Raw genomic sequence first — 57,671 nt, forward strand, 5'->3', positions numbered from 1 at the left:
GTCTTTTGAACCGTTAACCGTTCAATGCGTTTTTGCTGTTCACCGAGTATCAATGATTGTACATAAATGCCTGGAGTGTGAATTTCACTTGGATCAATCTCTCCAACTTCAACAAGTTCTTCCATTTCAACAATCGTCACTTTTCCGGCTGCCGCAATCATCGGATTAAAGTTTTGAGCTGTTTTATTGTAAAGCAAATTGCCCATATTATCTGCCTTCCATGCACGGACAAGACTGAAATCTGCCGTTAGCGCTTCTTCCAGCAAATACTCTTTTCCCCCGAAGCTGCGCGACTCTTTACCTTCTGCGATTGGTGTGCCTACACCTGCAGGCGTATAGAAAGCCGGGATACCTGCACCGCCTGCCCGGATTTTTTCAGCGAGCGTTCCCTGCGGGACAAGTTCAACTTCCATTTCGCCTGAAAGCACCTGACGTTCAAATTCTTTATTTTCGCCAACATATGAGCTGATCATTTTTTTTATTTGCTTATTTTTAAGAAGCAGGCCAAGCCCCCAGTCATCTACTCCGCAATTGTTAGAGATGATCGTTAAATCTTTTACGCCTGTTTCTACTAAAGCAAGGATCAAATTCTCAGGAATTCCGCATAAGCCGAACCCGCCAACCATTAATGTTGATCCGTCTTTAATGTCTTTCACTGCGTCTGTAAAAGATGTATGCACCGTTTTCATTTATTTCACCCCAGGAATTATAGATTTTCAATGATTGTTGCTACGCCTTGTCCCCCGCCGATGCAAAGTGTCGCCAAGCCTCGTTTTGCATCTCTGCGTTTCATTTCATGTATGAGTGTAACAAGAATTCTTGTGCCGCTTGCTCCGATAGGATGTCCAAGAGCAATTGCCCCCCCGTTTACATTCAGCTTTTCTTTATCAAAATGAAGTTCGCGGTCAACCGCGATGGATTGTGCTGCGAAAGCTTCGTTTGCTTCAACAAGATCAATATCCTTCATGCTGAGTCCGCTCTTCTTAAAGGCTTTTTGCACTGCTGCAACCGGTCCAATTCCCATGATGCTTGGATCTACACCCGCGTTTCCATTAGCTGTAATTTTAACCAGCGGCAAAATGCCAAGCTCGTCTGCTTTTTTCCGGCTCATCACAACTACAGCAGCTGCGCCATCATTTATTCCAGATGCATTGCCGGCTGTTACTGATCCGTCTTTTTTGAAAGCAGCCCGCAATCCGCCAAGCTTTTCAGCTGTTGAACCCGCTCGCGGAAACTCGTCCGTATCAAATGTGACGGCATCTCCTTTGCGCTGCGGGATAACTACTGGCGTAATTTCAGCTTTGAACGTTCCAGCCTGAATAGCATCTGTTGCCTTTTTCTGGCTCCAGGCAGCAAATTCATCCTGCTCTTCTCTTGAAATTTCATATTTATCGCATAAATTTTCAGCGGTTACTCCCATATGATAATTGTTGAAAGCACACGTTAACCCGTCGGAAACCATTGTGTCAATCAGCTTTTGATCACCCATTTTAAATCCGTCGCGTGCATTTTTTAATATGTATGGTGCCTGGCTCATATTTTCCATTCCGCCGGCTACGATTATGTCAGCATCTCCTGACAGTATAGCCTGTGCAGCAAGGTGAACCGTCTTCAGCCCTGAACCGCAAACTTTATTGATTGTCATAGAAGGAATGTTTTCCGGCAATCCTGCTTTAATAGCTGCTTGTCGTGCAGGATTTTGGCCAAGGCCTGCCTGAAGGACATTCCCCATAATGACCTCGTCCACCTGCTCCCCTTTTAATCCCGCTTTTTCGAGAGCGTCTTTAATGACGATGGCTCCAAGCTCAGGAGCAGATACACCCTTCAGCGATCCCCCAAAACTTCCAATTGCCGTACGGACTGCACTTACGATGACCACTTCATTGTTGCTCATTTTCTCATTCATCCCCTTTTTTCATTGGTTCATAGATTGGTTTCGCTAAATAATGATAAATTCCTTCAAAATTTTCAAGATTCAAATTTCATTTGCATCTAATGCTAGTAAACTACTAATATAGAAATATGTAAACCCTTTCATAGAAAAGCGGAACCGACTGTTCAGCCCCGACAGGCAGATAAGAATTCACCCGAAAAGTCCGGGTTTGACTTTTTGGGGGAATTTGTTCTGACCGAGGGGTTAGGAGGTGGAGCTAGACACCACCGAAAAGCGGAACTGCCCGGTTAGCGCAGGCAGGCATAAAAGGATCCGACAGAAAAGAATCAACTGGAATAGGCCAAGTGAAGTGGAAGTCGATAATCCGACACTTTTGTAATTAATTCCATGACTTTCTCGATTTATTCCATGACTTTTTCGGTTTTTCCCGAGACTTTCTCGTTTTATTCCGAGACTTTCGTTATTGCAGTGGCGTTCGCTGCGGAATCCCCTGTTATGCCCCGCAAACAGGAAATGCATTCAGGCTGTGCCGAACGATCGACTGCAGCCATCTATCTGCTCACATCTATATTTTAGAAAGGCTGGTGTTTCAAGTTGAATCTTCCTGAACAGGTGACATTAATTGAAGTTGGCCCGCGTGATGGGCTTCAAAATGAAAAAAATGAAATTCCGACCGATATTAAGGTTCAGTTTATCAAGGAGTTAAAAAAAGCAGGATTTAAGGAAATGGAGCTGACATCGTTTGTTTCTCCCAAGTGGGTTCCCCAATTGAAGGATGCGGGAGATATTATTAAATACTGCACAGATGAGAGTCGAAATCTTGTGCTGACTCCGAACGAAAAAGGCGTGGTGCGGGCAAAAGAGGCAAAGTGCCGGGATATAGCCTTCTTCGTGGGTGTAAGCGAGTCCTTTAATTTAAAGAATATTAATTCAACAACGAAAGAAAGCATGGAAAAGCTTCTGCCCCTGATCCGTGAGTTAAAAGGAGAAGGATACTTTGTTCGGGCCTGTATTTCCACTGCTTTCTACTGTCCGTATGAAGGGAAAATTCATCCTGATGCTGTTCTGAACATATGTCAGCAGTTTGCGGATGCCGGAGTGGATGATTTAAGTGTGGCTGATACAATTGGAATGGCAAATCCCCTTGAGGTTTATGAGCTTTTTTCCAGCTTGAAAGCTCAATTTCCTGACATGCTGCTGACAGCCCATTTTCACGATACGCGCGGCATGGCACTGGCGAATATTTATGCTGCTTTGCAGGCTGGAGTCGACAGGTTTGACACTTCGGCCGGCGGACTTGGAGGCTGTCCGTTTGCACCGGGCGCCACTGGAAATGCAGCAACTGAAGATGTTCTTCATATGCTTAAGACCATGAACATTGAGACTGGGATTGAGATGAATCAGCTTTTAAAAGCAGTTGAAGTGATTGAGCCCCATCTTGCAGGAGCGATTCAAAGCAAACAGTTTCAGCTGAGCAAACGGGAGAATGCGGTTAAGTAAGAAATGCGGAAAAGGCTTAAATAAAGAGAATAAATGCGGAAACAATGGCGGCAGCACAGCTTGGCAAACCTAATAAAAACAGCTGGATGGCCCAGTTTATTCTCGCTTCCCTGTGCTCCTTTGTTTCTGAATGATAATTAGCTCTTATACGGTCTCTCCCGAGAAATGCATTTGTCAGCAGGCCTGAGATCCCGAAGCAAATGAGGACAACTCCGGACATCATGATGAAAAACAATTGAAGATCCTTTGCAGCAAAACTGATGATACCCGCTATACATGCAGATACAATTCCGGTTCCCAATGCTTTCATTTTTTCACGCTCCTTTCTCGTTATACGTATTGGATAAGCAGGATGTTTCATTTAGCCGTATAATTTCTTTTCTTTTTCCAAACGTTAGGATTATAGAAAGGAGCGAGGTCTCATGTCACAAGAAAAAAGTTCTAAAAGTCAAAAGGGAAAACCAAATGCTGATACAGTAAAGAAAACGATGGCGTTTGAAGAAATGGAAAAGGCTGTACATCCGACAAAGCGTCAAAATTCTGAACAGTGATCATGCAGCAAGCCGTCCTGGCTTGCTTTTTTTTGCCGGAAATGCGACTATCCTTATTTCCCGTCCGCCTTTCCTCATGCTAAAATAATTTCATAACCTTTGAGAGGAAGAATGCAGATGAAAAAATGGCTGATCGGAGCAGGCATTGTTCTCTCCTATATTTTTATCGTGGGATTCTTTTTTACCAATCAGATGATGTATATGAAAAAGAAGACGGATAAAGAAATTATTGACCGTGAAAAAAAGGACGGACATTACGATGAGAAGGAATATGATTCTTATAACAAAATTGAAGTTTCCATCCCTTCGAAATTCGGCTATGACATTAAAGGCATGCTCATCGCCCCTCATAAAACCTATTCATATGTGATTATTTGCCACGGAGTCACGATGAACCGGTATAATTCCATCAAGTACATGAAGCTCTTTTTAAACAGGGGAATGAACGTGCTGATCTATGATCACCGCAGACACGGGGAAACGGGCGGCAAAACGACGAGCTTCGGACATTATGAAAAATTTGACTTGCAGTCTGTTGTGCACTGGCTGAAAGATCGGGTTGGCGATGAACTGCATCTCGGTATTCACGGAGAATCAATGGGAGCTGTTACCACGCTGCTTTATGCAGGTCTGATTGAAGACGGGGCTGATTATTATATTGCCGATTGCCCATTTTCTGATTTACAGGAGCAGCTGCTGTACCGCTTAAAATCTGATTTTCGTCTTCCCGGCTATTTAGTCATGCCGATTGCAAGACGGTTTCTTAAGCTGCGCGACGGCTATTCTCTGCAGGATGTCTCCCCCATTGCTGTAATTGACCGGATCCAACATCCTGTTTTATTTATTCACAGCAAGGACGACGATTACATACCAGCTGCGATGACACAGCAATTGTTTGATAAAAAGCCTGGCTTCAAAAAGATTTACTTTGCTGATAAAGGCGCGCATGCTATGTCCTATACCGAAAACCGGGAAGAATATGAACGCATCATTGATGAGTTTTTTGAGGAATTGAAGAAAAAACGGCACACTGCCAAGCTATAAGAGAAATGCCCGGATTCAAGGGTTGAATCCGGGCATTTCGTTTTAACCAAGAACATCTGTTATTTCTTTCATGTTTTCACCCATATAGGCGATGGCCTCGTCAATCGTGGCAAACTCTTTTGCCTCAAAGGTCATTTCATCCTGCAGAAGCCAGACATCTTTCTTATCCTCGTATACTCCCCCGATGGACCAATGAAGCAGAGTATAAGGATGATTGCTGTTTAAAAAGGAAACCCATGTTTTATTCAATGCAATATTTTTAAGTGACGTTAAGCGATCCTTCATCTTTTTCTCCACCTCACTTTACTGTCAAGCTCATGCGGGGATTCAAGATTTGCGAAGGACACGTCAGCATGTATGTGTTTGCTGTTTCATTAAAATCGATGGTCATTTTTTCATCTAAGAAAACCATTTTAGATTTCTCAACAAGAACTGGAAATGCGTTTGTTTCGATTTCCAGATCATCACTGTCTTTTTCATCTATGAGCCAAAGTGCCGTAACACCGCTGACAACGCAGCCGCAGCCGTCTGTATCATATTTTAGTTTGATGTGCTTATCTGAATTCTCCTGCACGTTCCCTGAAATTTTTTTGATTGCACGATCTGTCCATTTTATTTCCATCATCTATGTCTCCTCATTTCAGCTTGCTTACGGTCATTTTATCATAAGTTTCCAAAACACGCATAAGGTGAAACTTTCATCAAAAAGGGATGTTTTTGCCCTTTTTGATGATTAGTTGAACCAATCGGGCTTTTACGGGCAGTTTTCCCCACTGATACTTTATAGAGCCATAAAACTTTGAGGCGGGGATATTACTGCCCGTTAATGCGGGATGAGAGCTTGCTTTGTCACATTGAAATGCCCGATTGAATACTTGTGTGAATAGATAAAAGGAGGTTATAAAAGATGGATAAAGCTCAAATTAAAGTGAATAATAATGGATCGCTTCGTGTCACCGGTGATGTGGAATTAGTTGACGCAGAGGGCAACGTGTTTCAAACGAAACAAAGCTTTTCCCTATGCCGCTGCGGGTTATCAAAGAGGATGCCGTTTTGTGATGGATCTCATAAGGGTACGTTTCAGTCGGTTGTACGCGCTGAATAACAGGCTGGCTGACAAATTCACTATGCTGAAAAAGCTTTATAGCTAAAAACCTGATTTTATTAGCCGTTTCGAGATTTTATTAGCCAAACTTCTGATTTTTATAGCTGAATTGCCATTTTTATTAGTAAAAGGCTTTTTGGACAAAATCCGTTTATTCTTTTTCCAGCCGTTTTTCTCTTTGTATTAGCCTGAAGTTATTCTAACTTTTTCACTTTCATGCGGAGCACCGATAATTCTGCAAAACCAAAAAAGGACTGTCTCAAAAGACAGTCTATTTCTCGCGGATATCTGTTATTTTGTTCAATGGCAGATCAAAGCGGGCTTCTTCTCCATTCACGATCCGAATGCATCCGCGGATCGGATCTACATAATGCACATATCCTTCCTGCACATGAAAACCATGATTTTCATAGTACGTAAAAGCAAGCTCACGGTTTTCTTCCATGGCAAGACTGATCAATTCATTGAAATGCTCCAGCTGCTGCTCATCCACCGCAGGCTTTGCTGCATATCCCTGTTCGATCTCAAGCTCCCGCAAAATTTTCACATGCTCAGGCAGCATCATGGATGTCCATTTGATATTGCCCCGATCCCGAATCATAACGATCCCTCCTTTTGTTAAGCTTTGTGTCCGCCGACAAGCTTGGCGCGGTGCCTCGCGGTGCCGGCGTTTGTATAGGAAACAGCGCGCAGCAGGGCATTTGAGCCGTATTTCCCCCGAATGGAGTCCATCACATAACCGAGGATCTGTTCTTTTTCACGGTTAGGCTGAAACAAATCCAGCTGCATTTCGGCATCATCTTCAATATTGGACAGAGCAATTGAAATTTTCCGGACGGTTTTATTTGCATAAAATTGATCAAATAATGCGATGCATGTTTCGTAAAGCTCCATTGTGATATTGGTCGGCTGGCGCATCGTCCGGGAGCGGTGAAATCCGCCTCCAAGTTCATCGTGACTGTAGCCGATCCCAAGGCTGACCGTTCTGCCCGCTTTCCGGTGGCTGCGTGCTCTTCTTGCGACCTCCTCGCACATCTCAAGGATGACATGCTTCACTTCTTTCGGGTCGGGATAGTCCCGCATTAAGATCTGGCTTTTGCCGAAGCTGATCTGCCCCTGCAGAATCGGTGCCCCAATTTCAGACAGGTCAACGCCCCAAGCATGATAATAGAGCTGATTTCCCATAATGCCAAATTTCTTCTCCAGCACCTCTAGCGGATGACGCGCAAGCTGCCCCACATTAAAGATTCCCATTCGGTTCAGCGTTTTTTCAACCTGGCTGCCGATGCCCCACATCTTCCGGAGCGGCGTGACCTTCCAGAGCTTTTCCTTCACATCATCGTACGTCCATTCCGCAATTCCTTTTTTCTTCGCCTCCAAATCAAGGCAGACTTTAGAGAGCAGCATATTAGGACCGATGCCAATCGCACACGGGAGGGAAAATTCGCGCTCCATATCATCTCTGATTTTGTCTGCAATGGTCCAGGCATCTCCCCATATCCCCTCAACTCCATCGACTTGAATAAAGCTCTCGTCCACACTGTACGTATGGATGGCATCCTTTGGAACGTACCGGTGGAAGAGGCGCGTAAGCTCGGTTGAGATCCGGACAAAGGATGCCATCTTTGCATTTACAATGTGAATGCGGGGATCTTTTGGAATTTCGAACAAACGAGATCCTGTTTTAATGCCAAATTCCTTTTTCAGACAAGGTGAAGCTGCAAGCACAATGCTCCCCTGCCGCTCTGTATCGCCGACAACAGCTAAATGGCATGTCAGCGGATCGAGTCCATACAGGACCGCTGCGCAGCTTGCATAAAAGCTTTTCATGTCAATGCACAGAATTTTTCGTTTTGGAAATTGACTGTAATCCTCAATCATAGTTCTTACTCCCCACAACAGAATATATGTTCGCGTTTATTATATGATTAATAGTAAGCGAATATACGTTCGATTTCAATGGTAGTTTTCGCCAAGAAAAGCGGAACCGAATGCTTAGCGCAGGCAGACAGAAAAGGATCCGACAGAAAAGGCGCTTTTTGCCTTTACTGGCGGATCCTTTCTGGCCGAGGAGTTAGGAGGTGGAGCTGGACATCAAGAAAAGCTGAATTGACTGCTTGGCATCCGCTGAAAACCCGCTTATAATCATGTGTAAGAAGAGGTGGAACATGAACGAAAAGTGGATTTATAAAATGATTCAGCAATCCTTTCAGCAGTATGAGCTAGAGGGATCGCTTAGTGAAAAAGAAGCACATGAACTTGTTGCAAAAGTAATAGAAAAAAAGCAAGAAGAAACGGAATGGTTTGAAGTAGTTGAGGATGTTGTGTATGGATATGTGACGAATCAGGAGCTATAGTCAGAAAGCGGAACCGGCCATTCAGATATGGCAGGGAGATAAGAACTCAACAGAAAAGGCCAGGTTTGACACAGCCGCTTGTATCATACAGCCGAAATGAGGATTTTTACAGCCGTTTTTTCAAATCTTTCAGTCGTTTTCGGTTTTTATTCAGCCAAAGCGTTTTTTTTTTGCTTCAGCCGTTTTCAGCTAATAGGGCCGCTTTTTTCTACTATCAGCCTGCCTTCAGCTTTTTCAGCCGAATGCCGTAAGCAGAGAAATTCAGCTGGAAAACGTAAAAGATGAAAAAACAACTCAATCTGAAAAGAGCGTCTTTAGCGTAAAAACCGCATTCCAGCCCCTGTAAAAGCACAAAACCGGCCGATGGGCCGGTTTTGTTTTATTTCCTTGATAACGCCTTCCCCGCCACTTTTTCAAACAAACGGGGCATAAGCTGATAAAAGCTGCTGCCCGCATTCATCCAGCCGGGCAAGTTAATTTCACGCCTGTCAGAGAGCATAGAGCCCACAATCTTCTCTGACACCCTATCAGGATTCAGCATAAAACGCTCCACATTTTTTACATAGTTGCCGCTTTGGTCGGCGATTTCGAAAAAGTCTGTTTTAATAGGGCCCGGATTAACCGATGTGACATGAATATTCGTTTCTAAAAGCTCCATCCGCAGGCTGTTTGTAAACCCGAGCACGGCATGCTTGGAAGCAGCATACAAGCTTGATTTAGGCGTGGCAAGCTTTCCTGCCTGTGAAGCGATATTGATGATATGGCCATCGTTTCGCTTCTTCATGGAAGGAAGCACCATTTTTGTGCATGCGATTAAGCCGAAGACGTTCACTTCAAACATCGATTTCATTTCCTCAAGAGTAGCATCCAGAACGGTGTTGAAAATACCGAATCCGGCATTATTAACGAGAACATCAATTTGCGGAATGTCATTCATCATCCGGTCAAATGTCTGCTGAACAGCATTCAGATCACTGACATCGAGCTGATAGTAAAGACACGAAACATGGTAGTTTTTTGCAATGTGTTCCGCAGCAGCAGCCAGACGGTCCGATCTTCTGGCAAGTAAAATGGGATGTCCGCCGCTCTTGGCCACGAGCACCGCCATTTTTTCGCCAATTCCACCCGACGCTCCTGTTACAACTACGTAGCGGTTTTTCAGTTTTTCATTCATTTCGTACACCTCAGCAAGAATAAATTTTCTTTGCTCCCTCCATATGCCCTTTAATTTCTCCCAATGCCTCTAAATAATCCAGCTGTCCGACCGTTTCCGACATTGTGAGCATCAATTGTCTTTTATAAAGATGCGGAAAGAGCCTCTGACAAGCTTCAAATGCTGTCATCGGTTTTTCTTTTATATAGCCGCGCACTTCAAATGCACGTTCCGCCTGTTTTTTCAAGCGATAGCGAATGAGTTCATGCGGCTGCAGCACCGTTTCCCCATGCCCTGAAAATACGTTTGAAATTGGAATTTTCAGCAGGGATTTAAATGATTCATTAAATTGGATCTGAGGTCTTGGCCGCTCTCCCCCATCCATTGGAGGCTCAAGCAGCGGATTTGCCGAAATATGCTGAAGAAGATGATCGCCGCCAAACATCAGGCCATCCTCCGCACGATAAAGGGCGATATGCGTTTGGGCATGCCCCGGGGTTTCAATCACATGCCAGCCGTCCATGCCTGGAACAGAGTCTCCTTCCCTGAGAGATGATGTTAAGTTCCGCTTGCATGCATATTTCATCGACGAATCAAACTGAGCCAAATAAGGAAGCAGCTGCTCATCAATGCCAAATTCCGTGAACAGTTTCATAAAGAATTCTTTTTGAGCAGCCATAAATGACTCATCCTGCATGATCCAAGGCGCATTGTATGGGTGCCCGGTCACATCCACCGATTGAGGCAGGCAATCAAGCAGACCGACATGATCTGGATGATGATGCGTCAGGATGACCTGTTCAATATCTTCAATCCTGTATCCGGCCTGCTCCAATTGAGTATTCAGGGCCACGAGGGCTTCTGGTGTTTTAGGTCCGGCATCAATCAGTGTCAGCCTATCTCCTTTTACAAGGTATACATTCACATCTCCTACTGGAAAAGGAGTCGGCAAGGTTATTTTGATGATCATATCTGATTTCGTTTTCATACCATCTTCCTCATTTGTTATTTTTATATAAGTCTAATATATTCAACGCATGACTTATGAATGTTTATTCATTAATTATAAAGCTTATTTTACACGTTCACTGCAAATGTGTCATTATTTTCAAATAATTCATTGCGGAAATAGAAAAAAAATCAGCTTGACAAACACTTGTCCAACCTCGCATAATGATGAACAAATCACTTTAATGCACGAATGCAGGAAATGAATATAGATTGAGCAATGAACAGGAATAGTAAATCAAGCAATGATAACAGAGAGTGAAATCCGCCGGCTGAAAGGTTTCACCATCCTCTTGCAGATTGAACCTGCCCTGTGAGCTCTCAGGCAAACTTGACGTGATCCCTCGTTACGGGATATTAAGTTGGGGTTATGCATCGCGCATTTCCCAATGAAGGTGGTACCGCGGAAACCTTTTCGTCCTTTATTTTTAATTGGATGAAAAGGTTTTTTTATTTTCAAAATCAGGAGGAATTCAAATGAAACACATCGCATTTGTAGGTGCAGGATCAATGGCAGAGGCCATCATTAACGGATTAATCAGCGGCGGTGTCTGCCTCCCTGAACATATAAAAGTCACAAATCGCTCAAGCATAGAAAGGCTGGACTTTCTCAATCAAGCTTACGGAGTGTCGGTTACAAAAAACAAACAGGAAACTGTTGAAGGTGCTTCCATTATTATCCTTGCAATGAAACCAAAAGATGTTAAAGCAGGAATCGAAAGCATCAGGGATTACGTGGACAGCAGTCAGGTCATTATTTCCGTTCTCGCAGGCATTTCGAGTGCAACCATCCGGGAGCTTTTAGGAAAAGAGCTGTCCATTATCCGGGCGATGCCAAATACATCTGCTGCGATTCAGAGATCGGCAACAGCCCTTGCATGCAATTCAGCGGTAACAGCGGATCAGCTGAAGCAGGCAACCGGGCTTTTTGAAGCAATCGGGACCGTTACCCGTGTTTTAGAACATCAGCTGGATGCTGTAACAGGTCTTTCCGGAAGCGGTCCTGCTTACGTTTATTACATCGCAGAAGCGCTTGAAAAAGCAGCCGCAGAAACCGGCCTTGAAAAAGAGACAGCGAAAGCATTGATTGCGCAGACCCTGCTCGGGGCAGCAGAAATGCTGCTGAATTCAGAAAAAGAGCCTGCGCTGCTCCGAAAAGAGGTCACAAGTCCTGGCGGCACAACTGAGGCTGGCTTGAAAAAGCTTGAGGAGCATGGAGTCAGCGAAGCGATTGCTGCCTGTATTAAAAGAGCGACAGAGCGTTCACATGAACTTAGAGAGATATTTTCAAAAAATGGATTAAAGGAGCATACTTAAAGAGACCCAGTGCAGGAAAAACAGCGGGCTTGTTGAAGTAAAAAAGCCAAAGTCAAGTAAAGTCATAATTCAGACAGGTGATAAAATGTATACAGTCTTTTCGACTTTTGATGTGCCGAATGAAAAGGCGGATGAAGTCATTAAAATATATAAGAATCGGTCCCGGTAGACGATGCAGAAGGATTTGTCGATTTTCTCCTTCTCCAAAACGATAAGCGTGCAGGGGAATTAACGGTACAGCTTATTTTTAAGCGTAAAGAAGATTACTTGAATTGGGTAAAAAGCGAGGATTTCAAAAAGATTCATGATCTTGAGAAGAAATATCCCGATCAGGAGCTCGCAGCTGTCATCCCTAAAGTCAATCAATACAAGGTGGTTGCACGATGAGTTTTTTTCCGGCAGACCAAATTGCATGACGTAACCGAAAAAATCTATCAGAAGGCGCCATCACTGCTGGAGCGATTCGGAGAAAAAGGGAAAGAGAAATGCAAGGAAGATAATCATCATCACTTAAACCATCTTAAAACAGCTTATGACCTGTAAAATGAACAGGTATTCACAGATTATGCGAATGGCTGAATGGGATTTTAGTGAAGCACGGCATGAAAACACAGCATTTAATTGATAACTTCATGCTAATTAAAGAAGTTCTCCTCTCAGCTGAAATCAAGGACAGAGAGAAAGTGTCAGCTTATCTTTCATATTTGGATGCTGGTATCAACTCAATTTTAATAGAAAAAGAGAAATAAAGAGAAATGGGGTGTTCTGTTTTGAAGAATTCTCATGCACTGGAGTTTGCTCAATCGCTATTGAATGGCGATGAGCATGCAGCAGTCCAGCTGGTCAAAGCTCACAGTCACCTGTCACGGACACAACTGTTTATAGAACTATTCACGCCTGCGATGCAGCATGTGGGCGATTTATGAGAAAACAATGAAATTATGGCAGCAGATGAGCATTTGGCAAGTGTAGTTTGTGATTTTATTTTATCAACGCATTATCCGCCGATGCAAAATTCAGCATCAGAAGGCAGAAAAAAGCGATGCTTCTGTGTGTTGAAGGAGAGCAGCATTATTTGGGCCTGAAAATGGTCAACAGCTTATTCGAAGAAAAGGGTATGAAACACACTATTTAGGCCCTAACCTTCCGCTTGAATACGCCATTAAGAAAGCAGAGCTCTAGAAGCCGGAAGTAATCTGCTTCTCCATTTCCATTGTGTATCATTTGCCTAATATAAAGAAATATGTTGATGCACTGGCTGCTTTGCCGAACCCTCCAGTCATACTTATTGGAGGCAGAATCGTTAATCAATATGATCTGCACCCTAATTGTTCAGGTCAAGCAGAAATTATGTACGATGTAAAAGCCGTAGAGAACTGGCTGAACAAAAACAGCATGAATAATAAAGGTCACACGCTCGCTGAAGCAAGCCAAACTTTATCTCCATTAAACTAAAAAAAGAGACTGATTCATCCTATTAAAGGATCTGGCCAGTCTCTTTTTTCAGTTTCAAAGAGTTAGAGAGCTGAATGCTTTTTTTAAGCCAAGGCGGAGAATCTTCCTTCGCCATGATCTCTTCAAATGTCATCCAGGCAGCGGATGATACCTCTTCTTCGCATTTTGCATAAGGTGTGCCGCTCTTATATTCACACAAAAAAACAACATCAACCACTTGGGTTCCATCATCAGATACGAAAGAGGTGCTGTGCACATAACACATGTCATCACATATTTCAATTCCGGTTTCTTCCCCGATTTCACGTTTCAGCGTCCGTTCTAAAATACTTGAGGAAGGCCCTTCCTGTTCCACTTTTCCGCCTGCGAGGGAAAGCTGACCTGCTGCATGTTCTTCCGTCATGCTTCTTTTAATAATCAGCCAGCTGTCATCTTTAAAAACAGCTCCTTCAACATTCACAACAAACATAAACAAGTTTCTCCCCTTGCTATATTTTTCTATTTTGAGTCAATATTTGAATCTCCCCTATTAATAGCTCCAATTCAGGGACCACCTCCCTATTTCTTCTCAAAAATCCTCTTCAGTGTAAAAGAAAGCAGCTTTGGACACGTTTCAAAAGAATAAGGGAGATGCAGACGCTCCGTCCATTTGTGAGGATCCTTGCCGAATGGCCCGACATTTAAAACAGGGATGTTCAGGGCTTTGATTTCCTCAAGAGGAAGCTGATAATGGTCCCCGTAAATCGGCATGTTGGCAGTCAGCTCACGGATGGATTCTTCGCTTTCTCTGATCTGCAGGAAGCTTAAATCTGAAAGTCCGGCAAAATATTGCTGATTCTTGAGTGAAATCTGAAACTGATCCTTCGCATAGCTTTGAACCTCTGAAAGAATTCCTTGTATAAAATCATCCTCTTTTGAAGAAACAGATGGATAAAAAGGCGGACTGTAAAAAACAACAATCAAAGGCGCCAGCTCCTTGCACAAGCCGGATAAGCCAGAGACAATTTTATTTGTGAAATGACGGTCATCCAGAGCTCCGCGATTGGCTTTTAAATAATGAATATGCCGGTTCACTTCAGCCTCTCCGACTTTCTTCACGGCGTATTCCAGCAGGTCATCATAGGACATGACGGTGACTTGACAGGACGCTGGTGTATATGTGACAGACTGGCTGTAGCGGCTTGCTTTCTCGTCATAGAAGCGCTCAATATTTTCTGCCGCTTCCACTGCTGTTTTCAAAAGCATATCATGCAGCTCAAGCATGCTGCGTTTCATTGTTAAAATATTAAAAAGCGTAACGGCTTCATGCGGAATTTGCACCGAATACTCTTCCTTTAAATCCTTTTGCATCAAATTCATCGGCGGAGGTGTAACTTCGTCATCCACTATTTCGCTGTAGCGTTCGTTCAGTTCAAGCAGCCTGTTAAGCTCTGATACCATCAGGTTTGCGTTTAATCCTGAAAAAGGCTCCCCAACATGGGTCTCAACTCCGCTGCAGTAAAATCCCGCAAGCACTTTGCCGATTGAACCGCTGTATACATAATAATTCTCATCGTTTGGATATCTCGAGAACATTGGTTCTGAGTTTACGCATGCCCGGTATGAAAGGTTAAACTGGTTTTTCAGATCTTTCAAAACAGGTACCGCGCCAAGCATACCGGCAGAATTCACTTCTTCATCAGGAACGGTCAGCAAAAGAAGATTCCCTTCAAAATCCCCTTCCATTGCTCGTTCAAGCATTCCAAGCTGTACGGTCAGACCCGCTTTCATATCCATTGTGCCCCGGCCAAACAGCCAGTCGCCTGTTTCAATATCTTCTTTTACATGAGGAGGCAGCAGATCCGCTGAATTCAGCAGCTCCTTCGTTAATTCGTGAGGATGGAACGCTAAATGCTGCAGGTGACCATAATCTTTCACATCAACAACATCAAAATGACTCAATAAAAGAACGGTTTCGTCTGTCTGCTTCTTGCTTTTTACAAGCGCAGTCAGAAAATACCGTCCATCAGACAGCGGATGCAGCTGAAGAAAATCAGGATTCTCTTTAAAATAAGGAAAATCATTCAGTACATAATAAAGATGCTGGGCAAGTGCAATCTCATCTTTTGATCCTGTAATGCTTGCAAGGTTCACTAGGCCTGTTAAAAGTTCCGTCAACTGCTGTTTTGATTGCCATTTTGAATTCATGATGAGACCTCCTATAATATATGCTGTTTCTATTCTATAGAATTTTCGCAATTTTTAAAAGAGGTGTCAGGCAACTTCAATGAAGTATACATTTAAAGCTGTTATACTTTTTATGAAATTCATTTCAGGGAGGCAAAGCTAGATGAAAAATCATTTATTCACACCATATACCGTAAAAAATGTCACACTGAAAAATCGCATAGTGATGTCTCCAATGTGTATGTATTCTTCCCATCGCGAAGGCGGCATGGTCGAAGATTTTCACATGACACACTATATCAGCCGGGCAGTCGGCGGTGCTGGACTGATCATGATAGAAGCAACATCTGTCACTCCTCAAGGAAGAATCTCCCCTCAGGATTTAGGGATTTGGAACGAAGAACATATAGATGGACTTGCAAAGCTTGTGGACGGCATGAAGCAATACGGGGCGAAAACAGCCATCCAGCTTGCACATGCGGGACGAAAGGCTGTTTTAGAAGGTGAAATCATTTCGCCTTCAGCACTTGCTTTTAATGAAAAAATGAAAACACCCGCTGCAATGACGAAGGAACAGATTTCTGAAACCATTCAAGCATTTAAGGACGGGGCGAACCGCGCTAAAAAAGCGGGATTCGATATAATTGAAATTCACGGGGCGCATGGTTATCTAATCAATCAATTCCTGTCCCCTCTGTCAAATAAACGGACAGATGAATATGGCGGAAGCAAAGAAAACCGCTGCCGTTTCCTGCATGAAGTGATAGAAGCAGTAAAAGATGAATGGGATGGTCCATTGTTTGTCAGGGTATCCGCAACAGACTATCATCCTGAAGGATTAGACGTAGAAGATTATGTGGAATTCAGCACCTGGATGAAGGAACAGGGCGTTGATTTAATTGATGTAAGCTCAGGGGCTTTAGTGCCTGCTGATATAAAAGTTTTCCCTGGATATCAAGTGAAATTTGCCGAGCGCATCCGGGAAGGAGCAGGCATTGACACTGGTGCGGTCGGACTCATCACATCAGGAATCCAGGCAGATGAGATTCTCGGAAACGAACGTGCGGATTTGATTTTCCTTGCACGCGCACTTCTGCGTGATCCATATTGGCCTCGGACAGCAGCACTTGAGCTCGGGGCGGAAATTGAAGCTCCGAAGCAATATGCACGGGAATGGTAAGGAATTTTTAAGTTTATACCTGAAAAAGCAGCCATGACGGCTGCTTTTTTTAGAAAGTAATTCATCTATTCTTTTCTCTGGCACAAAGACAAGAATGCAATCGCCTGGAGGCCGCAATTTTTCAATTTCCGTTCCATCCTTCCTTGTTGAAAACCGAGCTGCGGTACCAAGACCTCTTTTCTCCCTGTTTCTTTCATTTCAGAGCAAGCACCAAGTCGATTGTGATGACTTTAAATTTATAGGACTGCTCCTGGTCATCGCCTTGGAATGCGATTGTGCAATCAATATAGAAAATGTAAAATCAATAAAAAAAGGAGCTGCATCAGCCCCTCTCAACTATCGCTAAAAACCCTTTTCATCTACAAGCTTCACTTTATCCTGAAGGAGCTCAACCTCTCCTCCTCCGGGCACCAGCTCATCTTGCTGATAATACCAGAGGACCGTGTTTTGCAGATTGTATTTTTGGGCGATTTCTTTCTCCAGCATGCCGCCTACTTGGAGAGTGCGTGCTTCGGCCCCGTTTATTTTCACTTCCATAGATCCTTTCTCATCTGAGAGAAGACCATAGATCATTGAGTTTCCGTAGAAATGATAATTCAAAAGTTCACCTTCAGCTGGACGGTCTTCGAGCGGATTCGTTGAGATGGACCCAGCTTTCCATCCATAAATTCCTTCTTTTAAAAAAGCCGTTCCCAGATGATTCTTTTGGTCAATAAAAAAGAAGAGGGCTTCATCGTTTATTTTATAGGCTGGAATGACTACTTCCATATCATGTTTCGTATGCTGCAGCGCTTCAAGAGGCTCATCGAAGGATTGTGATATTTCTGTCATTGACCAGATGACAAAGGCCAGACCAAAACAAATGAATAAACCTAAGGATACTTTGTATTTATTCACTAAATCCCCCCATTCTTCAAATGTCTCCTGTTATTTTTTATATTCTAGGCCTTTAAGCTGTATTCCTTTTATCCGTACAGGGAAATAATCTGCACTATTTCGCTATTTTCAGGCAAGAAAAAAGGAACTTCATCAAAATCTGATGCCGTTCCTCTCTCAATTATTATTTTGTTTCGCGGTGCAGGGTTACTTTTTTAAGTCTGGGTGAATATTTTTTCAATTCCAGACGGTCTGGATTGTTTCGTTTGTTCTTTTTTGTTATGTAATTGCGATCACCAGTCTCGGTGCATTGCAGGGTTACGTTCACTCTCATGTCCTATTTCCTCCTATAAATCATAAAACGTAATAGTTACGATTTGATAATATTATTTTAGCTGGTCCTTTCTCCTTTGTCAACTCCATATTCTCTGAATGTCCGCTTTCCCATCGTGCTTGAGAATAATTTTAAACACATCGGGATTCGACATGCTCATCAAATGATCATATCCGAATGAATGATCAAAAGATCTCAGCAGCAAGGTTATTAAATTTCCATGACTGACAAGCATTGTATGATTTTCTTTTGCAGCAGTAATCTCGGCCAGAAGAGAACACACCCGCTCCAAGCCCGATTGGTTAGACTCGCCTCCTTCAAACGCAAGAGACAGATCGTCAAATGTATCCTTAAGCCTGTCTTTCCAATCCTCTATGCTCTTTCCGCTCATCACTCTTTCGGATAAACGCTCATCAAGGTGCAGTTCAAGCTTTTTCTTTTCAGCAAGCGGAGCTGCCGTTTGAATGGCACGGAGAAAAGGACTTGAGATGATTTTGTCAACTTCAAGTCCTTTAAAAAACTCAGCAAGACCTAAAGCCTGGGTAAGTCCTTCATTTGTAAGCTCAGCATCAAATGCCTGACCCTTCGCCTGACAATGCCGAACAGCATATATGATTTTAGTCATTTGCTCTCTCTAATTCAAAACATGAAAAATCCTCCGCAACCGATGTGTTAGTAAAAATTGAGGCTGCTTCACTTAACAGTGTGTCCTTATCATCATCCTGATAGCGGGCACTAATGTGAGTCAGAACCAGTTTTTTTGCATTTGCTTCTAAAGCTGCTGCTGCAGCCTGGGTTGTTGAGGAATGAAAATACTGATATGCAAGCAGTTCATCTTCCTCACCGAACGTCGCCTCATGGACAAGCATGTCTGCGTTTCGTGCAAGATCCAGAATTTGCGGACATGTTCTCGTATCTCCTAATATTGCCACAACTCTTCCTTTTTTAGGGGCTCCAAGAAAGTCAGCGCCAGATAACACTCTGCCGTCTTCTAAATGAACGGTTTCGCCATCTTTTAATTTTTTATAAACAGGACCCGGCCCTACTCCTGCCTCTTTTAATTTGTCCACAAGGAGCATGCCCGGAGCATCCTTTTCAGTAATCCGGTAACCGTATGAAGGAACGCCGTGTTCCAGTTTCTTCGCCACAACAGTAAATTGCTCATCTTCAAAAACAAGACCTTCATCAATTTCAACGATTTCAAGCGGATATTTTAAATGTGTAAAACTAAGCTGAAGAGATGACTGAACATATTCTTTAATTCCAGCCGGACCATAAATTGTCAGAGGTTCTTCCCCGCCCTGAAACGAACGGCTCCCCAAAAAACCCGGCAATCCAAATATATGATCGCCATGCATATGTGTTATAAAGATTTTTTCAATTTTCCTCGGTTTTATTGTAGTATATAAAATTTGATGCTGCGTTGCCTCCCCGCAGTCAAACAGCCAGACGGCTTTGCGTTCCTCTAAAAGACGCAATGCGATTGAGCTGACATTTCTTGCTTTTGCGGGCATTCCCGCACCCGTTCCTAAAAACAGCAGATCCAAAATTGCTTCACCTCGTCCGATTTTCTTATCTATTAGAATACATGACTTCCCGGAAAATATGAAGAATGAAAAGGGATTTAAATGGTTTAGAAGAATATATCAATAGATTGAAGAAAGGGGATTCTATGAAAACTCCAAAACACATCGTGGCTGTATCGGCTTTCATTGCAAATAAAAACAATGAAGTGCTGCTGGTGAAAACATTCCACCGAAAAGACACATGGGAGCTTCCAGGAGGCCAGGTTGAAGAAGGCGAGCCGCTCGAGCAGGCCCTCTGCCGCGAGATTCTTGAGGAAACAGGGTTTATTATTCAGCCTACAGGCATAAGCGGAGTTTATTTCAACGCGACAGGCAGCATTTTAAACATCGTGTTTCATGCTGAGCTGCAGAGCGGGAAACTTGAAAAACAGCCGGATGAAATCATGGAAGCAGCTTTTTTTAAACTGGAGAAAGAAACGATCAAACACTATATTAGCCGGGATCACTTAGTTCCCCGTGTACTTGATGCCATGGTCTCTAAATCAGCCGTTCCCTGCGAAACTTGGACAACCGATCCTTTTAAAAGAATAGAACGCCTGAATTAATGCGAAAAGGCACCGGGAGCGGTGTCTTTGCACCAAAAATCTTGGAATCATAAACAGATCGTTCTCATTTTGCACGCCGTAAATGTAATCCGGCAAGTCCACATGTCCAGAGTGTATGTGGCAACACATGGGATGTTTGTGAGTTTACGCCCTTTTATACAAGAGCCTATTATGAATTTATTCAATAGGGTCTTTTGTAATTACTGCGATACTTAGCAGGTGAGATGTTCATCATTGTAGTAAATACACGTGTAAAATAATACACTGAACCAAATCCGGTAACATCAGCTATCTCTTTAATCGGAATGCTTGTCGTTTCAAGGAGGCTAGCCGCCTTCATTACCCTTTCATTGCGAATATAATTGGAGAAGCATTCACCCAGTTCATCAGAAAAGAGCCTCGATAAGTGGCGGCCGGAAATGTGAAGATAGTTGGCGACATGTTCTAGCTTAAATGGTTCTGATAAATTATCACGGATAAATAGCTTTGCTTGATATAAAAGTATTGAAGAACTATTCGAAAACATTTTTTCCTGACTTCTCTGAGTGTCTTCGGAAAACATAGAGTTAAAGGACAGTATAAGTGTGTGTGCCATATTCCCAATGAAGTTAAAGTCATTGGCAGCGCCGGTTGACGTATGAGATATCAATGCCCTCCATAATAATGCAGTCGGGGAATCATCCGCAGCAACGGCACAAATATTATTTGTTCTCTCCAATCGATTAAACATGATAACGGCATCGTGCTTTGATTTTTCATGCGAAATCTCAAAAGCAACATATACTAGAAAAAGACCCGCTTCACTTAATATTTGGTGTTGAATGTTCGGACGCGATAAAAAAACGTTTCCTTTGTTTAACGGAAATTGTGCATCCATATCTTTATATAGACCTTCTCCACTTAGTACATAACAAACCTCAAAAAATGAATGCCTATGTAATGGGTTGTCAAAATGTGCAGGGGTAATTCCCCAATAATGCACCTTAAAGGATATTTCTTCACTAGACGGTTCCATTGCAAACTGATTCAATACTCCTTCACTTAGTTTACATGATTGGATTGCCATAATAACGCCTCCAATGTCTCAATGTCTTCATAAGACAAAAAATTGGCTTCTCCTGATAAAGACCAAAACCTATGAATTTTTTATAATTATAACAAGTTTAATTTCGACCTTAAAGGAGGAAACTACTATGATTACTTTCAAGGATGTAGATTTTTACAAAGAAAATGGATACTTGCTTGCTAAGGGAGTTTTTAACAAAGATGAAGTAGAAGAAATGAAAAATGCAGTCGAATACATTATTCAGCGTGCAGCCAATGCAAAACTCGAACGAAACCATGCATGGCAAGGAGATTACATTCCTCCGAACGAGTTAAAAAAACTTGTTTTAAAAGGGTTTCATGACGTTCATTATCATGATGCAGCTTTCACTAGAGCCATTATCCATCCAAATATGACGTTTATTTTGCAAAAGCTTATCGGACCGAATGTTCAATTACATCACTCCAAAATGCTTGTTAAACCTCCTGAAAAGGGAGCTGCTTTTCCAATGCATCAAGATCATCCGTATTTTCCTCATGAACGTCATACCATGTTGGCAGCCAGTGTTCATCTTGATGATGCCGCCTTGGAAAACGGATGCCTTAGGGTTATACCAAAATCTCATCAAGAGGGACCAATTACTCATATAGGACGTCACTACTTGAATCATAAGGAATACCCGATTTCCATAGGGACTCCGTGTCCTGCCGAAGCGGGTGACGTTCTGTTTTTCAATTATTTAACGATACACGGCTCGGATTGTAATCGAAGTGACAGGCCGCGCAGAAACGTATTATTCCAGTATCGTGATCCGGCAGATAAACCAACTGCCGATGTACACGTGAACTGGGGACAAGGCTTGATGGTATGCGGGGAAAATCCAACGTTTCGTGATTATCAGTCTGATTTCGCAACAAAAATAGATAAATGAAAGCTAAAAATGCGTGTAGTTTGGTCTCAACACACTACATCCTTTTAGTTCAACTCGCCTGAGCATGGCAAATGATCTAATTTGAGGGATGTTTAGGAAATTTAATAACAATCTGTCAAAATCAATCAAGCATCATATGAATGCAAGATGATGACAACATTTCAACAAGCGTTATAAAAACTTTATTAAACCAGAGGATAGGTTACTAAAGGATGCACTATTTGAGTATATAGAGGATGATATCGAAGCAGTATGAGGCGAGATTATGAAATAAAGGACATCCTCCCTAATAGAAAAAATGCACCTTACTGCACTAGCTGCTTAAATCAATAAATTAAAAGAGCCTCTCTATATATTAAGAGGCTCCTTCACACACGGCCACATTGATTTTTTATTACTTTAATACTAGTAGTGAACAGCACTCCACATGCGCTGTTACGGAATTAATTTCCCCTCCGGCTTTCCACTTATCGCCGACCTAAAGGCTGTGGTGATTGGCATTAGCAACCGCGAGCTCATGTTCCTTTTTCAATAAAGGGAAGATTCATGCCGTTTTGCAGAGTCAGGAAACGGACTGTGGTCCCTTCCATTCAACATCAACAAGGATCTTTCCTGCGACGAGTATTATTTGAACTATTTATTAATTTTCATTTCATCTTTTATCTTTTTTTCCGATTTATGGATTTTAATCAATTGGTTCATACTACTTATGTATGAAAATAAACTTAAATGTTTGATTTACTTCATTTTTAGCATTAAAATTAAGTACTTGAACAGGTTACATACTTTTTTAATAAATCCGGCTGATATAAAGTGAGGTTCAATACATGAATACGGAACAAAAACCAAAAGCAGTTATAGTAATATTCGGAGCAACAGGAGACCTTGCAAAACGCAAGCTTTTCCCCTCCCTCTACCGCCTGTACCGCAGCAAGAAAATCGATGCTGATTTCGCAGTTGTCGGTGTTGGAAGAAGACCGTGGACAAATGATGAATTCCGTTCGAATGTCAGTGAATCGATTCAATCATCGATTAAGCAATCATCAGAGCTTGAAGAATTCTCATCACACTTTTATTATCATCCGTTCGATGTGACAAATCCATCTTCATACTTAGAGTTAAAAAGCATCCTGTCCGATATGGACAGCAAGTATCAAATCCCGGGAAACCGGATGTTCTACATGGCCATGGCACCTGAATTCTTCGGAACGATTGCAGGCAATCTTAAAAAAGAGGGATTAACTGCAACAGAGGGCTGGAGCCGCCTTGTGATCGAAAAACCGTTTGGACATGATTTGCCTTCAGCACAGCAATTAAATGATGAAATCCGCGAAGCTTTTTCTGAAGATCAAATCTACCGGATTGATCATTACTTAGGAAAGCAAATGGTCCAGAATATAGAAGTGATCCGTTTCTCAAATGCATTGTTTGAGTCTGTCTGGAACAACCGCTTTATCTCAAATATCCAGGTTACTTCAAGCGAAGTGCTTGGTGTAGAAGACCGCGGACGTTACTATGAAAACTCTGGCGCACTACGGGATATGGTCCAGAATCACCTTATGCAGATGGTTGCCCTGCTAGCGATGGAGCCGCCGATTAAGCTTGAAACAGATGAAATCCGTTCTGAAAAAGTGAAGGTCATGCGAGCCCTTCGCCCGATGACGGAAAAAGATGTTGCGGATTACTTCGTGCGCGGACAGTACGGCAAGGGCGAATCTGAAGGAAAAACGGTTCCTGGCTACCGCGAGGAAAGCAATGTGGATACCGAATCCAACACAGAAACATACGTAGCAGGCAAAGTCATGATTGATAACTTCAGATGGGCAGGTGTTCCATTCTACATCCGTACAGGAAAACGAATGGCGGCAAAATCCACAAAGATTGTTGTTCAATTTAAAGATTTGCCGATGAACCTATATTCAAAAGATGTCGACAGCAAGCATCCAAACCTGCTCGTCATTCATATTCAGCCTGATGAAGGCATTACCCTTCATTTGAATGCAAAAGAATCAGGCGGCGGATCATATGTGAAACCGATCAAACTCGACTACTGCAGCAATTGTGTCGATCAGTTCAATACGCCTGAAGCCTATGAAAAATTAATCTACGATGGCCTGCGCGGAGATGCTACAAACTTCACGCACTGGGATGAAGTTTCATTATCATGGAGCTATGTTGATACCATCTCTAAAGCATGGGAATCAGCAAAAGCAGACTTCCCTAACTACGCTGCCGGCTCAATGGGCCCGAAAGCAGCAGATGAAATGCTAGAAAAAGACGGCTTCCACTGGTGGCCGATTACAGATATTGTAGAATAAAAAGTTTAAACGCCTGGAAATTCCAGGCGTTTTATTTTTGAATAAAAAAGCCTCCTCACAGAGGGGCTACTAGTTGAAATCCTTTTTACTATTAAGATAATACATAAGAAAAACAGTCAGTGAGCATATGATTAGTCCCGCTAGCCCTGCAAAAATATTAGTATAAATCAGCTTAGGTGCAAGTCCCTGCTGCCATTCAATAAACAGCCCGGAGAGAGCAACACCGAAAGCTCCCCCAAAGAATTGCACAAGCTGTGTCATCCCCATACCCGCTCCAATTTCTTTTTTTGGCAGGATGCGGGTTGCTTCATTTGCAATGCTTGATGTTAAGCTTGAAAAACCAGTGCTCATAAACATATAGGCAATTAAAATGGCATAATCTGAGAAACCTGAGAAAAAGACCAATATAACGGTTGAAATCAATAGTGCTGCATGACCAAAAAAGATGAGCGGAAGATTTCCGAATTTATCGATCAAACGGCCAATAAACTGAGCTGCGACTGCAGACAAAATAGCTCCCGGGAAGATAATCATTCCGATGGCAGCGGGATCTTTCTCAAAAATGACTGTCAAGATAATCGGCATTAAAAACAGCGTTGAGAAATGAACAATAAATGCAGAAAATCCGACTCCGGCTAATTTCAAGTATTGCCGATTGCGCAAAAGAGACGGCTGGACAAACGGAATGTCGACTTTATGCACATGTCTCCAGAGAATAAATAAAAGAATGATTGTGCCGGCAAGCAATGGTATGGACATCGTTGATAAAAATAGCAGCAATCCAGTAACGCCAAGTCCAGTCAGCAAACCTCCGAAAGAATCAAAGTGGACTTGCTTTGCATCTTCTTTCGGCAAGAGTTTTTGAAAGAGCGGCAAAATCAGGATGACAAATCCCGTAATTAAAAAAAGATAATGCCAGCCTAAATATTGTGTAATGGCTCCGCCTATAACAGGACCTAGCCCAAAACCAAGAGAGGCGGCTGATGAAATAAGCGACATTGCTTTTCCCCGTCTTAATATAGGAATGTATTTCCCTGCAAGAACCATTGCAAGACCAGGAACAGCACCGGCACCGGCAGCCTGCAGGACACGGGCAGTTAAAAGCATATAAAAACTGTTAGAGAAAAATCCGATGATGGACGAGATTCCAAGCAGCATTAACCCAATTGAAAGCAGCTTTGAAATCGGAATAAAATCAGATAAGCGGCTGTATGTCAAAGTTGAAATAGCAAAGGCAATCGAATAGCCGGATACAATCCATGATGCTGTTCCAGATGATAAGTTCAGGTCATTTAACACACTTGGCAGCGCAACATTGAACATAGTTGTGTTCATCACGACAAGCCAGACTGTTAAGCTCCATAATAAAACAATCTTTGTTTCGTGGGCTAATCCATGTTCATTTTTTTTAATAGGTATTTCTGTTGTGATAGCTGACATGTGATCCCGCCTTTTTATCTCGTGTACCAATGAAATATACGCGCTCTGTTTGGAATCGTCAACTATTTTGAATTCATGAAAAACCGGGCATCCGTTTTCATGCCCGTCTGGATCTATTCATATTGACTGCCATACTTTTTCGCTCGTTTATCTGCCTTCGCATCTTTTACAACCAGTACCGCATGAATGGCTCCCGGAATATAGAAAATCAATGTTAAATGAAATTCAGCAGCGCCTGAAATGGTTTGCCAACAAAAAGCACGGCTACAGGCGGCAGCAATATGGCCAGTAAATAAAGCATTCGTTTTCACCCCGTTCAATCATTCTGTTTCTTTTTTACCCAGAAACATCAAGGAGAAAACATAAAGAAAACACGGCGCCCGGGTGGCACCATGTTTTGTTTTTCTTATTTTGACATCCATTCCGTATGGAAGATCCCTTCTTTATCCGTACGCTGATAAGTATGAGCTCCAAAGTAGTCGCGCTGTGCCTGAATAAGGTTGGCAGGAAGCGTTTCTGTCCGGTAGCTGTCATAGTATGATAACGCAGCTGAGAAGCTTGGCACCGGAACTCCCTGTTCAATCGCAACCGTTAAGACTTTGCGAAGTGCTCCCTGGTAGCTTTCTGCTATTTCTTTAAAGTATGGATCAAGCAGCAGGTTTGCAAGGTTTGCATCACGGTCATATGCATCTTTGATTTTTTGCAGGAATGCAGCGCGAATGATACAGCCGCCTCTGAAAATCATGGCGATATCGCCGTACTGAAGATCCCACTTGTATTCATCAGAAGCTGCTCTCATTTGAGCGAAGCCTTGTGCATAAGAACAGATTTTACTCATATAAAGAGCTTTGCGCACTACTTCAATAAGTTCTGCCTTGTCGCCTTCAAAAGGAGAAACAGCAGGTCCTGATAAGATTTTGCTTGCTTTCACGCGCTCATCCTTCATGGCAGAAATGAATCGTGCAAAAACAGACTCTGTAATAATCGGCAGCGGAACACCTAAATCAAGGGCGCTTTTGCTTGTCCATTTTCCAGTGCCTTTTTGGCCTGCAGTATCTAAAATGACGTCTACAAGCGGCTTTCCGGTTTCTTCATCTGTTTTAGTAAAGATGTCTGCTGTGATTTCAATTAAATAGCTGTCAAGCTCGCCTTGATTCCAGTCCGCAAATACTTCATGCAATTCCTCTGCAGATAGACCTAGAACATTTTTCAAAATAAAATAAGCTTCTGAAATCAGCTGCATGTCGCCGTATTCAATGCCGTTATGAACCATTTTCACATAATGGCCAGCACCATCAGGACCGATGTATGTAGTACATGGATCACCATCAACTTTTGCAGAAATCGCTTCGAAAATAGGCTTTACTAGATCGAAGGCTTCTTTTTGGCCGCCAGGCATAATTGATGGCCCTTTAAGTGCCCCTTCTTCACCGCCGGATACGCCAGTGCCGATGAAGTGTATGCCGCTCTCGGCAAGCTCCTTGTTGCGGCGCTGTGTGTCTGTATACAGCGTATTTCCGCCGTCAATTAAAATATCCCCTTTATCTAAATGAGGAAGCAATTGTTCTATTGTAGCATCTGTTGCAAAGCCCGCTTTGACCATCAACAAAATTTTGCGGGGAGTTTCAAGTGATTGAACAAATTCTTCAATGCTGTATGTACCAACCAGATTTTTACCGCTGTTTTCTTTCAGCATCTCTTCTGTTTTATCAGAAGAACGATTATAAACCGATACGGAATATCCGCGGCTTTCTATATTAAGAGCGAGGTTTTTGCCCATGACGGCCAAACCGATGACGCCAATTTGCTGTTTTGACATTATGATACTTCCCTTCTCAATCAATTTTTTATATACAGAGCTCATGCATACAGTCACATGGATTCTTCATGTAAAAATAACACAGGAGCCTTGCTTTTATCAAGTAAAGCACCTTAATCATTCCCTTAAAAAATCTTTATTAAAACTTGTGCCGCTTGTTTTATCATCTTCTGATTGGTCCACTTTCATCCCGCGTTTGACCATGCTGCTGCCATATTTTCTATTAATATCTTCAATGGTTTTGTAAAGCGGTTCTTTTTTTGCGTCCTCCTGAAAAGAAAAAAGATCCAGCTGCTTATAAGCATCCTCTTTCGGAACGAGATCCTGGCATGTTACTCCAAGGAGCCGGATTGGTTCACCCGTCCAATGCTTATCAAACAGCGCTTTAGCATGTGTAAGAATATCCTCTGTCTCAACAATCGGGTTATTCAGTTTCTTACTCCGAGTATATGTGCTTCGGTCAGAATAACGAATCGTCGTAAAGATTTTCGTGCCAAGAACATCCTTTCGTTTCATTCTGCTGCTAACCGAATGTGACAGACGGTTCAGAGTTTCATACAGAATTCTGGCCTCTGTCGTATCTTTTGATAAAGTAGTTGAGTTTCCGATGCTTTTAAAATCATAGATGGAGTCAGGGTTTACCTCTCTATCATCTATTCCATTTGCTCTTTTTTTCAGGCGCTCGCCGTTGATTCCGAGAAGCTGCTTTAATCCAATCGCATCAGCATCTGCTAGGTCTTTTATCGTTTGAATACCAATTGTTTTTAATTTCTCGGCCGTTTTTTCTCCAACCCCATGCATTTCGCTTACAGGAAGCGGCCAAAGAGTCTTACCCAGCTCCCGCTTTCTGAGTACAGTGATGCCGAGGGGTTTTTTCATGTTGGATGCCATTTTGGCGAGAAATTTGTTAGGTGCTACGCCAATGCTTGCCGGCAGCAAAAGCTCTTCCATCAGTCTGTCCTGAATGGTCTTAGCGATTTGAAGAGGATTGCCCTCCTTTAAAAACTCCGTTAAATCCATATATCCTTCATCAATTGAAACGGGCTCTACCAGATGTGTAAACTCCCGTAAAAGGCCGAACATAGCTTTAGAGGCTTTTCTGTAACGGTCAAAGTTTGGTTTTCGGACAATCAGTTCAGGACACTGCCGTTTCGCCTGCCAAAGCGGCATGGTCGTTTTCACTCCCTTAGCCCTCGCTTCATAACTGCAAGTAACCACAATTCCTTTTCGTTCTTCTACGTTTCCTGCAATTGCAAGCGGCTTTCCTCTAAGTTCGGGTTCAAATGCCATTTCAACAGATGCATAAAAGCTGTTCATGTCCACATGTAAAATTACTCTAGGTCGACTTAGCTCTTTCATCTTATTCATCTTCTTTCCAAACAATCGTTCTCTTTCCATTTTATCATATAATCTAAAAAAGCCGCCATCAGATGAATGGCGGCGGTGCGGCTGTTCATTTTTTTATGCTGTACTTTAACTCCGAACGGACCCAATTGTAACGGCAAGAATCAGAACCGTAATCTTCTCTGAAACACGAAAAGCTGACGCGGAAAACAGCGAGGTATCTACCTAAAATCGATATTTATCAACCGATTTCAGGATTTATCTATCTGATAAATTTATCAATTGAAATCAAAATTTTTTATCAACACGATCCTTCAGCTGCAAAAATAATAAGCCTGCATGGAGCAGGCTATCAGCACTCATCAACCTTATCAAACCCAAATCTCTCTAAAAATTCATTGTAAGCTTCCATTCTGCCCAATATTTTGCCTTTTTCAAGCTCGTTCATTGAGCCATCCTTCAAAAGCTTGCAGTTCTCCTCCGCTCTTGTCTTAACATAGGTGCACTTTCATTAAATGTATTCATATTGGTCACCTCTCCTTAATAAGGAAAGTACCCTGCTGCACACTTTGACAAACTATTATCGGCACATTAAGATAAGCGCAAGTACGTTATTAAACCTTAAAAAAGCTCGCTGTCTTGTTATAAGGCAGCGAGCTTTTTTTACTGATTCCAATTTTTCTTTATAAATTCTTCTCTTCCTGATTCTTCTCTTTCTTGCTTATATTTCTCCGGATTTTTAGCATAAAACTTTTGATGATATTCTTCTGCATGGTAAAAAGGAGCTGCCGGAAGGATTTCAGTTACAATCGGTTTCTTAAAGCGGCCGCTCTCTTCAATCGCAGCTTTTGACTGCTCTGCTTTTAGCTTTTGCTGTTCTATATGATAAAAAATGGCTGTGCGGTACTGGCTGCCCCGGTCAAAGAACTGTCCGCCATCATCTGTCGGATCAATTTGCGGCCAATATAACTCGAGCAGTCTTTCATATGAAAATACTTCAGGTTCAAATGTAATTTCCACAGCTTCCAGGTGGCCTGTTTCACCTGTTTTAATTTGTTCATAAGAAGGATTTTCTAATGTTCCTCCTGTATAGCCAGAAACAACCTCAATGATGCCAGGCTGCTCGTCAAACGGCTTCACCATACACCAGAAGCATCCCCCGGCAAAAGTTGCTTTTTCTTTCTTTTTCATGCTGAACACCTCTATTTCTGAAAAATAAGAAACAGCAGGAGCAATCGCTGCTCCTGCCATTCTTTTTGGATTATTCGCCTTTAGCTACTTCCTCAATGATCGCGACAACAAGCTCAGCTGTTTTCACAAGCTCTTCTATCGGCATCTTTTCATTGGTTGTATGAATATCTTCATACCCGACTGCCAAATTCACAGTTGGAATGTCAAACCCGGCAATAACATTGGCATCGCTGCCTCCGCCGCTTGTTTGAAGCTCACTTGTTCGGCCGATTGCTGCAGCCGCTTTTTTAGCGACTTCAACAACATGATCTCCCTCGCCAAATTTAAAGCCGGGATACATCACTTCAATATCCACTTCAGCGCGTCCGCCCATTTCAGCAGCAGCACTTTCAAAAGCTTCTTTCATTTTCGCCACTTGAGCTTCCATTTTCTCAGGAACCAAAGATCTTGCTTCAGCTAAAATATTCACTTGATCGCAAACGATGTTTGTTTGTGTGCCTCCTTCAAAACGGCCAATGTTAGCTGTTGTTTCATGATCAATTCTGCCTAAGGGCATTTTAGCAATAGCTTTTGCAGCAATCGTGATCGCTGATACGCCTTTTTCAGGGGCGACACCGGCATGAGCCGTCTTTCCGTAGATGGCTGCTTTTACTTTAGCTTGTGTTGGAGCTGCAACAATAATTGTCCCGACTTTTCCATCACTGTCTAATGCATATCCGAATTTTGCCGTAATTTGAGATCCATCAATGGCTTTCGCTCCTACAAGGCCTGATTCTTCTCCGGCAGTAATAATAAATTCGATTTTTCCATGAGAGATGTTATTTTCCTTCAATACACGAACGGCTTCAAGCATCGCGGATAAACCTGTTTTATCATCAGCACCTAAAATCGTCGTACCGTCTGTCACGATGTAATCATCTTTAATAGAGGGCTTAATTCCTTTTCCAGGAACAACAGTGTCCATATGTGAAGTAAAATAAATCGGATCTACTCCGTCTTTTACAGCTTCCAGAGTACAAATTAAATTTCCTGCACCGTGCCCGGTAACACCCGTTGTATCATCTTCAACAACATGAACACCAAGTGATGAAAACTTTTCTTTTAATACTTTTGCAATTTCTGTTTCGAATTTCGTTTCTGAATCAATTTGCACAAGCTCCAGAAATTCATTAACTAAGCGTTCTTGATTAACCATATGTATTCCTCCATAAAGTGTATTAAAGCGGAATGTTCCCATGCTTTTTGGCAGGTCTTTGCTCTTGCTTTGTCCGGAGCATTTCAAGTGCCTGAATCAATTTAATTCTTGTATCCCGCGGATCAATGACATCATCAACCATACCCTGACTCGCAGCAACATAAGGATTTGCGAACTTCTCTCTGTATTCTTCGATTTTATGTGCTCTTGTTTCTTCAGGATTATCGCTGTTTTCAATTTCTTTAGCGAAAATGATATTCGCAGCACCCTGAGGACCCATCACGGCAATCTCGGCATTCGGCCATGCAAAAACAAGATCCGCTCCGATCGATTTGCTGTTCAGTGCAACGTATGCTCCGCCGTAGGCTTTTCGCAAAATAACCGTCAATTTAGGAACGGTTGCTTCTGAATAGGCATACAAAATCTTTGCTCCGTGTCTGATGATTCCCCCGTGCTCTTGCTTAATACCAGGGAAAAACCCTGTAACATCTTCAAACGTAATAATCGGAATCTGGAACGAATCACAAAACCGGATGAAGCGGGAAGCTTTATCTGAAGAATCAATATCAAGTCCGCCGGCCATGTATTTTGGCTGATTGCAGACGAGTCCAACGACCTCACCTTTTATTCTCGCAAAACCGACAACTATATTTTTTGCAAAGTCCTTTTGCACTTCATAAAAAGAATCGGCATCAGCCACTTCTTGAATAACCACTCGAACATCATAAGGCCTGAGAGCATCAAATGGGATGCAGTCTGTCAGGTTCGGACGATAATCCACATCATCTTCGAATGGCAAAATCGGCGCTTTCTCCTGATTATTCTGCGGCAAATAGGTGATTAATTTCCGGACTTGAGAAAGCACCTCTTCTTCTGTTTCGCCTGAAAAATGGGCATTTCCGCTGATGGTATTATGTACTTTAGCTCCGCCTAAATCTTCGGAACTGATTTTTTCGCCTGTTACTGTTTCAATCACTTTAGGACCTGTTATAAACATTTGACTTGTTTTCTCGACCATAAAGACAAAGTCTGTAATCGCAGGAGAATATACGGCACCGCCTGCGCACGGACCAAGGATAACCGAAATTTGCGGTATTACGCCCGAGTAGATGGTATTGCGGTAAAAAATCTGCCCATATCCATCTAATGATACCACACCTTCCTGAATTCTAGCACCTCCGGAGTCGTTAAGGCCAATGAACGGCGTTCCGCTTTTGGCTGCCAGGTCCATGACCGCAGCAATTTTCTTGGCATGCATCTCTCCAAGGGCTCCTCCAAAAACCGTAAAGTCCTGGGAAAATAAATAGACAGGTCGTCCGTGCACTTTGCCGTAGCCTGTGACGACTCCGTCACCCGGTCCTTTTTTCCCGCTCAGACCAAAGTCATTGCACCGGTGCTCTATGAATGGATTCATTTCAACGAATGTTCCTTTATCAACGAGAAGATCGATGCGCTCTCTTGCTGTCAGCTTTCCTTTTTCATGCTGTTTTTCAATGCGCTCATCTCCGCCGCCCATTTCCACTTCACGTCTTCGATCATATAATTCATTTATTTTATCGAAAATATCAATGCTCATAGAACTGTACCCTCTCTCTTTTCACATAGTTCCACTAATACTCCGTTTGCAGATTTCGGATGCAAAAAGGCAATGGCAGCGCCGCCTGCACCGTTCCTTGGAATTTCATCAATCATTTTCACTCCATTTAACCTCAAATCTTCAATCCTTTTCTTTATATCATCCACTCCCAAAGCCAAATGATGTATGCCTTCTCCCCGTTTTTCAATAAATTTGGCTACAGCACTGTCCTCAGAAGTGGGCTCAAGTAATTCAATTTTCGAATCGCCTATTTTCAAAAAAGCGACGTTCACCTTTTGCTCTTCTACGTGCTCAATGCCTTGAAGCTGTAAACCCAGAGTTTCCTCATAAAACGGAAGCACCTCAGAAATCGAACGAACAGCTACCCCTATGTGATCTACCTTTTTAATCATCTTTTCCCCTCCTCTTGATGAAAACGCTTAACTCTTTTGAACATGACTAACTTCTCTATTTGCTGTCAAAATTCCTGCTGCTTCGACAAAAAATGTGCAATTTTGTTCATATCTCATCCCTTGTCCAACCCATTTATTCACGTTAAAATATAGATAGAACCCTATATAGGAGTGAAAATTATGTCTAAAAGATTTCAAAAAGTGGTTATTTATCTGATGCTTGCCGTAATGATTGCCACATCTTTACTTGCTGGAATGAGTATGTGGTTTTAATAGATAAAGCGGCTTCGCCCGTTTAGCTCCGACAGACAGATTAGGCTCCGGCAGAAAAGGCGCTTTTTCCTTTACTGCCGGAGCCTGACATCGTGAAAAATCCTAATTGGCATATGACCGACATAAAAAAAAAGGTGATTCCCTCGGGTCAGGAATCACCTTTTTTCATTGCTCCTTTTTCTGCAGCAATTTCTTCAAACGGCTTGGCGTTTTTTGTTATAAATACTTTTGTTCCAATTGGAATATGTTCAAACAGAATTTCTACTTCTTCATTGTACATACGCACACATCCCTGTGTAACAAAGGAGCCAATTGAATCTTCATTATTCGTTCCGTGAATGCCGTACGTTCTGCCATCTGAATCTTCCGCATCGAATCCAATCCACCTGGTGCCGAGCGGATTTTTAGGGTCACCGCCCGGAATGTTCTTTTTTCGGTAATACGGATCTGCCGCTTTCACGGTGATGGTAAATTCGCCTTCGGGTGTAAGCTCTTTATTCTTGCCTGTAGCAACGCCAAATACTTTCACTACCTGACCATTATCAATATATGCAAGTTCGTTTGTCTGCTTATTGATAATGATATAAGGATCGCCGACAGATGGATTTTCTCCAAGCGGCCAAAGCGGAGAAAGGAACATGATGAAAAGAAGCAATGCCTTCATTATGAATCACCCTTTTTTCTTTATGTTGCACGGGAAGGGCGAAATTCATGCTCTGCAATTATGCCTTTAAACTGACTTTTTAAGACAAGATACTGCTCCATTTCCCGTACAAAGTGCAAGAGAGCAGCTCTTGCTTCAAATTCTTCGCGTGTTTCTGGAAGCGGCATCTCTTCAAAGCTTTTTCTCATATGATGCAGCTTGACTAAAAACTTGTGTGCCGTATTTCCAGGATGTATCGCTTCTCTTACTTCCTGAATAAAGTCAGCGATAATTTGCGCCTGATCAACCGTCACATTAATAGAAGTAATAATTGGGAGAACACGTTCAATAATTTCAAATTGTTTTTCCCTCATCTTGAAATAGTGGTAGTATAGATTTTCATGTCTCATAAAGTGGTTTTCGACATCTCTGAATGCCAGAGTTTTTGCTTCATTAAGTAATAGAGCGGTCTCCGTTATTTCTTTTCCGTCCCATGAACTATCGTTTGAAAGTAAATATTCCTCAATCTCCAGAAAGATTTTTGAAAGATTATCTTCAATTTTCAGCTGATATTCCTTCAGCTTTTTATCAACACTCGGCATATAAAGGTTCATAATCAGGGCCACCCCTATTCCAGTGGAGATAAGTGCGATTTCATTCAAAACAAGGCTGAACGTAATATGTGAGGATGTGTATAAGTGCAAAATGATGACTGAACTAGTTACAATCCCTTCTTTTGCTTGAACAATCACAGTCACAGGGATAAAGAATAATAGAAGAAGTCCTATGACAAAAGGATAATAGCCAATTCCTTCAAAGAAGACAAAAGAAAAAAGAATGGCAATTAAACAGGCAAAAAATCTAGCCCAGGAAGTCTGCAATGATTTTTTCTTTGTTACCTGAATACAGAGAATCGTTAAGATTCCGGCTGATGCAAAATTATCAAGCTGAAACAGCTGTGCCAGACTGATGGCAATCGCTGCTCCCAATGCTGTTTTAAGCGTGCGGTATCCGATTTTAAACATTTTCTTGCCCCTTGCTTTATCATTCTGTTTGTTAGTGTAACCAAAAGAAGAATGATTTTTTGAATAATTTACATGTTCGCTGCTGAAGATTCTTTTTTGAGCAGTTAATGAAATAGCGTTTCTTTTGAATTCGATATCTATAAATGAATGGGACTAAATCATTAGAAAGCGCCAAAAAGAAAAAGATGATCATCATGATCACCTTTTACTTTAGGATTATAGCATTTTTTCAAGGAAAATTTGAGCACGTTTCGTTTTAGGATTTGTAAAAAATTCCTTTGGCGGTGCATCTTCAACTAAAATGCCCTCATCCAGAAAAAGGACTCTGTCTGCTACTTCTCTTGCAAATCCCATTTCATGGGTAACAATCGCCATTGTCATACCGGAGAACGCCAGATTTTTCATAACCTCTAATACTTCCTTGACCATCTCTGGATCCAGAGCAGAGGTCGGTTCATCAAACAGCATAACCTCAGGGTTCATCGCAAGGGCCCTGGCAATGGCAACCCGCTGCTTTTGTCCGCCTGATAACCTGCTTGGATATACATGAGCTTTTTCAGCAAGACCGACTTTCTTTAAAAGCTCGTGCCCTTGTGCTTCTGCTTCCTTCTTGGAAGTTCCCTTAACAGTTAATGGAGCGTATGTTAAGTTTTCAAGAACGGTTTTGTGAGGAAAAAGATGAAAATGCTGAAAGACCATGCCGACATTTTGACGAACTTTGTTTATATCTGTTTTGGGATTCGTAATATCCTGATCTTTAATCCAAACATGTCCTTCTGTAGGGTCTTCCAAACGATTTAAACAGCGGAGAAAGGTTGATTTTCCGGAGCCCGATGGCCCAATAATCGCCACTACTTCTTTTTCAGCAATAGATGTAGTGATTCCTTTCAGCACTTCTAATTTTCCAAATGACTTATAAAGCTTGTCTACTTTAATCACTGCGCGCCATTCTCCTTTCAACGAGTTTGCCAAGGAGCGTTAATATGATAACCATGACATAATAGATTAAACCCGCAATTAAGATCGGTTCAAAATAACGGTATGTTTGTCCGCCGACAATATAAGAACTTCTCATAATATCCTGAACTCCAATGATGGTTACAATAGCTGATTCCTTTGTCAGTGTAATGAACTCGTTCATTAAAGCAGGAAGAATATTTTTAATGGCCTGAGGGAAAATGATATCCTTCATCATCTTTGAATAAGGAACACCAAGAGCCATCGCAGCTTCGCGCTGACCTTTATCGATTGCCATGATGCCTGCTCTGATGACCTCAGAAATATATGCACCTGAGTTCAGGGCAAATGTTGCAACTGCTGCAGGATAAGGATCAATCTCAAAGCCAAGTATTTGCGGTGCACCATAATAAATAATTAATAATTGCAGAATGAGCGGCGTGCCGCGAAAAACGGACGTATATGCGTCAGCAATCCACATTAGCGGCTTAATTCTGCTGATCTTCATGAAAGCAAGAATGACAGCCAGAATAAATCCAATTAAAGCAGAAAGACTGACAATTTTCAATGTAACAGGTATCCCTTGAAGAATAAAGGGTATGGAAGGCGCTATAGCCGGAAAATCCAGATTCATTTTTCATGGCACTCCTTTCTGTATATGGAAATAAAAAACGTTCAACATTCGTTCCGTTGAACGTTTATTTAAAGAAAAAAGAAAGTATAAGTTTTGGGCAATATTGCCCTAGCTCCATCTCCCAACGCCTCAGCCAGAACAAATCCGGCAAAAAAGTCAGGACCCGGACTTTCCTGCCGGATTCTTACCTGTCATGCCTGAGCTAAAGGGGCGATTCCGTTTTTCTTATGTTTTGCTTATTTTGCTTCTCCGCCGAACCATTTCACTACTAATTTTTCAAGCTCGCCGTTTTCTTTCATTTCCTGAAGTACTTTGTTGAATTCTTCAGTATATTTGCTGTCTTTAGGGAAAGCAATCGCAGAACCTGCTTCTTCCGTTTCCCCGTCTTCAATTGTTATGCCTTCTAACTCTTTATCCTTTTCAAAATAGCCTTTTGCTACAGTATCTTCAATAATTGCTGCATCGAAACGGCCTGATTTCATTTCTTGGATAAGTTCAGGAATTCTGTTGCGGTTTTCAACTTTGATATTTACTTCTTTAGCAATTTCTTCCGCTTTGCCCTCTTGGATGGAAGAAAGCTGAACACCAACCGTCTTGCCTTCTAAGTCTTCAACAGATTTAATGCCGCTGCCTTTTTTAGAAATAATCATATGTTTAGCTGTATAATATACATCTGAGAAATCTACGCTTTTTTCGCGTTCCTCCGTTGGCGTCATTCCAGCTAAAACCATATCAGCCTTCTCAGCCTGAAGTGCTGGAATTAAACCAGTGAAATCCATGTCTTCTACTTTAATTTCGTAGCCAAGCTCTTTTCCGATTGCTTTTGCAAGATCAACATCAAATCCGATGATGTCGCTGCCTTTTGCCGTATCAATGTACTCAAACGGAGGATAATCTGCAGATGTTGCCATTTTTAATACCTTTTTCTCTTCTCCTGATCCATTGTCTGAAGCTCCGCATGCAGCGAGAACTCCAATTACTAAGATCGAAATCATAAACAATAATACTTTCTTCATTTTCTTCCTCCTTGTTATTTTCTTAAAATTCTAAATTTAATAATATTATCTTCTACAGAATAATATTTTACAAGTATTTTTTCACTAATAAATATCCGACTTAGTGTATTTTAACACATACTTATAAATATGCAATATAAAGATAAATTATTTATTTTTATGCAAAATTGCTATATTGGAAAAGAATGTTAAACTTTTCAGAAATAAAAAAACAAAAAAAAACTGCCGTATTAACGGCAGCTTAAATTTCTTCACAATGCTGATCAAAAGCTTCTTGTAGCTTTGCTACAACACTCATTGGATCGTGTCCTTCAATTTCATGGCGCTCAACCATAGCCACAAGCTTGCCGTCTTTTAGCAGGGCAAACGATGGTGAAGAAGGCGGGTATCCAGTAAAATGCTCTCTTGCATATGCTGTTGCTTCTTTATCCTGTCCTGCAAAAACAGTCACAAGATGGTCAGGTCTTTTATCATAATGAACAGAGTGTGCAGCTGCAGGTCTTGCAATACCGCCTGCACAGCCGCAAACGGAATTGACCATCACAAGGGTTGTTCCATCTTTTTTAAACGTTTCTTCCACCTCTTCAGGTGTTGTCAATTCTGTATATCCTGCAGCCGTGATTTCTTTTCTTGCCTGTACGACTACATCATTCATAAACATATTAAAATCGATATTCACGTCATAACCTCTCCTTTGCATACAATAAATACATTTTACCAAGAGTTGCGGCAATTGACCACTGAAATGCGGAACCGCCTATTTATCGCAGGCAGACAGATAAGGATCCGCCGTAAAAGTCCGGGTTTGACTTTTGCGGCGGATCCGTTCTGGCCGAGGAGTTAGGCGGTGGAGCTGGACACCACTGAAATGCGGAACCGCCCCCAAGACTTCGGCAGAAAAAAACACTTATCTGCCTAAAAAAGCAGATATCAGCTCTTTCACACTGCCTGAAACCGGCCGCTTTCCTTCCATCACGTCTTTTTCATAGTTCAGCATATTGCCTTTTATATAGGTATGCTGAAAAAAGTGATGCTTCAGCTGTTCCTGAATCATTTCATAGAGCCATTCCTTCTGCTGAAGTTTCCTTCTGCCTTCAAATGTTCCGTTTTCTTTCGTTTTATATGCGAAAATGGATATTGTCTCCCATATTTCGCGTATTCCTGTTTCATGGAGGGCAGAAGCGGTCACTGCTTTGGTTTCCCATCCTTGTGTATAGGATTTTAGAAAATGAAGAATATGATTGTACTCATGTTCAGCTTTTTTTGCATTTTTAAGGTTATCTCCATCTGCTTTGTTGACAACCACAAGATCGGGAAGCTCCATAATTCCTTTTTTCATCGTCTGCAGCTCGTCTCCGGCACCGGTCAATACTAATAGGAGGAAAAAATCAACCATGCCCCTTATTGCAAACTCCCCCTGCCCGACACCCACCGTTTCAACGAGAATCACATCATACCCTGCTGCCTCGCAGACAATAATGGATTCCCTTGTTTTTCTCGTTACCCCTCCAAGTGTTCCGCTTGATGGAGAAGGTCTGATAAATGCATCAGGATTACGGGAGAGCCTCTCCATTCTCGTTTTATCACCCAATATACTTCCTTTTGAAACCTGGCTGCTTGGGTCGACAGCGAGCACAGCAACCTTATGTCCGAGACTGCACAAATACGTCCCGAAAGAATCAATGAACGTACTCTTTCCTGCACCCGGAACCCCTGTTATCCCAATTCTTACGGAAGAGGTCTCTTTTTGCTGAAGCTCTTCAATCATTTGCTGCGCTTTTTCAAAATGCTTTTCGGCGTTGCTTTCCACTAGAGTAATAGCCTGCGCAACAGCAACTCTCTCGCCATTCAGTACACCCTCAATATATTGCTCTGCACTCTTTTCAATGCTTCCCGCTTTTTTACGCTTTTGAGGACTTCCTGTCATTCTTCTGCATCCTCATAGCCAAGTCTTTCGTAGATCTTCTCGAGCATCACCTTCGCTGCATTCGGAATAACGGTACCGGGTCCAAAAATAGCAGATGCCCCGCTGTTTAATAAAAATTCATAATCCTGATAAGGAATAACGCCCCCAACTATTACGACAATATCTTCTCTGCCGAGCGCCTTCAGTTCTTTTATTAATTGAGGAAGAAGAGTTTTGTGGCCGGCAGCAAGAGAACTCATGCCGACAATATGAACATCATTTTCAACTGCCTGGGCAGCAGTCTCCTCCGGTGTTTGAAATAAAGGACCGATATCCACATCAAAACCAAGATCTGCATAAGCCGTTGCCACAACCTTTGCACCGCGGTCATGACCATCCTGGCCCATCTTGGCAATTAAGATGCGGGGTCTTCTGCCTTCCATCTCGGAAAATTCATCCGTCATTCTTCTTACACTTTCGATTTCTTCTTCATTTGAAAATTCGGAGCTGTACACACCGCTGATGGAACGGATCACTGCCTGATGCCGTTTGGATGCCTTCTCAACCGAATCGGAAATTTCGCCTAAAGTTGCTCTTGCTCTTGCTGCCTCTACAGCAAGCTCAAGCAGATTGCCTTCTCCGCTTCTAACAGCTTCTGTTAACGCTTCAAGGGTTTGGTCTACCTTGACCTGATCTCGTGTATCCTTCAAAGTCTGAAGTCTTTCAATCTGTTTTCTTCTTACTTCTGTGTTATCAATATTTAAAATTTCAATTGGGTCCTCTTCCTCCACTTGAAATTTATTGACGCCAATTATGGTTTCCGTTCCGGAATCTATTTTAGCCTGGCGCTTGGCTGCTGCTTCTTCGATTTTCATTTTAGGCAGTCCTGTTTCAATTGCCTTTGCCATTCCGCCAAGGTTTTCAACCTCTTCAATATGCGCCCAGGCCTTGTCCATCAGCTGTTTTGTAAGAGATTCTACATAATAAGAACCGCCCCATGGATCGATCACATCACATATTCCTGTTTCCTGCTGCAAATAAAGCTGAGTGTTTCTGGCAATACGTGCTGAGAAATCAGTTGGAAGAGCGATGGCTTCATCCAGAGCATTTGTATGAAGTGATTGTGTATGGCCCATAACGGCAGCATGGGCTTCAATGCATGTTCTGACAACATTGTTAAACGGATCCTGTGCCGTCAAACTCCATCCTGAAGTTTGTGAATGCGTTCTGAGGGCCAGTGACTTAGGGTTTTTAGGATCAAATCCCTTCACAATTTTTGCCCACATTAATCTGGCAGCCCTCATTTTTGCCACTTCCATAAAATAATTCATGCCGATTGCCCAGAAAAAAGACAGTCTCGGAGCAAATTGATCAATATCCAGTCCTGCTTTTAACCCTGTCCGAATATATTCAAGCCCGTCGGCCAAGGTATATGCGAGCTCAATATCCGCTGTGGCCCCCGCTTCCTGCATATGGTACCCGGAAATACTTATGCTATTGAACTTAGGCATATACTTCGCCGTATACTCAAAAATATCCCCTATTATCCTCATCGATGTATCTGGAGGATAAATGTATGTATTTCGGACCATATATTCTTTTAATATGTCATTTTGAATGGTGCCTGCAAGTTTCTCCTTTGAAACACCCTGTTCCTCAGCTGTCACAATATAAAATGCCATAATGGGCAGGACAGCTCCATTCATCGTCATCGATACAGACATTTGATCCAATGGAATTTCATCAAAAAGGATTTTCATATCAAGAATGGAGTCAATAGCTACGCCTGCTTTACCCACATCCCCTTCGACCCGCGGGTGATCTGAATCGTATCCTCTGTGCGTCGCGAGATCAAAAGCGACTGATAAACCCTTTTGTCCCATTGCTAAATTCCGGCGGTAGAAAGCATTGCTGTCTTCTGCGGTTGAAAAACCGGCATACTGTCTGATCGTCCACGGTCTGTTCACATACATGGTTGAATAAGGACCTCTTAAAAATGGCGCAATACCCGGATAACTGTCCAAATAAGGCATATTTTTCCGGTCTTCTGAAGTATAAGCAGCTTTTAAAGGAATCCCTTCATTCGATTTAAAAGGTTCTGCAGCTTGTCCGTTCTCCTGATTTTTTTCAGCAAAACTATCGCTGATCAATTCTACATTTGCAAAATTAATTCGAGCCATATTACGATACCCCCAATTGAAACTGCAATTTTTTCAAGAAGGCATAAACATCCATCCCCAGATAGATGCATTCATGAATGCCGCACTGCTCAAGTTGATCTTTATTAAGACGGCCCGCTGCGTAAACATTGGCGCCTTGCGTTGCCTGTGTGAAATCAAACGATTCGTATGCCTCATCTTTCCCGCATACGATCAGAGGCTTGTCCCCTGAAAAGCTTTCAGGCTGATCATGCTTCAAGATCACAGCCTCTATTCCTCCTGCAGAGAGCATACCTGTAACAAAATCAAGTCTTGGTTTATAGTCGAGCAGCTTTCCGAGCACCATGATATGAACGTTCGGATAATGGCCAAACCTGCTTTTGTATTTAATGGAATCAGCCCTTAGTCCTTCGAATTGTTCAGCGAGCCTCATTGTTGACAGAGGTTTCACTTCAGCCATTGACTGATCACTTAATATTCCCGCATTTATTTCACTTGCTTTAACCGTTTTTGCTGCTATCATCCAATCTTTCAACCTCTTACCCCGGTCATTTTCAACAGCTTCTGTAATATGGATATACGCTTCAGCTTTTTGGATTTCTCTTTCAGGCTCCTGCAAATTCGCGTAATGGTTCGTTCCAATTAGCTGTACCTTGCGTTTATTGACATCTTCCAGCCTTTGCGCAAGAAGTTCCCTCAATTTGTCCTGAATATAATTTTGCTTTGCTGCCTGCACGAATCCGCCCATGGTTTCGATAGACTGAATTTCCTTCCAGGCAAGATCTGCAAGCTCTGCTGTGAGCTCTTCAATGTACCATGAGCCGCCTGCAGGATCAGCGACTTTAGACAGCAGACTTTCTTCTTTTAAAATAAAATGAGTATTTCTTGCAATCCTGTCACCTGTTTTACTAACTTCTCCAAGCACTTCATCAAAAGATGCAACCGTTATGCTGTTCACTCCGCCGATAGCGGCTGAAAATGCTTCTGTAGTTGCTCTCAGCATATTCACGTGCAAATCATGCTTTGTTTTGTTAAAAGAAGATGCCGCAGCATGTAAAACGATTGGATGACGCTCGGGACTTGTCCCGAATGCTGCCAAAATGGTTGCCCATATTTTTTTTGCCGCTCTGAACTTGGCAATCTCCATAAAAAAATGAGATCCGGCAGAGAAAGAAAAGCCGACCCTGTCAGCAAGTTTATCGATGGTAAAGCCGCGTTCTTTTAATCCATTAATAAGCTCAATTGCATTGGAAAACGTATATGCCAGCTCTTCTCTTGCAGATCCCCCCGCATTATGGAAAATTTCACCGCCGAATAAAACAGCTCTTACATTAGGCAAATTCTCCTCATCCAGAATAGTGATCATCTCGGCAAGCATTTCAATCTTCTTTGCCGGTGAAAGCAGATCCGTTCCGCCAATCCATTCTCCATATGGATCAAAAGCGAATGTTCCTCTACATTTCTTGTTTTTCAAATAAGTAATAAATAATGGAAAAAATCCGATATTGCCCTGCAGTGAAAGATGGAACTCCTTTTGTTCAAAATCAAGTCCATCAAATGCTGTGCAAATGTCCTGATAGGTTTCCAAATAGCCAATGTTTTCTAAGTGAATGATATCCTGTCCCCGCTTCAAAGCTTCCTGGATTTCTTCTTTTAACTGAGCAGGCGTATTTGAACGCTGAAGCTTTTGGCTGACAGACCATTCATTTTTCTGCTGGGCTTTCATACCCAGTTTTTCTCCGCTGAATTGCGTATTGTGCTGAGTATATAATGGAATTAAAGAAATACCTTCATATGTTTCTTTTGAAAGACTTTGAATGCTTTTCCCCTTTAAAGCTTTCTCAGCCTCTTCCACCCACATTTGTTCGGATGCTTTTTCAAAATCATTTATTTCGTGATTGATTCTTTGCTTCATACTCCTGCTTCCCGGTTAGGAAGCCCACCCCCTTGACGCAAAAGAATGCGTTTACATTTTTGAAAATAGTAAAAACTTAATCTATTTCATTTTATTATATCTTTAGGAAATCAGCAATTCCAATCATATTGAAACCTTAAAACTCAGTGACGCGTATTTATCTAAAAAATGTTTCAATTATATAAAGAGAGGTTAATTTAAAGATGAAGAGAAAATTCGGAGAAAAAAAGAAACGGAAAAAACGGGGGAAATGGGTAATCGACACTTTACTGGAGTGTATTGACTTCACTAGAATTTCTTATTCTCCTTCCGATTAGAATTCTTATCTCTACTATAAGGTTCATTATCAATTTACTAAATTTCTAAACCTATTCTGTAAGCTCATAAGGGGTTTTTATATGGCAAAATATAAAAAAGGCATGCTGATATATAATGGTAATGCCGGCCAGAAAGATGCGGAAAAGACGCTTGGCATCTGCGTTCCGATTATTTCCCTGCATGTGGAGCAGCTTTTGCTGCTTCAAACTTCAAAACCTCTCGATGCACAGGAATACTGCATGAAGCACAGTGAAGACATGGAAATCGGAATTATTCTGGGTGGGGATGGCACGGTACATGAGTGTATAAACGGACTTGGCGGATTAATTCAAAGGCCGGTAATCGCCATTTTGCCCGGCGGTACATGCAATGACTTTTCAAGAACGCTTGGCATTCCGCAAAATTTAAAGAAAGCTGCTGAAGCATTATTTACAGGCGAAATTCGGGGTATGGATGCTGCAGAAACAAGCGGGGGATACTTTCTCAATTTTTGGGGCATCGGCCTTGTTGCTGAAACATCAGAAAATATTAATGACACCGAAAAAGCTCTGCTCGGAAAAGTCAGCTATTTTCTGAGTGCCTTTCGGACGATCAAAAGCATGAAGCCATTTCACTTCAAACTGAAGCTAGATGACACCTGGATTGAGGAGGAAGCCATCCTGGTGCTGATCGCCAACGGCAAAATCATCGGCACAAATGTGCTGCCATATCCCGATATAAAAATTGACGACGGCCTTGCCGATATTTTTATAATCAAAGAAGCCAGTTTTTCTCTTATTAAAGAAGTATTAACGATGAATGATAACATTGACTGGAATCATATTAATTCTCAGCTGATGCACTATCAGGCAAGCAGCATGCACATTGAAACAAAAGAAGAAATGAGCGTCGATACAGACGGTGAGGTTTATTCAAAAACACCTGAAACCATCACGATTTTACATAATCATTTTCAAATGCTCGCTCCTAAAGATGAATGATAAGGAACGTAATGGATTCGCCCTGACCGGGGGGAGTTCGTTCAGATACACACTGCTGATTTAATCTTTCATTAAACAATGAAAGCCATCACATGCCAAAATGTGATGGCTTTTCTATTAATAAACTGAAGTCGTGTCTATAGACGTATTCTCTAAAATTTCTTTTACTCTGGCCAGGAACCTGCCGCACACTAATCCGTCAAGCACACGATGATCAAGCGACATGCACAGATTCACCATATCTCGCACTGCAATCATGCCGTTGTTCATTACAACAGGACGTTTTACGATTGATTCCACCTGAAGAATGGCAGCCTGCGGATAGTTGATGATTCCCATAGACTGCACAGATCCAAATGAACCTGTATTGTTTACAGTAAAGGTGCCGCCTTTCATTTCATCTGCAGTTAATTTACCTGCACGGACCTTGCCTGCAAGTTCAGAAATTTCACGGGCTATGCCTTTAATTGTCTTCTCATCTGCATGCTTAATCACCGGCACAAACAGAGCATCATCTGTTGCAACCGCGATTGAGATATTGATGTCTTTCTTCTGAATAATGCTCTCGCCAGCCCACATAGAATTGATTTGCGGAAATTCTTTTAAAGCTTGAGCGACAGCTTTGACGAAGAACGCAAAGAAAGTAAGATTAAATCCTTCTTTTTGCTTGAATTCATTCTTGATAGAATTGCGGTATTCAACCAGATTGGTTGCATCCACTTCGATCATCGTCCAGGCATGAGGTGCCTCGTGCTTGCTTCGAAGCATGTTAGAGGCGATCGCTTTACGGATGCCAGTAACAGGAATTTCAATATCTCCCGGCTGTGCCGAAACAGAAGCTGCAGTTGGTTGTGCAGCTTTCTGAGGTGCAGCTGCCGGTACATTTTGCTTTGCTTCAGCTTTAGCTGGCGCTTCTTGAACAACTGCATTTCCCTTGTTTCCTGATGACGGGATATTTCCGCTCTCAATGATTTGCTGCAGGTCTTTTCTTGTGATTCTTCCTCCGGCGCCTGTACCGCTAACCTGTTCAAGATCAATGTCGTTTTCCTGGGCCAAGCGCAGGACAGCAGGAGAATATCGTTTCTTATTTGACTGATCCGTTTGCTGTTTTGGCTGCTCTTTTATTGTTGCCTCAGAAGCAGACGTGTCGGGTTCATTTTCTGCTGGATCCCCTTCGCTTCCTCCGCCGACTTCGACTTTACAAATGATTTCGCCGACAGCAAGCGTGTCGCCCTCATCTGCAACCAATTCTTTGATTACACCTGTAAATGAAGATGGAACCTCTGCATTTACTTTATCTGTCATAACCTCAGCAATCGGATCGTATTTGTTTACTGTATCACCCACTGATACAAGCCATTTACTGATGGTGCCTTCCGTTACACTTTCCCCAAGCTGGGGCATGGTCATCTGTTCAACTGCCATGTCTGTTCCCTCCTCAAATGAAAATCTTATTTAAAATTCAGCAAGCTTCCGCATAGCCGCTTCTACTTTATCTGGATTGATCATAAAATGTTTTTCCATTGTTGGAGCATATGGCATTGCCGGCACATCAGGACCTGCAAGACGCATGATTGGGGCATCCAAATCAAATAGGCAGTTTTCAGCGATGATGGCTGACACTTCGCTCATGATGCTGCCTTCTTTGTTATCTTCCGTCAGCAAAAGCACTTTTCCTGTTTTAGATGCAGCTTCAATAATCGCTTCTTTATCAAGCGGATAAACTGTGCGCAAATCAAGAATATGCGCTGAAATCCCATCTTGCGCAAGCTTTTCTGCAGCTTGGAGAGCAAAATGAACGCACAGGCCGTAAGTGATGATTGTAAGATCTTCACCTTCACGCTTTACATCAGCTTTTCCGATTGGCAGCACATAATCATCATCCGGAACCTCGCCTTTGATGAGACGGTAAGCTCTTTTATGCTCAAAGAACAGAACTGGATCATTGTCTCTAATTGCAGCCTTTAACAATCCTTTTACATCATAAGGAGTTGAAGGCATCACAATTTTAAGACCCGGCTGATTGGCAAATAAAGCTTCGACTGATTGAGAGTGATAGAGAGCGCCATGTACGCCTCCGCCATAAGGAGCGCGAATCGTAATCGGGCAATTCCAATCATTGTTTGAACGATAGCGGATTTTGGCTGCCTCTGAAACGATTTGATTGACTGCAGGCATGATAAAGTCTGCAAATTGCATTTCTGCGATTGGTCTCATACCGTACATGGCTGCGCCAATTCCTACACCTGCAATTGCTGATTCTGCAAGCGGAGTATCAATGACACGCTCTTCTCCAAACTTGTCGTACAATCCAGCTGTTGCTTTGAAAACTCCGCCTTTTTTGCCTACATCTTCCCCAAGCACGAAAACTTTTGGATCACGTTCCATCTCTTCACGAATCGCCATCGTGACAGCATCTATATAAGAAATGACTGGCATTGTTCTTCCCCCTTACTCTGCGTATACGTAATTAAGTGCCGATTCTGCATCTGCATATGGAGCACTTTCAGCGTAATCTGTTGCTTCGTTTACAACCTTCATGATCTCGTCATGAATTTCTTTTTCCTTCTCATCCGTCATGACGCCAGTCTCTTTTAAATAAGAGGCAAATGTTAAGATCGGATCATTCTTCTTAGCTTCTGAGACTTCTTCCTGTCCGCGGTATGAACGATCATCGTCATCACTTGAGTGAGGAGTTAAACGGTATGAGATTGCTTCTATCAGTGTAGGGCCCTCTCCGCGGCGCCCTCTGTCTGCAGCTTCTTTTACAGCCTGATACACTTCAAGAGGATCATTTCCATCCACCGTATAGCCAGGCATTCCGTAGCCAATCGCGCGGTCTGAGATTTTCTCACATGCAACTTGCTTCTCGTATGGAACACTGATTGCATATTTATTGTTTTCGCACATAAAAATGACAGGAAGCTTATGCACTCCGGCAAAGTTTGCTCCTTCATGGAAGTCTCCCTGGTTTGATGATCCTTCGCCGAACGTGACAAACGTAACAAGATCCTTCTTCTCCATTTTGCCGGCAAGAGCAATTCCAACCGCATGAGGCACTTGAGTTGTAACCGGTGATGAGCCCGTAACAATGCGGTTTTCTTTTTGTCCAAAGTGACCGGGCATTTGGCGTCCGCCTGAGCTTGGATCTTCTGCTTTTGCAAATCCCGAAAGCATCAATTGCTTTGCAGTCATGCCAAACGCAAGAACGACACCCATATCCCGGTAGTAAGGAAGTGCATAGTCTTTTTTGCGGTCAAGTGCAAACGCAGCACCAACCTGAGCCGCTTCCTGTCCCTGACATGAAATAACGAATGGAATTTTTCCTGAACGGTTCAACAGCCACATGCGTTCATCAATTTTGCGCGCCATGACCATTGTTTCATACATTTCAAGAACATCTTGATCAGATAAACCAAGTGTTTTATGACGATTCTCAGCCATCATTTTGCCTCCTTAAAAATCAGTATGTAAAGGGACATGATCCCTTTAAGAGTGGATTGCTTTCCCATCAACTGCAAGTGCCGCTTCACCTATTGCTTCAGAGAGCGTCGGATGAGGATGAATGGTTTGTCCAATTTCCCAAGGAGTTGCATCAAGCACCATTGCAAGCCCTGCTTCAGATATCATATCTGTCACATGCGGTCCAATCATATGAACACCAAGGAGATCATCTGTTTTTGCATCGGCTATTAATTTGACAAACCCATCAGATTCCCCAAAAACAAGCGCTTTGCCGATTGCACGGAATGAAAATTTGCCTGTTTTCACTTCAAAACCCGCTTTTTTCGCTTCATCTTCTGTATACCCGACGCTTGCAATTTCAGGTGTACTGTATACACATCTTGAAACTTTTTTATAATCAATTGCAGAAGGCGTATGTCCGGCAATATGCTCAACAGCTGTAATGCCCTCATGTGAAGCAACATGCGCAAGCTGAAGACCGCCTACAACGTCGCCAATCGCATAAATATGTGATTCTTTAGTCTGCATAAATTGATTCGTTTTAATAAAGCCATTTTCAAGCTGAATATCTGTATTTTCAATGCCGATGCCTTCAACATTTGCCTGACGTCCCACTGAAACAAGAATTTTTTCAGCAGAGAAGGTTTTCACATCACCTTTATGTTCAGCACTGATAGAAACAGCTTTTCCTTTTTCAAGAGTTTCAGACAGCACTTTAGCACCTGTTACAAGGTTAATGCCTTTTTTCTTAAGCAAGCGCTGCATTTCTTTCGATATTTCAGCATCTTCAGTAGGCAGGATACGATCTGCATACTCAAGTACAGTAACTTCCAGTCCAAAATCAGAGAGCATAGAAGCCCACTCTATTCCAATTACCCCTCCGCCGACAATAATGATTGATTTAGGCAGTGATTCAAGCGCAAGTGCTTCATCAGACGTTAAAACAGATTCACCGTCAATTTCTAAACCTGGCAGACTGCGGGGTCTTGAGCCTGTAGAGACAATCACATTTTTCGGAATAAGCATTTCATTTTCCTCGCCGTTATTCATCTCAACAGAAATTGTTCCGGGCATTGGAGAGAAAATAGAAGGACCCAAAATACGGCCAATTCCTTCATAAACATCAATTTTCCCTTGCTTCATTAAATGCTGAACGCCTTTATGAAGCGTATCAATAATCGATTGTTTCCGTTCCTGAACCTTCGAGAAATCGAGCTCAACTCCTGAAGTGATGACGCCAAACTCTTCGCTTCTTTTTGCAGTTGCAAAAACTTCTGCACTTCTAAGCAGTGCTTTGCTTGGAATACATCCCGCATGAAGACAAGTGCCTCCAAGTTTTCCTTTTTCAACAATGGCTGTTTTTAAGCCAAGCTGGCTTGCGCGAATTGCGGCTACATATCCGCCTGTTCCGCCGCCTACAATGACGAGATCATAATCTGTTGCCATACTGATGCTCCTCTCTATTAAACCTGGTTGTAGATCTTAGAGTTCACTTTTTTATTCGGATATTCTTTCGCCTCTTCTTCACCTCTGAGAACGCGAAGAGCTCCTTCCGTTAATGCCTGAAGTTCATTTTCACCGGGAAATACATTTACATCTGCGATCCAGTCTATGTAGGAAGAGATTTCTTTAACGAATTTTTTCCCGTAGGCAAGACCGCCTGTTAGAATAATCGCATCCACTGTCCCTTTTAAAACAGCGCTTGCTGCACCTATTTCTTTGCCGATTTGATAGGCCATTGCATCAAATATCAGTTTAGCCTTTTGATTTCCTTCAGCAATCATGCGTTCTACCTTCTGGCCATCATTGGTGCCAAGATAACCTACAAGCCCGCCATTGCCGACAAGCATTTTCATAACTTCCTCGCGATAATAGTCACCTGAATAGCATAGATTCACCAGATCCCCAGCAGGAACTGTACCTGCACGTTCAGGACTGAATGGTCCATCGCCATGAAGGCCATTGTTGACATCAATTACTTTCCCGAGCTTGTGAACTCCGACCGTTATCCCGCCGCCCATATGAGCCACAATCAAGTTCATTTCGCTGTATTTTTTTCCGTACTGCTGAGCAACTTTTCTTGCAACCGATTTTTGGTTTAAGGCATGAAAAATACTCTTTCGTTCGATAGATGGAACTCCGGATACTTTCGCGATCGTTTCCATTTCATCTACAACGACCGGATCCACAATGAAAGAGGGAATATTTAACCCGCCGGCTATTTCAAATGCGATGATGCCTCCCAAATTTGAAGCGTGCTGGCCTGCAAAACCGATGCGAAGATCGTGAAGCATTTGTTCATTCACATGATAAGTTCCGCCTTCTATTGGACGAAGCAGTCCGCCTCTTCCGCATACTGCGCTTAATTTAGAGATATTAATGCCTTCTTCATCCAGCGTTTCAAGTATCGTCTGTTTTCGGAATTCATATTGATCAATGATGCTGTTAAAGGCATTTATTATATCCGCATCATGCCGGATTGTTTTTTCAAAAATAGATCGTTCATTATCAAATACACCAATTTTCGTCGAGGTTGAACCGGGATTTATGACGAGAATCCGATATTCTTTTTCTTGCAACTTCTAAAACCTCCAAATATGAGAAAGATCAGACAGCGCTCTGACACACTGCCTTCGTATCTCATCTCAAAAAATTGCCTATTAGCGTCGGCTTAAAATGTGATTGCCATTTTGCAGAAACTGGCTGCGGGAATTTCTCATTCTTTCGATGCGCTCTTCAGCCAGGCGATCAGCAGCCGCATACGTAGGGATGCCGTCGCGTTTTGCAATTTCAAATACTCGTTCAATATTTTGATAAATGCCCTCTACTTTTTTCATTGCTCTTTCGCTGTTGTACCCAAGCAGCTCATCAGCTACGTTTATCACGCCGCCTGCATTAATGACATAGTCTGGCGCGTATGCAATTCCCATTTCATGAATCGTATCGCCATGACGAGTTTCTTTTAACTGGTTATTTGCAGCACCTGCAATGACCTTAGCTTTGATTTGGGGAATTGTATCGTCATTAATAATAGCCCCAAGCGCACACGGTGCATAAATATCGCAGTCCACTCCGTAAATTTCATCAGGATTTACTGCTTTGGCACCGAAAGCTTCAACAGCTCTTTGAACAGCTTCTTTATTAATATCCGTCACAATCAGCTGTGCGCCTTCTTCGTGCAAATGTCTGCAGAGGTTGAAAGCAACGTTGCCTACACCTTGAACTGCAACAGTCTTGCCTTCCAATGAATCTGTTCCAAATGCAGCTTTTGCAGCAGCTTTCATTCCGCGGTATACGCCGAATGCCGTTACAGGTGAAGGGTTTCCTGAAGATCCGAAAGCAGGTGAAATACCCGTTACAAAATCTGTTTCTTCGTGGATCAAGTCCATATCTTCAACAGTAGTGCCTACATCTTCAGCAGTAATATAACGGCCATTTAGTCCTTGAATGTAACGGCCGAAAGCGCGGAACATTTCTTCATTTTTATCTTTGCGCGGATCTCCGATGATGACTGTTTTTCCTCCCCCAAGGTTTAACCCTGCAGCTGCATTCTTGTAAGTCATACCTTTAGCCAAACGAAGAGCATCTTCAATAGCATCGGCTTCTGAAGCGTATGTCCACATGCGCGTTCCGCCAAGTGCAGGTCCTAAAGTTGTATCATGAATAGCGATAATAGCTTTTAAACCTGATTGTTTATCTTGGCAAAAAACCAATTGCTCATAATCATATTGTTCCATATATTTGAAAATTTCCATGTGTAAATCCTCCTAATGTCTTTTCGAATTCTTAAGCTTAGCATTTCCTCTTAACTTGAACATATCGCCAAAGCGAGTGAATAAAGTTTGCTTTCGGCTGAATCAGCACGGCTTGTTAAAACAATCGGCGCTTTTGCCCCTGCAATGATGGCTCCTACTTTTGCATTTGCAAAATACATGAGCGATTTATATAAAACATTTCCAACTTCAATGGTTGGTACTAAAAGGATATCAGACTGTCCTGCCACTTCGCTTTTGATGCCTTTATGCTCTGCAGCTTCAAATGAAACTGCATTATCAAGTGCTAGGGGACCATCGACGATACAATCTTTAATCTGGCCTCTTTTGTTCATTTGCGTTAGAGCAGCAGCATCAATCGTTGCCTGCATGGAAGGATTAATAACTTCAACAGCTGCAAGCGGAGCTACCTTGGGCATGTCTATCCCAATCTTCTTTGCAACCATGACAGAATTTGCAAGAATTTGCTTTTTTTGGTCTAGATCTGGTGCAAGATTCATTGCTGCATCCGTTACAATTGTATATCTGTCGTAGCCGGGCACTTCAAAAACAGCGACATGAGAAAGAATTTTGCCTGTTCGAAGTCCGTATTCCTTGTTTAAAACAGCCTTTAAAATAACGGCAGTTGGAATATTTCCTTTCATTAAAACATCAGCTTCATTTTGAAAGACAGCTTTAACAGCAAATTCTGCAGCCTGTTCAACGGATACTGCATGCTTAATTGAAAACTTTTTTACATCAGCACTTCTTTCTTGAAGCATGATTTCGAGTTCCTCTTTATTTCCGAACAAAATAAAATCGGCAAGCCCCCGCTCTGAAGCCTCAATAACCGCTTCAAGTACTTCTGCATCTGCTGCAGATGCAACTGCTACCGTTTTGTTCTTAAGCTGGGCTGCTTTTTCTAGCAGATCTTCTAAGTTCATTGTGTTTTCAACCCCTTCAAGATGTATTCACAGCACCCGTTATTTTATAATGCAAGAAGCGTGCCAACATAAAAACTTGTAAACGCTTCATTTTTCGCTGCAGAAAACATGCATTTTTTTTCATACCTTGCAATTAATTGCATGCATCACTTTGCAAGGTTGTATTTTTCTATTTTATAATACAGGTTTCTAAGCGAAATACCTAATGAAAGGGCCGTTTTTGTCCGATTAAAGTTATGCTTGACCAGCGCTTCCCTTATGAGCACTTCTTCAAGCTGTTCTACGGATTCTGCAAGAGTTTGATTGCCTGCACTTTCTCTAGGATAGGCTTGTCCGCCTGACTTTTTTTCATCATCCTGCGCGAGTTCCGGCAAATGCTGAGCGGCAATTTCCGTTTCATTGTATTTCATAAAAATCATGGCTCTACCAAGGACATTCTCAAGTTCTCTTACATTACCGGGCCAGCTGTGCGCAACGAGCCTGTCCAAAGCTGATTCTTCAATTCCTTCAATGCTTCTGCCATAGTCCTGATTTAGTTTCCTGATAAGGTGCTCAGCAAGCATTGGGATATCGCTTTTTCTGTTCCTGAGCGGAGGAATCGAAATTGGGTAGCGATTTAATCTGTAATACAAATCTTCACGGAAAGTGCCTTCTGCCATAGCTTTTTCGATATTAATATTTGTTGCGGCAATGACTCTCACATTGATTGGAATGGACTTTGTTGAACCGACCCTGACAATTTCTTTTTCCTGCAGCACCCGAAGCAGTTTTGCCTGTACATTCGCTGAAAGTTCCCCAATTTCATCCAGAAAAATGCTCCCTTTATTGGCTTCTTCAAAAAATCCTCTTTTTCCGCCCCGTTTCGCTCCTGAGAATGCCCCTTCCTCGTAGCCAAACAGTTCACTCTCCAGCAAAGTTTCTGAAATAGCCGCACAATTCACACGGATAAACTTGTTGTATTTCCTGTCACTTGCGTTATGTATCGCATGGGCAAATAATTCTTTTCCTGTCCCTGATTCCCCTCTCAGAAGAACAGTCGCAGGTGTCTTAGCTCCAAGCTTGGCCTGCTCAATCGCAAGTTTGATTTCTTCGCTTTCTCCGATGATATCTTCAAAGGCATACTTCGCTTCAAGTGTTCTGATAATTTGTCTGGCCCTGTTCAATTCTGTTGTTAAAGTCTGTATCTCGGACATATCATGAATAATGCCCACACTTCCTTTAAGTTTCCCATCTACAATGATTGGGGCTACATTTACAATGACATCTTTCTTCCCCGGACCAACCTTCATCCGCACGCCTCTTACAGGTCTTCTCGTTTCAAGAACCTTCATATGCATACTTTCACCTTCAGAGATGTCAGCTGTTGCAGGCATTCCCAGCACTTGTTCTTCTGTTAGGCCAGTCATCCTGGAATAGGCAGGATTAATTAGAATCCCTCTTCCTTCTTCATCTACAACAGTAATGGCTTCGTCAGATGATTGTATGATGGCTTGAAGAAGCGTTTGAATCTCCTTTAAGTTCGTCATCTCTTCTGCCAGGTTCACAATATCGGTGATATCTTTAAACAAAGAAAGAGCACCGAGCAGTATTCCCGAGTCATCAAAGATCGGGATTCTTGTCGTAATGATTTTAAGTCCATTTTCAAAAACTTGTTCCTGATTCATTTCGACTTCTTTTGTTTTCAGGATTCTTGGAAGCTTGCTTGAAGGAATCATCTCTTCGATAAGACGGCCTATAACATCTCCCTTTTTTAATCCTGTCATCCGCTCTGCTGTTTTATTAAATAGTATAACCCGTTCCTTATCATCAATGACAATCATGCCATCATTCGTTGAATCAAAAATGGTTTCATGCTTATGTGTGATATCTTTTAAAGCTGTAATCAAATTTTCTTTCTGATTGATAAGATTGGAAATGATGTGAGCGACAGTGCCCGGAATAATAACCGTATTCCTGCTTCTGCATTTAAGCAGGTCCTCAAACACCTCATTGCTGCCAGTTGCCTCTACTACTATATTGATCTGATCGGATAAAAGCGGCTTCCATTCAGAACTTGTCAAGATTCCCAGCTTTTTTGCAAGCTGTATGCCTGGTGCTTCCGGCTTAATATCCACAACCGCCATGATTTCCATAGCTTTTATTTCCAAAAGCATTTTGAGCAGTGCTGTCCCGCCTTGTCCCGCCCCCACCAGCAAGACCTTTTGCATAATGATTACCCCTTACCGTTTTTATGTAAAATATATATAAAAATGATTTTGCAAAATTTTGCACAGTTTCATCATATCACTTTTTGTTCACTTGACAAATTTTTTTTTTCGTTGAACAATTTAAACAGACGAAGGGGAAAGGATTATAAAAAATGATACGAATTTTCGCTCTATTAATAATGGTGATTCCTGGAGTTTTGGCGGGCTACGGCATTAAATTAATGCGTGACATGCTCTTTGGTATTCTTCAGGCGCCTTTTCCAAACCTATGGCTGCAATTCATTGCCGGGCTGCTTTTATTTGCCGGAGGATTAAGTTTTGTAGCAGGATTTATTTTTTACCGTGACCGCAAACGAAATAAAGTGCAGAAAAAATTTCAGAAAAACAAAAGAACCCCGTTAGTTTGAGATAAACGGGGGCAAATTATTTCTTTTTTAACGATAAAGCTTTTTCGGGATAATCCGTGAAAAATCCTGCACACTGTGCTTTATAAAGGAATTGAATTGTCGGCTCATCATTGACAGTAAAAGGACGAACTTGGATTCCGTTAGCCTGAGAATGGAAGATGACATGCGGGTCAGCAGCATAATGAACAGGATGGATTGCTCTTGCTGAAAGTGTCTTAGCATAATTCCACGGTTCAAACAGCCTTTCGCTTAAAAGAGCTGCCGTTTCCAGTTCATTTGAGATTCTATGACACAGCATCAGGCTTTCATGATTAAAAGATGAGAGAATGACTCGATTTTGCATCTTGTGAGTGAAAATCTGCTGTATCACCTTTTCTTCAAGCTCCTGATATTGAATCCGGTCATTTTTAAGTTCAATATTCAGGAGAAAATCTGAAGAACTGCTCCATGCCAGCACTTCTTCAAGTGATGGGATAAATGCTTTTCCTGAGTGCTCAGGAAAAAGATAGCTTGCATCCAGGCTTTTAAGCTGCGAAAAGGTTAAGTCCTTTACAAAACCTTTGCCATTTGTTGTACGGTCAACCGATTCATCATGAATGACAACAGGAACTCCGTCCTTTGAGAGGTGAACATCTAATTCAATTCCATCTGCACCTGATTCAATCGCTGCTTTAAAAGAAGGCATCGTATTTTCAGGACAAGTACCTGCAGCACCACGGTGTCCAAATATTTTGGTCAAAAACATCACCTTTTTCATTATTTTTAGAAAGGAGCATAAAAGACCTATGAGACCACTTCCAATTTCCGCTGAAACAGCGATAAAGCTTGCTGAGGAACTAAACGTGCCGATTGAACAAATTATGCATATGCCCAAGCATATCCTACTTGCTAAGCTCTCTGAAATGCAGAATAAGAAAGACAATAAAGAGTAAAAAGGCAAAGAACCCAATTTCAGTTGATTGGGTTCTTTTTTATTATCCAGCTTCTAAGATTCTATCGCTCTCAAGAAGCTTTATGCTCTAAACGCAATTTGTCAGCGACCATTGCGATGAATTCAGAATTAGTCGGTTTAGCTTTAGACATGCTTACTGTATACCCGAATAAAGAGGAAATGGATTCAATATTCCCGCGGCTCCATGCTACTTCAATTGCATGACGGATAGCACGCTCTACACGGCTTGCTGTCGTATTATATTTTTTGGCGATATCAGGGTACAGTACTTTTGTTATAGAACCGAGCAGTTCGATATCATTATAAACCATCGAAATGGCCTCTCTTAAATATAAATAGCCTTTAATGTGAGCAGGAACACCAATTTCGTGAATAATGCTTGTAATGTTCGCATCAAGGTTTCTTCCTTTATTTTCTGACTGGGATCGGAGAGAGGAGTTCGATCTTGAAAGAATCGGTGCTGCTGATTTTCCGCTGACTTGACGAATATGATTGACCAGGTTTTCCATATCAAAAGGTTTTAAGATGAAATAAGAGGCACCAAGGTCAACTGCTTTCTTTGTAACATCTTCCTGTCCAAAGGCTGTCAGCATAATGACATTAGGCTGTTTGGATTTTTCCATCTCCCTCACTTTTTCTAAAACAGCAAGTCCGTCCAGGTGAGGCATGATAATATCCAAAACAAGCACATCAGGGTCTTTATCCTTTAACATATTCAGACACTCTTGTCCGTTATATGCAATGCCAAGCACTTCCATGTCTTCCTGACTTGAAA

The 57,671-nt window shown here is 42.2% G+C and carries 56 protein-coding genes and 2 pseudogenes (2 of these 58 running past the window's edge); 15 read left to right on the forward strand and 43 right to left on the reverse strand.

The annotated features are described in order from the left end of the window. Positions 1-689, reverse strand: the 5' portion of a protein-coding gene (locus LIT25_17745; GenBank protein ID USK32433.1) for a CoA transferase subunit A. The gene continues 7 nt to the left of window position 1, outside the view; the window shows 689 of its 696 coding nt (coding positions 1-689); its start codon is at positions 687-689; its stop codon lies beyond the left edge, outside the window. Between the two features lie 17 nt (positions 690-706). Then, positions 707-1,894, reverse strand: a complete 1,188-nt coding sequence (locus LIT25_17750; protein USK32434.1) for an acetyl-CoA C-acetyltransferase — start codon at positions 1,892-1,894, stop codon at positions 707-709. Positions 1,895-2,488: 594 nt separating this feature from the next. Between LIT25_17750 and LIT25_17755 the strand changes: the two genes are divergently transcribed. Then, the gene (locus LIT25_17755; protein ID USK32435.1) at positions 2,489-3,394 is read left to right on the forward strand and encodes a hydroxymethylglutaryl-CoA lyase; all 906 of its coding nucleotides are present in this window, start codon (positions 2,489-2,491) and stop codon (positions 3,392-3,394) included. Positions 3,395-3,410: 16 nt separating this feature from the next. Here LIT25_17755 and LIT25_17760 read toward each other — a convergent pair whose 3' ends face one another. Then, entirely contained in the window at positions 3,411-3,704 is a 294-nt protein-coding gene (locus tag LIT25_17760) for a DUF5316 domain-containing protein (protein USK32436.1), read from the reverse strand. Between the two features lie 358 nt (positions 3,705-4,062). Between LIT25_17760 and LIT25_17765 the strand changes: the two genes are divergently transcribed. Continuing rightward, positions 4,063-4,989, forward strand: a complete 927-nt coding sequence (locus LIT25_17765) for an alpha/beta hydrolase (GenBank protein ID USK32437.1) — start codon at positions 4,063-4,065, stop codon at positions 4,987-4,989. A gap of 42 nt (positions 4,990-5,031) precedes the next feature. Here LIT25_17765 and LIT25_17770 read toward each other — a convergent pair whose 3' ends face one another. Together LIT25_17770 and LIT25_17775 are read right to left on the reverse strand one after the other, a co-directional pair. Continuing rightward, positions 5,032-5,274, reverse strand: coding sequence for a YqkC family protein (locus tag LIT25_17770; protein ID USK32438.1), 243 nt, complete (start codon positions 5,272-5,274; stop codon positions 5,032-5,034). Positions 5,275-5,287: 13 nt separating this feature from the next. After that, on the reverse strand, positions 5,288-5,611 hold the full coding sequence (locus tag LIT25_17775) for an iron-sulfur cluster biosynthesis family protein (protein USK32439.1): 324 nt from the start codon (positions 5,609-5,611) through the stop codon (positions 5,288-5,290). Positions 5,612-5,896: 285 nt separating this feature from the next. On the opposite strand from LIT25_17775, the gene LIT25_17780 reads away from it, so the two are divergent. Continuing rightward, positions 5,897-6,094, forward strand: a complete 198-nt coding sequence (locus LIT25_17780; GenBank protein ID USK32440.1) for a CDGSH iron-sulfur domain-containing protein — start codon at positions 5,897-5,899, stop codon at positions 6,092-6,094. Positions 6,095-6,365: 271 nt separating this feature from the next. Here the strand turns inward: LIT25_17780 and LIT25_17785 are convergent, their stop codons facing one another. Next, a complete protein-coding gene (locus LIT25_17785) occupies positions 6,366-6,695 on the reverse strand; it encodes a YolD-like family protein (protein ID USK32441.1) in 330 nt (109 codons plus the stop codon). A 17-nt stretch (positions 6,696-6,712) separates the two neighbouring features. Continuing rightward, the gene (locus tag LIT25_17790) at positions 6,713-7,975 is read right to left on the reverse strand and encodes a UV damage repair protein UvrX (GenBank protein ID USK32442.1); all 1,263 of its coding nucleotides are present in this window, start codon (positions 7,973-7,975) and stop codon (positions 6,713-6,715) included. Between the two features lie 287 nt (positions 7,976-8,262). On the opposite strand from LIT25_17790, the gene LIT25_17795 reads away from it, so the two are divergent. Beyond that, positions 8,263-8,451, forward strand: coding sequence for a hypothetical protein (locus LIT25_17795; protein ID USK32443.1), 189 nt, complete (start codon positions 8,263-8,265; stop codon positions 8,449-8,451). Between the two features lie 379 nt (positions 8,452-8,830). Here the strand turns inward: LIT25_17795 and LIT25_17800 are convergent, their stop codons facing one another. Beyond that, positions 8,831-9,625 carry an SDR family oxidoreductase gene (locus tag LIT25_17800; protein ID USK32444.1) on the reverse strand — a complete coding sequence of 265 codons (795 nt, stop codon included), beginning with the start codon at positions 9,623-9,625 and terminating at the stop codon, positions 8,831-8,833. Positions 9,626-9,635: 10 nt separating this feature from the next. Further along, entirely contained in the window at positions 9,636-10,592 is a 957-nt protein-coding gene (locus LIT25_17805; GenBank protein USK32445.1) for an MBL fold metallo-hydrolase, read from the reverse strand. A 491-nt stretch (positions 10,593-11,083) separates the two neighbouring features. On the opposite strand from LIT25_17805, the gene proC reads away from it, so the two are divergent. The 3 genes and pseudogenes from proC to LIT25_17820 all read left to right on the forward strand — a co-directional run bounded on the left by proC (position 11,084) and on the right by LIT25_17820 (position 13,384). Beyond that, entirely contained in the window at positions 11,084-11,929 is an 846-nt protein-coding gene (gene proC, locus LIT25_17810; GenBank protein USK36322.1) for a pyrroline-5-carboxylate reductase, read from the forward strand. Positions 11,930-12,014: 85 nt separating this feature from the next. Beyond that, positions 12,015-12,316 (forward strand): annotated as a pseudogene (locus LIT25_17815) (antibiotic biosynthesis monooxygenase). 837 nt (positions 12,317-13,153) lie between these two features. Next, entirely contained in the window at positions 13,154-13,384 is a 231-nt protein-coding gene (locus LIT25_17820; GenBank protein ID USK32446.1) for a hypothetical protein, read from the forward strand. 22 nt (positions 13,385-13,406) lie between these two features. Here LIT25_17820 and LIT25_17825 read toward each other — a convergent pair whose 3' ends face one another. After that, on the reverse strand, positions 13,407-13,853 hold the full coding sequence (locus LIT25_17825; protein ID USK32447.1) for an NUDIX domain-containing protein: 447 nt from the start codon (positions 13,851-13,853) through the stop codon (positions 13,407-13,409). 89 nt (positions 13,854-13,942) lie between these two features. Next, positions 13,943-15,571 carry a M20/M25/M40 family metallo-hydrolase gene (locus tag LIT25_17830; protein ID USK32448.1) on the reverse strand — a complete coding sequence of 543 codons (1,629 nt, stop codon included), beginning with the start codon at positions 15,569-15,571 and terminating at the stop codon, positions 13,943-13,945. 142 nt (positions 15,572-15,713) lie between these two features. Here LIT25_17830 and namA point away from each other — a divergent pair, with 142 nt between their 5' ends. Continuing rightward, complete coding sequence (namA, locus tag LIT25_17835) at positions 15,714-16,730, forward strand: NADPH dehydrogenase NamA (protein USK32449.1); 1,017 nt, start codon at positions 15,714-15,716, stop codon at positions 16,728-16,730. A 342-nt stretch (positions 16,731-17,072) separates the two neighbouring features. Here namA and LIT25_17840 read toward each other — a convergent pair whose 3' ends face one another. The 4 genes from LIT25_17840 to rnz all read right to left on the reverse strand — a co-directional run bounded on the left by LIT25_17840 (position 17,073) and on the right by rnz (position 19,487). Beyond that, on the reverse strand, positions 17,073-17,627 hold the full coding sequence (locus tag LIT25_17840; GenBank protein ID USK32450.1) for a hypothetical protein: 555 nt from the start codon (positions 17,625-17,627) through the stop codon (positions 17,073-17,075). 163 nt (positions 17,628-17,790) lie between these two features. Next, a complete protein-coding gene (rpmG, locus tag LIT25_17845; protein ID USK32451.1) occupies positions 17,791-17,940 on the reverse strand; it encodes a 50S ribosomal protein L33 in 150 nt (49 codons plus the stop codon). A 79-nt stretch (positions 17,941-18,019) separates the two neighbouring features. Then, on the reverse strand, positions 18,020-18,565 hold the full coding sequence (locus tag LIT25_17850) for a histidine phosphatase family protein (protein ID USK32452.1): 546 nt from the start codon (positions 18,563-18,565) through the stop codon (positions 18,020-18,022). After that, positions 18,558-19,487 carry a ribonuclease Z gene (gene rnz / locus LIT25_17855; GenBank protein ID USK32453.1) on the reverse strand — a complete coding sequence of 310 codons (930 nt, stop codon included), beginning with the start codon at positions 19,485-19,487 and terminating at the stop codon, positions 18,558-18,560. Before rnz ends, LIT25_17850 begins: the two co-directional genes overlap by 8 nt. A 125-nt stretch (positions 19,488-19,612) precedes the next feature. Here rnz and LIT25_17860 point away from each other — a divergent pair, with 125 nt between their 5' ends. After that, entirely contained in the window at positions 19,613-20,071 is a 459-nt protein-coding gene (locus LIT25_17860) for an NUDIX hydrolase (GenBank protein ID USK32454.1), read from the forward strand. Positions 20,072-20,252: 181 nt separating this feature from the next. On the opposite strand, the gene LIT25_17865 is transcribed toward LIT25_17860, so the two are convergent. Further along, positions 20,253-21,137 carry an AraC family transcriptional regulator gene (locus LIT25_17865; protein ID USK32455.1) on the reverse strand — a complete coding sequence of 295 codons (885 nt, stop codon included), beginning with the start codon at positions 21,135-21,137 and terminating at the stop codon, positions 20,253-20,255. 127 nt (positions 21,138-21,264) lie between these two features. Between LIT25_17865 and LIT25_17870 the strand changes: the two genes are divergently transcribed. Both LIT25_17870 and zwf read left to right on the forward strand, forming a co-directional pair. Next, complete coding sequence (locus LIT25_17870) at positions 21,265-22,047, forward strand: phytanoyl-CoA dioxygenase family protein (protein USK32456.1); 783 nt, start codon at positions 21,265-21,267, stop codon at positions 22,045-22,047. A gap of 827 nt (positions 22,048-22,874) precedes the next feature. Further along, on the forward strand, positions 22,875-24,365 hold the full coding sequence (gene zwf / locus LIT25_17875) for a glucose-6-phosphate dehydrogenase (GenBank protein ID USK32457.1): 1,491 nt from the start codon (positions 22,875-22,877) through the stop codon (positions 24,363-24,365). 69 nt (positions 24,366-24,434) lie between these two features. On the opposite strand, the gene LIT25_17880 is transcribed toward zwf, so the two are convergent. From LIT25_17880 to mce, 8 genes and pseudogenes are all read right to left on the reverse strand, one after another. Further along, a complete protein-coding gene (locus LIT25_17880) occupies positions 24,435-25,805 on the reverse strand; it encodes an MFS transporter (GenBank protein ID USK32458.1) in 1,371 nt (456 codons plus the stop codon). 113 nt (positions 25,806-25,918) lie between these two features. Then, a pseudogene (locus tag LIT25_17885) lies at positions 25,919-26,106 on the reverse strand (YqaE/Pmp3 family membrane protein). Between the two features lie 105 nt (positions 26,107-26,211). Continuing rightward, a complete protein-coding gene (gndA, locus tag LIT25_17890; GenBank protein USK32459.1) occupies positions 26,212-27,624 on the reverse strand; it encodes an NADP-dependent phosphogluconate dehydrogenase in 1,413 nt (470 codons plus the stop codon). 117 nt (positions 27,625-27,741) lie between these two features. Next, the gene (locus LIT25_17895) at positions 27,742-28,983 is read right to left on the reverse strand and encodes a DNA polymerase IV (GenBank protein USK32460.1); all 1,242 of its coding nucleotides are present in this window, start codon (positions 28,981-28,983) and stop codon (positions 27,742-27,744) included. A gap of 648 nt (positions 28,984-29,631) precedes the next feature. After that, positions 29,632-30,159: a peptide-methionine (S)-S-oxide reductase MsrA gene (msrA, locus tag LIT25_17900; protein ID USK32461.1), complete on the reverse strand. Its 528-nt coding sequence runs from the start codon at positions 30,157-30,159 to the stop codon at positions 29,632-29,634. Positions 30,160-30,229: 70 nt separating this feature from the next. Beyond that, positions 30,230-31,354 carry a M20/M25/M40 family metallo-hydrolase gene (locus LIT25_17905; protein USK32462.1) on the reverse strand — a complete coding sequence of 375 codons (1,125 nt, stop codon included), beginning with the start codon at positions 31,352-31,354 and terminating at the stop codon, positions 30,230-30,232. 22 nt (positions 31,355-31,376) lie between these two features. Further along, positions 31,377-32,924: an acyl-CoA carboxylase subunit beta gene (locus LIT25_17910; GenBank protein ID USK36323.1), complete on the reverse strand. Its 1,548-nt coding sequence runs from the start codon at positions 32,922-32,924 to the stop codon at positions 31,377-31,379. A 2-nt stretch (positions 32,925-32,926) separates the two neighbouring features. Next, a complete protein-coding gene (gene mce, locus LIT25_17915) occupies positions 32,927-33,343 on the reverse strand; it encodes a methylmalonyl-CoA epimerase (protein ID USK32463.1) in 417 nt (138 codons plus the stop codon). A gap of 180 nt (positions 33,344-33,523) precedes the next feature. On the opposite strand from mce, the gene prli42 reads away from it, so the two are divergent. Then, entirely contained in the window at positions 33,524-33,616 is a 93-nt protein-coding gene (gene prli42, locus LIT25_17920) for a stressosome-associated protein Prli42 (GenBank protein ID USK32464.1), read from the forward strand. Between the two features lie 148 nt (positions 33,617-33,764). On the opposite strand, the gene LIT25_17925 is transcribed toward prli42, so the two are convergent. The 9 genes from LIT25_17925 to LIT25_17965 form a co-directional block, all read right to left on the reverse strand. Continuing rightward, positions 33,765-34,280 carry a L,D-transpeptidase gene (locus LIT25_17925; GenBank protein USK32465.1) on the reverse strand — a complete coding sequence of 172 codons (516 nt, stop codon included), beginning with the start codon at positions 34,278-34,280 and terminating at the stop codon, positions 33,765-33,767. 20 nt (positions 34,281-34,300) lie between these two features. Further along, complete coding sequence (locus tag LIT25_17930) at positions 34,301-35,284, reverse strand: aromatic acid exporter family protein (GenBank protein ID USK32466.1); 984 nt, start codon at positions 35,282-35,284, stop codon at positions 34,301-34,303. 216 nt (positions 35,285-35,500) lie between these two features. Further along, positions 35,501-36,223, reverse strand: coding sequence for an amino acid ABC transporter ATP-binding protein (locus LIT25_17935; GenBank protein ID USK32467.1), 723 nt, complete (start codon positions 36,221-36,223; stop codon positions 35,501-35,503). Continuing rightward, a complete protein-coding gene (locus LIT25_17940) occupies positions 36,216-36,875 on the reverse strand; it encodes an amino acid ABC transporter permease (protein ID USK32468.1) in 660 nt (219 codons plus the stop codon). Before LIT25_17940 ends, LIT25_17935 begins: the two co-directional genes overlap by 8 nt. A 236-nt stretch (positions 36,876-37,111) precedes the next feature. Next, positions 37,112-37,891, reverse strand: a complete 780-nt coding sequence (locus tag LIT25_17945; GenBank protein USK32469.1) for a transporter substrate-binding domain-containing protein — start codon at positions 37,889-37,891, stop codon at positions 37,112-37,114. Positions 37,892-38,132: 241 nt separating this feature from the next. Then, positions 38,133-38,570 carry a BrxA/BrxB family bacilliredoxin gene (locus tag LIT25_17950; GenBank protein USK32470.1) on the reverse strand — a complete coding sequence of 146 codons (438 nt, stop codon included), beginning with the start codon at positions 38,568-38,570 and terminating at the stop codon, positions 38,133-38,135. Between the two features lie 228 nt (positions 38,571-38,798). Further along, positions 38,799-39,818, reverse strand: coding sequence for a methylmalonyl Co-A mutase-associated GTPase MeaB (gene meaB, locus LIT25_17955; GenBank protein USK32471.1), 1,020 nt, complete (start codon positions 39,816-39,818; stop codon positions 38,799-38,801). Then, a complete protein-coding gene (gene scpA, locus LIT25_17960) occupies positions 39,815-41,977 on the reverse strand; it encodes a methylmalonyl-CoA mutase (GenBank protein USK32472.1) in 2,163 nt (720 codons plus the stop codon). The genes meaB and scpA overlap by 4 nt, the downstream gene beginning before the upstream one ends. 1 nt (position 41,978) lies before the next feature. After that, positions 41,979-43,871 (reverse strand): methylmalonyl-CoA mutase family protein, encoded by a 1,893-nt coding sequence (locus tag LIT25_17965; protein USK32473.1) that lies wholly within the window; start codon positions 43,869-43,871, stop codon positions 41,979-41,981. A 398-nt stretch (positions 43,872-44,269) separates the two neighbouring features. Here LIT25_17965 and LIT25_17970 point away from each other — a divergent pair, with 398 nt between their 5' ends. Further along, complete coding sequence (locus tag LIT25_17970) at positions 44,270-45,169, forward strand: YegS/Rv2252/BmrU family lipid kinase (GenBank protein ID USK32474.1); 900 nt, start codon at positions 44,270-44,272, stop codon at positions 45,167-45,169. Between the two features lie 117 nt (positions 45,170-45,286). On the opposite strand, the gene LIT25_17975 is transcribed toward LIT25_17970, so the two are convergent. From LIT25_17975 to LIT25_18010, 8 genes are all read right to left on the reverse strand, one after another. Beyond that, positions 45,287-46,594: a 2-oxo acid dehydrogenase subunit E2 gene (locus LIT25_17975; protein ID USK32475.1), complete on the reverse strand. Its 1,308-nt coding sequence runs from the start codon at positions 46,592-46,594 to the stop codon at positions 45,287-45,289. A 30-nt stretch (positions 46,595-46,624) separates the two neighbouring features. Beyond that, complete coding sequence (locus LIT25_17980) at positions 46,625-47,608, reverse strand: alpha-ketoacid dehydrogenase subunit beta (protein ID USK32476.1); 984 nt, start codon at positions 47,606-47,608, stop codon at positions 46,625-46,627. A gap of 12 nt (positions 47,609-47,620) precedes the next feature. Beyond that, positions 47,621-48,613, reverse strand: a complete 993-nt coding sequence (locus tag LIT25_17985) for a thiamine pyrophosphate-dependent dehydrogenase E1 component subunit alpha (protein ID USK32477.1) — start codon at positions 48,611-48,613, stop codon at positions 47,621-47,623. Between the two features lie 45 nt (positions 48,614-48,658). Then, positions 48,659-50,080, reverse strand: a complete 1,422-nt coding sequence (gene lpdA, locus LIT25_17990) for a dihydrolipoyl dehydrogenase (protein USK32478.1) — start codon at positions 50,078-50,080, stop codon at positions 48,659-48,661. Positions 50,081-50,097: 17 nt separating this feature from the next. Then, a complete protein-coding gene (gene buk / locus LIT25_17995; protein ID USK32479.1) occupies positions 50,098-51,213 on the reverse strand; it encodes a butyrate kinase in 1,116 nt (371 codons plus the stop codon). Between the two features lie 81 nt (positions 51,214-51,294). Next, positions 51,295-52,389 (reverse strand): branched-chain amino acid dehydrogenase, encoded by a 1,095-nt coding sequence (bcd, locus tag LIT25_18000; protein USK32480.1) that lies wholly within the window; start codon positions 52,387-52,389, stop codon positions 51,295-51,297. Positions 52,390-52,439: 50 nt separating this feature from the next. Then, the gene (gene yqiS, locus LIT25_18005) at positions 52,440-53,330 is read right to left on the reverse strand and encodes a phosphate butyryltransferase (GenBank protein USK32481.1); all 891 of its coding nucleotides are present in this window, start codon (positions 53,328-53,330) and stop codon (positions 52,440-52,442) included. A gap of 146 nt (positions 53,331-53,476) precedes the next feature. Continuing rightward, positions 53,477-55,537, reverse strand: coding sequence for a sigma 54-interacting transcriptional regulator (locus tag LIT25_18010; protein USK32482.1), 2,061 nt, complete (start codon positions 55,535-55,537; stop codon positions 53,477-53,479). A 152-nt stretch (positions 55,538-55,689) separates the two neighbouring features. On the opposite strand from LIT25_18010, the gene LIT25_18015 reads away from it, so the two are divergent. After that, positions 55,690-55,944 carry a DUF2627 domain-containing protein gene (locus tag LIT25_18015; protein USK32483.1) on the forward strand — a complete coding sequence of 85 codons (255 nt, stop codon included), beginning with the start codon at positions 55,690-55,692 and terminating at the stop codon, positions 55,942-55,944. A 16-nt stretch (positions 55,945-55,960) separates the two neighbouring features. Here LIT25_18015 and LIT25_18020 read toward each other — a convergent pair whose 3' ends face one another. Continuing rightward, positions 55,961-56,683 (reverse strand): glycerophosphodiester phosphodiesterase, encoded by a 723-nt coding sequence (locus LIT25_18020; GenBank protein ID USK32484.1) that lies wholly within the window; start codon positions 56,681-56,683, stop codon positions 55,961-55,963. Positions 56,684-56,729: 46 nt separating this feature from the next. Between LIT25_18020 and LIT25_18025 the strand changes: the two genes are divergently transcribed. Beyond that, positions 56,730-56,876 carry a YycC family protein gene (locus LIT25_18025; protein USK32485.1) on the forward strand — a complete coding sequence of 49 codons (147 nt, stop codon included), beginning with the start codon at positions 56,730-56,732 and terminating at the stop codon, positions 56,874-56,876. Positions 56,877-56,946: 70 nt separating this feature from the next. Here the strand turns inward: LIT25_18025 and spo0A are convergent, their stop codons facing one another. Next, positions 56,947-57,671, reverse strand: partial view of a sporulation transcription factor Spo0A gene (gene spo0A, locus LIT25_18030; protein USK32486.1) — the 3' portion only. The gene runs 67 nt beyond the window's last position; 725 of the gene's 792 nt are visible here — the last part of the coding sequence; its start codon lies beyond the right edge, outside the window; its stop codon occupies positions 56,947-56,949.

This window comes from Bacillus sp. F19, assembly GCA_023823795.1.
Lineage (GTDB): Bacteria > Bacillota > Bacilli > Bacillales > Bacillaceae > Bacillus_P.

Coding starts and splice junctions, on each gene's coding strand:
- namA (USK32449.1), top strand. CDS start 15,714: ATGAAAAATCATTTATTCACACCATATACCGTAAAAAATGTCACACTG.
- zwf (USK32457.1), top strand. CDS start 22,875: ATGAATACGGAACAAAAACCAAAAGCAGTTATAGTAATATTCGGAGCA.
- LIT25_18025 (USK32485.1), top strand. CDS start 56,730: ATGAGACCACTTCCAATTTCCGCTGAAACAGCGATAAAGCTTGCTGAG.
- yqiS (USK32481.1), bottom strand. CDS start 53,330: ATGAACTTAGAAGATCTGCTAGAAAAAGCAGCCCAGCTTAAGAACAAA.
- LIT25_17965 (USK32473.1), bottom strand. CDS start 43,871: ATGAAGCAAAGAATCAATCACGAAATAAATGATTTTGAAAAAGCATCC.
- LIT25_17930 (USK32466.1), bottom strand. CDS start 35,284: ATGTTTAAAATCGGATACCGCACGCTTAAAACAGCATTGGGAGCAGCG.
- LIT25_17795 (USK32443.1), top strand. CDS start 8,263: ATGAACGAAAAGTGGATTTATAAAATGATTCAGCAATCCTTTCAGCAG.
- LIT25_17780 (USK32440.1), top strand. CDS start 5,897: ATGGATAAAGCTCAAATTAAAGTGAATAATAATGGATCGCTTCGTGTC.
- LIT25_18010 (USK32482.1), bottom strand. CDS start 55,537: ATGCAAAAGGTCTTGCTGGTGGGGGCGGGACAAGGCGGGACAGCACTG.
- LIT25_17870 (USK32456.1), top strand. CDS start 21,265: ATGATTACTTTCAAGGATGTAGATTTTTACAAAGAAAATGGATACTTG.
- prli42 (USK32464.1), top strand. CDS start 33,524: ATGTCTAAAAGATTTCAAAAAGTGGTTATTTATCTGATGCTTGCCGTA.
- LIT25_17975 (USK32475.1), bottom strand. CDS start 46,594: ATGGCAGTTGAACAGATGACCATGCCCCAGCTTGGGGAAAGTGTAACG.
- scpA (USK32472.1), bottom strand. CDS start 41,977: ATGGCTCGAATTAATTTTGCAAATGTAGAATTGATCAGCGATAGTTTT.
- LIT25_17785 (USK32441.1), bottom strand. CDS start 6,695: ATGATTCGGGATCGGGGCAATATCAAATGGACATCCATGATGCTGCCT.
- LIT25_17790 (USK32442.1), bottom strand. CDS start 7,975: ATGATTGAGGATTACAGTCAATTTCCAAAACGAAAAATTCTGTGCATT.
- LIT25_18015 (USK32483.1), top strand. CDS start 55,690: ATGATACGAATTTTCGCTCTATTAATAATGGTGATTCCTGGAGTTTTG.
- LIT25_17880 (USK32458.1), bottom strand. CDS start 25,805: ATGTCAGCTATCACAACAGAAATACCTATTAAAAAAAATGAACATGGA.
- mce (USK32463.1), bottom strand. CDS start 33,343: ATGATTAAAAAGGTAGATCACATAGGGGTAGCTGTTCGTTCGATTTCT.
- LIT25_17775 (USK32439.1), bottom strand. CDS start 5,611: ATGGAAATAAAATGGACAGATCGTGCAATCAAAAAAATTTCAGGGAAC.
- LIT25_17770 (USK32438.1), bottom strand. CDS start 5,274: ATGAAGGATCGCTTAACGTCACTTAAAAATATTGCATTGAATAAAACA.
- LIT25_17750 (USK32434.1), bottom strand. CDS start 1,894: ATGAGCAACAATGAAGTGGTCATCGTAAGTGCAGTCCGTACGGCAATT.
- meaB (USK32471.1), bottom strand. CDS start 39,818: ATGACAGGAAGTCCTCAAAAGCGTAAAAAAGCGGGAAGCATTGAAAAG.
- LIT25_17860 (USK32454.1), top strand. CDS start 19,613: ATGAAAACTCCAAAACACATCGTGGCTGTATCGGCTTTCATTGCAAAT.
- LIT25_17985 (USK32477.1), bottom strand. CDS start 48,613: ATGGCTGAGAATCGTCATAAAACACTTGGTTTATCTGATCAAGATGTT.
- lpdA (USK32478.1), bottom strand. CDS start 50,080: ATGGCAACAGATTATGATCTCGTCATTGTAGGCGGCGGAACAGGCGGA.
- LIT25_17760 (USK32436.1), bottom strand. CDS start 3,704: ATGAAAGCATTGGGAACCGGAATTGTATCTGCATGTATAGCGGGTATC.
- LIT25_17905 (USK32462.1), bottom strand. CDS start 31,354: ATGGTTAATCAAGAACGCTTAGTTAATGAATTTCTGGAGCTTGTGCAA.
- LIT25_17940 (USK32468.1), bottom strand. CDS start 36,875: ATGAATCTGGATTTTCCGGCTATAGCGCCTTCCATACCCTTTATTCTT.
- LIT25_17945 (USK32469.1), bottom strand. CDS start 37,891: ATGAAGAAAGTATTATTGTTTATGATTTCGATCTTAGTAATTGGAGTT.
- LIT25_17830 (USK32448.1), bottom strand. CDS start 15,571: ATGAATTCAAAATGGCAATCAAAACAGCAGTTGACGGAACTTTTAACA.
- LIT25_17825 (USK32447.1), bottom strand. CDS start 13,853: ATGTTTGTTGTGAATGTTGAAGGAGCTGTTTTTAAAGATGACAGCTGG.
- msrA (USK32461.1), bottom strand. CDS start 30,159: ATGAAAAAGAAAGAAAAAGCAACTTTTGCCGGGGGATGCTTCTGGTGT.
- bcd (USK32480.1), bottom strand. CDS start 52,389: ATGGAAATTTTCAAATATATGGAACAATATGATTATGAGCAATTGGTT.
- LIT25_17850 (USK32452.1), bottom strand. CDS start 18,565: ATGACTAAAATCATATATGCTGTTCGGCATTGTCAGGCGAAGGGTCAG.
- gndA (USK32459.1), bottom strand. CDS start 27,624: ATGTCAAAACAGCAAATTGGCGTCATCGGTTTGGCCGTCATGGGCAAA.
- LIT25_17980 (USK32476.1), bottom strand. CDS start 47,608: ATGCCAGTCATTTCTTATATAGATGCTGTCACGATGGCGATTCGTGAA.
- LIT25_17805 (USK32445.1), bottom strand. CDS start 10,592: ATGAAAACGAAATCAGATATGATCATCAAAATAACCTTGCCGACTCCT.
- LIT25_17765 (USK32437.1), top strand. CDS start 4,063: ATGAAAAAATGGCTGATCGGAGCAGGCATTGTTCTCTCCTATATTTTT.
- rpmG (USK32451.1), bottom strand. CDS start 17,940: ATGAGAGTGAACGTAACCCTGCAATGCACCGAGACTGGTGATCGCAAT.
- LIT25_17925 (USK32465.1), bottom strand. CDS start 34,280: ATGAAGGCATTGCTTCTTTTCATCATGTTCCTTTCTCCGCTTTGGCCG.
- LIT25_17800 (USK32444.1), bottom strand. CDS start 9,625: ATGAATGAAAAACTGAAAAACCGCTACGTAGTTGTAACAGGAGCGTCG.
- LIT25_17865 (USK32455.1), bottom strand. CDS start 21,137: ATGGCAATCCAATCATGTAAACTAAGTGAAGGAGTATTGAATCAGTTT.
- LIT25_17970 (USK32474.1), top strand. CDS start 44,270: ATGGCAAAATATAAAAAAGGCATGCTGATATATAATGGTAATGCCGGC.
- LIT25_17895 (USK32460.1), bottom strand. CDS start 28,983: ATGAAAGAGCTAAGTCGACCTAGAGTAATTTTACATGTGGACATGAAC.